Below are 57,671 nucleotides of genomic sequence, written 5' to 3' on the forward strand. Positions count from 1 at the left end.
CGCACCACCGGCCTGATCACCTGCACCCTGAGCAACGACGGCACGGTCGCCTTCCCCTACACCGTCTACCCCAACATCGTGTACGCCTTCGCCGGCACCCCGTTCACCGTCACCCCCGGCGCCACCCGCAGTTACACCTGGGACGCCGCCGCGACCCACGGCCGTTACGACTTCACCGTCCACGGCCCCGACGGCTTCGTCCGCCGCTTCGCCGGCACCGTCGTCCGCGACGGCCAGGACGGCCAGAACGACATCGGCGTGCCGATCGTGACGGCCGATCTGAGCAGCGCAGACGGTCTGGGTCAAGCCCGGCAAGCAGGTCAACCTCGGCTGGCCGCTGGACAAGCAGGGCCGCTACGACGTCGTCGTGACGGCCGGCACCGGCCTGCGCTTCACCCAGCGGTACGCGGGCTGGGTGCACTGACCCGGCGTCCGGGGCCCGGGCGGACGAGACGGTCGGGGGCGCCGAACCGGTGACCTCCGGCCGTGGCTCGGCCGCCCGGCCGGGCCCGGCGGCTAGCGTCGGGCCATGCAGAAGATCACCACCTTCCTCTGGTTCGACCACCAGGCCGAAGAGGCCGCCCGCTTCTACACCTCGGTCTTCGCCGACTCCCGGATCACCACCGTCACCCACTACCCCGAGGAGGGCCCGGGCGAGACGGGCACGGTCATGACCGTCGCCTTCGAACTCGCCGGCCAGGGCTTCGTCGCCCTCAACGGCGGCCCGATGTTCCACTTCACCGAGGCGATCTCGCTCCAGGTCGACTGCGCCGACCAGCAGGAGGTCGACGAGCTCTGGGCGAAGCTCACCGCCGACGGCGGTGAGGGCGGTCCGTGCGGCTGGCTCAAGGACCGCTACGGGCTCTCCTGGCAGATCGTCCCCCGCGTCCTGACCGAGCTGATCGCCGACCCGGACCAGGCCAAGGTCGGCCGGGTCACCGCGGCGATGCTGCGGATGCAGAAGATCGAGATCCAGCCGCTCCTCGACGCCGCCCGGGGCTGATCCCATGACCGTCCCCGCCGTCCGCTGCACCCTCTACCTCCATGCCACGCCCGAGCAGGTCTGGCACGCCCTCACCAACGCCGACGAGTCCGCGGTCTACTGGGGCCACCGCAACGTCTCCACCTGGCTGCCGGGCGCGCCCTGGGAGCACCGGCGCACCGACGCCTCCGGCATCGCCGACGTGGTGGGCACGGTCGAGGCCGTCGAACGCCCGCACCGCCTCGTCACCACCTGGGCCGGACCGGACGAGCAGCGTCCGGCCGGTCCGTCCCGGGTCACCTTCGAGCTCGCCGGCCACCTGGACCTCACCCGGCTCACCGTCACCCACGACAACCTCGCCGACGAGGCCGAGTCCGCCGACTCCACCGCCGGCTGGTCGGCCGTCCTCTCCAATCTGAAGACCTACCTGGAGACCGGCCGCCCGCTCCCGCAGGAACCCTGGTCGATGCCCTGACGGTCGGGGCGGCCGGGCCTCAGGCCGGCTGCTTGCCCGGCCGTCGGCGGCGCCGGCGCAGCCGGGCGGGGTTCAGCCGCTCGCCCCTGGCCAGCCGGCGTAGCCGGGCGAACCGGGAGAACCGCTCCCGGTTCGCCACCGACGCACGGTCCAGCTCCTCCATCAGGCGCCGGCTGCGGTGCTCCAGATCGAGCTCGTCGAGGATCCGGTCCACCTCGGCCAGCAGCGCTCCGTGCAGCTGCCAGGCCTCCGGGTGCTCCTGCACCCGGAGCAGCAGCAGCTGGGCGACGTTCTCCCGGCTGGCCCAGGCGGCCGCCAGCTCGGCCGTCAGCCGCCGTTCGGCCTCCTCGGCGTTGCTGCTCACCTGGGTGGTGACCAGCACCGCGAAGCTCACCAGCGCCCCGCCGAGGTGGCCCAGCAGCTCCTCCAGCGCGATCGCCACGTCGGCCGGGAAGAGCCGCTCCTCCGGGCCCCGCCGCTTGGCCAGGTCGGTGAGCGAGCGGGCCAGCACCCGGATCACCACCACGCAGATCTCCAGCGTGTCCAGGCCGGTCCGCAGCACCAGCCGGGAGAGCAGCCCCTCGCTGATCCGGGGGTTGAGCCGCAGACTGTCCTCGGCCTGGCGCAGCGCCCCGTCGACGTCCGCGATGGCCTGGTCGAGTCGGCGGGCCTCGTGCAGTCGTTCGGCCACGCGCTCCACGGGGGTGGGCCGGCCGAGCTCCTCGGCGATGCCGAGCAACAGGTGCCGGGCCCGGCGGGCGAGGTCCTCGATCGACTCGCCGGCCGTGTCCACCCAGACCGGCGCGGCGAACAGCAGATTGAACAGCAGTCCGACGGTGGCGCCGATCAGCGTTTCCAGCACGCGGTCCCAGGCCTGCGAGGTCACCTGGCTGACTCCCAGGATGAGCATCGCGCTGATCGCCACCTCCTGGACGAACTCGTCCACCCGGACGAACCGCCCGACGGTCAGCGAGGCCAGGATGATCAGGCCCAGGCTCCACCAGGAGAGCCCGACGACCGAGCTGAAACCGATCGCGATCAGCACCCCGACGACCACCGAGTTCACCCGCCGGATGCTGGTGGTCAGCGTCGAGTAGACGGTGACCTGGACGACCAGCAGCGCCGTCAGCGGCGCGGTCAGCGGGGCCGGCTCACTGCTCAGCTGCGTCGCCACCGCGTACGAGAGGGTGGCGGCCACCGTGGCCCGCACCGTCTGGACGACGAAGGGCTCGCGGGCACCGCGGCGCAGCGTGGTGGCGAAGGACTCCGGGAGAAGGGCCATGCCGCCCTTCTTTCCCCGCCCGGGCCGCTCACACCGCCGATCCGGCTCACCGGCACTCGAAAGAGCCGCTCGTCCGGCCCACCGCGGGCGAAGGTGCTACGGCCGGCGGCGCTGCTCGCGCAGCAGCTTCCACGGTGCCAGCGCCGACTCGACCTGCACCCCGAGGCTCATCTTCGAGGTGCCCTCGACCCGCTCCTCGAAGCGGATCGGCACCTCGCGGATCCGCAGTCCCCGCTGGACGGCGCGGTAGTTCAGCTCGACCTGGAACGAGTACCCGTTGCTGTGCACCGAGGGCAGGTCGATGGCCCGCAGGGCCTCCGCCCGCCAGGCCTTGAACCCGGCGGTGGCGTCCCTGACCCCGAGGCCGAGGATGGTGTTGACGTAGAAGTTCGCCCAGGCCGACAGCGCCTTGCGGTGCCACGGCCACTCCTCGGCGGTCGAGCCGCCCGGCACGTAGCGCGAGCCCAGCACCACGGCGGTGTCGTCGTCGGCCAGCAGCGTCTCCACCATGACCGGGAGCACCGAGGCCGGGTGCGACAGGTCGGCGTCCATCTGGACCACCACGTCGGCGCCCTCCGCCAGGGCCCGGGTCATGCCCGCGACGTAGGCCCGGCCGAGTCCGTCCTTCTCGGTGCGGTGCAGCACGCCGACGCGGCCGGGCGCATCCGCCGCGAGCTTGTCCGCGACGTCGCCGGTGCCGTCCGGGGAGTTGTCGTCGACCACCAGCAGGCGCAGACCGGGCAGCTTCAGGTCCGCGAGCAGCCCCGCGAGGACCGGCAGGTTCTCCCGCTCGTTGTACGTGGGTACGACGACAACGACCTTGGGGGAGGCCTCGACCATGTTCTGTTCCTCGCGCGATCCCCGGCCGGTACCGCGCCGCCGGCGCCCGCACCCGACCGGACAGGTGTCCACTTCGGTCGGGCGAGTCTAGCCGCGGTCGTACGTGTCCGGTCCCACCGCCCGCCGCCGGCCCCCGGGGAGCCGGCGGCACCAGCGGGTGCTACCGGGTGGGATGGGACCTGCTCCAGGCGGGGGCGACGAGGGCGACCAGGCCGACGGCGAAGGCGAGCTGGAGCACATGGCGGATCCAGTCGATGCCCGAGGTGTGCCGCACGCCGACCCAGCCGGCCACTGCGTTGCCCAGCAAGGCCCCGGCGGCGCCGAGCAGCATCGTCAGCCACCAGGGGATCGCCTGCGGGCCGCGCAGGATCAGCTTGGCCAGCACGCCCAGCACGAAACCGATGAGCAGAATCCACAGGAGCTGGAACATCGCATTCCACCTTTCGAGGCGCGTTTCCCCATGGTCGCCCGGATCCCGCGCTCAGGCACGTCGACGGCCGCCGCCGCCCGGTCGCCGCCCCGTCCCCGCCCCGTCCGCGCCTGGTCCCCACCGCTCAGGTGTCGGCGTGGCTGAGGGCGGCCCCGGTGACCGGGTCGAACACGTGCAGGCGGTCGGTGTCGATCCACAACTCCAGCGGGCCGCCCTCGGCGGCCCGCGTGTCGGTGCCGATCCGGGCCACCACCTCCCGCCCCTGCGCGGCGGCGCCGACGTCCCGCTGCCGCGCGGCCAACTCCTCCAGCGCGCCCGGAACGGGCCGCTGGCCCGCCACCGTGAAGTGCACGAAGACGTCCGAACCGACCGACTCCAGCACCTCGACGCCCACCGTGGCCGTTCGGCCGCCCTGCGGGTGCTCCACGAGGGCCGCGTCCTCGAAGTGCTCGGGCCGCAGGCCGACGACCACCTCGCGCGGTGCGTCGGCGGCGGCCAGCCGTTGCCGGAGCCGGTCACCCACCGGCAGGTCGGCCAGCGCGGTGCGCAGCATCCCCCGTTCCAGCGTGGCGTCCAGGAAGTTCATCCCCGGTGAGCCGATGAACCCCGCGACGAAGAGGTTCACCGGCTCGTCGTAGAGCTGCTGCGGGGCGCCGACCTGCTGGACGACGCCGCCGCGCAGCACCACCACCCGGTCACCGAGCGTCATCGCCTCGACCTGGTCGTGCGTGACGTAGACGGTGGTGGTGCCGAGCCGGCGCTGGAGGCGGGAGATCTGGGTGCGCATCTGCACCCGGAGCTTGGCGTCGAGGTTGGAGAGCGGCTCGTCCATCAGGAAGGCCTTGGGGTCGCGGACGATCGCCCGGCCCATCGCGACCCGCTGGCGCTGGCCGCCGGAGAGGTGGGCGGGGCGGCGGTCCAGGTGTTCGGTGAGGTCGAGGATCCGGGCGGCCTCCTCGACCTTGGCGGTGATCACCGCCTTGTCGGTCTTCGCCAGGCGCAGGGCGAAGCCCATGTTCTCGCGCACGCTCATGTGCGGGTAGAGCGCGTAGCTCTGGAACACCATGGCGATGTCCCGGTCCTTGGGCGCGCGGTCGTTGACCACCTGGCCGCCGATCCGCAGGGTGCCCTCGGTGATGTCCTCCAGGCCCGCGATCATGTTGAGGGTGGTGGACTTCCCGCAGCCCGAGGGGCCGACCAGGATCACGAACTCGCCGTCCGCGACGGTCAGGTCGATGCCGTGGACGGCGACCGCGCCGTCCGGATAGCGCTTGGTGATCCCGTCGAGGACGATCTCGGCCATGCCCTGCCTGCCTTCCTTGGACGTGCTCGGTGGAACCACGCTGCGTCGAACCGCGCTTCGTGGCATCAGCCCTTGACGGCGCCGGCGGTGAGGCCGGCCACGATGCGGCGCTGGAACAGCAGCACGAACACCACGATCGGCACCGTGATCACCACCGCGGCGGCCGCGATCGAGCCGGTGGGCTGCTGGAACTGCGAGCTGCCGGTGAAGAACGCGATCGCGGCCGGGACGGTCCGCGCGGCGTTGGTGGAGGTCAGCGAGATGGCGAACAGGAAGTCGTTCCAGCAGAAGATGAAGACCAGGATCCCTGTGGTGAACACCCCCGGCGCCGCCAGCGGCGCGATCACCAGCCGGAACGCCTGCGCGGGCGTCGCCCCGTCCACCTTCGCGGCCTTCTCCAGGTCCCACGGGATCTCCCGGAAGAACGCCGACAGGGTGTAGATGGCCAGCGGCAGGGAGAACGTCATGTACGGGATGATCAGGCCCGCCCAGGTGTCGAAGAGGCCGAGCACCCGCTCGATGTTGAACAGCGGGGAGACGAGCGAGATCGGCGGGAACATCGCGATCAGCAGCGACATCCCGATCAGCAGCCGTTTGCCCGGGAAGCGCAGCCGGGCCACCGCGTAGGCGGCCATGGTGCCGAGCAGCACCGCCACGGTGGTGGCGATGACGGCGATGCCGATCGAGTTGAGCAGGGCCCGGGTGAAGTCCGAGGTCTGTGATGCCGCGGTAGTTCTCCAGCGTCCACTTGCGCGGGACGAAGTCGCCGTCGTCGAGCGTGCTCGGGTCCTTGAAGGAGAGCGCGGCGATCCACCAGACCGGGAACAGCGCGTAGAGCACCACCAGCAGGTTGACGACGCCCCAGCTGGCCGCCGTGCGGGTCTGTCGGGAGGTCACCGGCCCTCCGCCCCGCCGCCGGGCGCGGAGGCGCCGAACAGCTTGACGAAGACCAGCGCGATCGCCGCCACGCAGAGGAAGATCAGCACCGAGATCGCCGAGCCGATGCCCAGGTTGAGCGCGGTGAAGAGGTTGTCGTAGCCGAGGATCGACACCGAGCCGGTGTTGTTGGAGCCGCCGGTCAGCACGTAGATGTTGTCGAAGACCCGGAACGCGTCGAGGGTCCGGAAGAGCAGGGCGACCAGGACGGCCGGCTTCATCAGCGGCAGGATCACCAGCCGGAGCCGCTGGCCGAACGTCGCGCCGTCCACCATCGCGGCCCGGACGGTCTCCTCGGGGACGAGGGCCAGGCCGGCCAGCAGCAGGAGCGCCATGAAGGGCGTGGTCTTCCACACCTCGGCCAGGATGATCAGTCCGATCGCCTGCCAGTGGTCGGTGAGCGGGGCGCTGCCCGCGGGCAGCAGCGCGGCGAGGTAGCCGGTGCCGGGCGTCCAGGCGTACTGCCAGGAGTAGGCGGCGACCACGGTGACGATCCCGTACGGCACCAGGACGGCGGTGCGCACCGCGCCCCGGCCGAACACCGCCCGGTGCATCACCAGCGCCAGGGCGAGCCCCAACACCAGCTCGACGGCCACCGAGACGGTGGTGATCAGCACCGTCACCCAGAGCGCCTGCCACCAGAACGGGGAGGTGAGCACGGCGGCGTAGTTGCCGAACCAGACGAACGTCGCCTGCTGGGGGAAGCGCAGGTCGTAGCGCTGGAGGGAGAGGTAGACGGCGTAGCCGACCGGGTAGGCCGTCACGGCGGTCATCACCAGCACGGCCGGGGCGCAGAGCAGCCAGCCGAGCCGGCGCTCCTGCCGGGAGCCCTCGGACAGGCCCTTCGGGGCCGTCCCGGGGAGGGTGGGCGGCCTGGTCACGGGATCAGCCCCTTCGAGCCGAGCGCGTCCCTGAGCTGCCCGCTCAGCGCGGAGACGGTGCTCTCCGGCTGGACGGCCGACGGCGGGGAGAGCGCGTGCGAGATCGCGATCGAGACGTTCTGGTAGGCGGGCGTCTGCGGCCGGACGGAGGCGGAGTCCAGCGCCGCCAGCACATCGGCGGCGAACGGGTAGCTGTCGGTGAGTTCGGCGGCGGTGTAGAGGCCGCGCAGCGAGGGCGGCAGGCCGCCCTTGAGCGCGTTGGTCAGCTGGTTGTCGCGGTTGCGCAGGCAGAGGGTGGCCTCCTGGGCCAGTTCGGGGTGCCGGCTGTAGGCGCCGACCGCGAGGTCGATCCCGCCGATGGTCACGCTCGCCGGGCGGTCCGGGAGGACGGCGGGGTAGGGCGCCCAGCGGAAGTGCGGGAACAGTTCGGGCCGGTCGGCCTTCATGGCGGGGTAGACGAAGGGGTAGTTGAGCTCGAAGGCGGCCGTGCCGGACTCCATCGCCAGCCGGTTCTGGTCCTCCATCTGGTTGGAGAGCGAGGGGTCGGCGGCGGGCGAGCGGGCGAGGTCCCGGATGACGCCGGCGGCGGCGACGGCGGGCGGGCCGAGCGAGGGCGCGGTGGCGTCGGGGGTGAGCACCGAGCCGCCGGCGCTGGTCACCAGGGTGTTGAACCAGACCGTCAGGCCCTCGTACTGGGCGCCCTGGACCTCGACGAAGTGCGGCTTGCCGGCCTTGGCCAGCTCGCCCGCCATCCCGAGCATCTCGGCCCAGGTGCGCGGCGGGGCGGGCACCAGGTCGTCGCGGTACCAGAGCAGTTGGGTGTTGGAGTTGTACGGGACGGCGTACAGCCGGTCCTTCCAGGTGGCCGTCTTCAGGGCGGCGGCCAGGGTGTCGGCGCCGGCCTGTTCCTTCGCCGCGCCGGTCCACTCGCGGATCCAGCCGGCCTCGGCGAACTCGGGCGCCCAGGTGACGTCCAGGCCCATGATGTCCACGCCGGCGTCGTGTGCGGCGAGCCGGCGGACCAACTGCTGGCGCTGGCCGTCGGCGGTGCGCGGCAACTTGTCGTAGCGGATCGAGTAGCGGCCGCCGGAGGCCCGGCCGCAGGAGTCGGCGGCCTGCTGGAGGGCGCCGGAGTCGTCGGGGAAGTTGTACCAGTCGAGGGTCACCGGTCCGCTGCCGTCGTCGGGGCCGCTGCCGCAGGCGGCGAGCGCCAGGGTCAGCAGCTGGACCAGGACGAGTGCGGCCCGGCGGCGTGGTCTCGGCACGGCTCTCCCTCCGATGGCGGCCTGCGGGTGGTCACGCTAGGGCGCACGACCCTGCGGTGCGCGGGAGATGACGGCGTGACACCCCTGATGCCCGCCGAGTGGCCCAACGTCCGTCGTCGAACTCCCGCCTGCGGGGAGGCGTCGGCGGGTGGTCCGCCGGTCGCGCCGGTCGGTGGCCGGACGGCTCTGGCGGGCCGGCCGCACTGCCGCTACGGTCTGGACCAGTCACCCGTTCGGCCGATCGGCCGCAGTCCCTGTCCGGCCCTTTCCGGGAGTCGTCATCAGCACCCGATCCACCGTCAGCGCCCCGCTCACCCTGCCCGATCTGCTGGACGACCGGGCGGCCCGGCACCCCGACCGGACCGCCCTGATCGTCCCCGGCGGTGCTCCGCTCGACTACCGCCGGTGGCGTGAGCGCGCCGTCCGCGCCGCCCACGGGCTCGCCCGGGCAGGGGTCCGCCCCGGGGAGCGCGTCCTGCTGCTGTTCCCCGACCGCGCGTGGGACGAGTACGCGGTGGCCTTCCTCGCCGTGCACTACGCGGGCGCCGCGGGGGTGGTGATCCGCGAGGACCTCGGCCGGGAGGACACCGCGCGGCTCGCGTCGGCGAGTGCGGTCCGGCTGGCGCTGGCCGCCGCGGCGGACGACCCCCGGGGAGCCGGGCTCGGCGTGCCCTGCCTGCGGCTCGCCGCGCTGGAGGCGGTGGCCGACACCCCCGACGAGCCACCGCACCGGCCCCGCCCCGAGGACCTCGCCCAGGTGATCGGCACCTCCGGCACCACGGGGGCACCCAAGGGGGTGCACGCCGCGCACGCCAGTCTCACCGCGGGCCAGCGGCTCGACCCGCGGCCGCGCCCGTACGCCCACTCGGCGCACGCCGTGCACGCCTTCCCGATCGGCACCAACGCGGCGCAGGTCGTCCTGGTCAACGCGCTGGTCGCCGCGCCCGCGACGATCTGTCTGCCGCGCTTCGACGCCGAGGAGTTCGGCCGCGTCGTCGAGGAACACCGGGTGGGCACCGTCTTCCTGGTGCCCTCGATGGCCGTGGAACTGCTGAACTCGGGTGTGGCCCGCCGCCGGGACCTCGGCAGCGTGCTGCTGGTCAGTTCCTCGGCGGCCGCGCTGCCCGCCCCGGTCGCGACGGCGCTCACCGCCGCGCTCCCCACCGCGACCGTCGTCAACACCTACACCTCCGCCGAGTCCTCGCCGGCCCAGATATCGGCCGTCGTGGACGCCCGCCGCCCGGGCTCGGTCGGCCGCCCGGCCAACCCGGTCGACCTGCGGCTGCTCGACGCCGACGGGCGCACGGTGGAGCCCGGCGCCGTCGGCGAGGTCTGGCTGCGCCAACCCGGCCCGCCGCGCGGCTACGTGGCCGGGCCCGCCGAGTCGGCGGCGGTGTTCCGCGACGGCTGGGTGCGGATGGGAGACCTCGGCCGGCTCGACGCCGACGGCTACCTGTACCTGGTAGACCGGGAGAGCGACCTCATCAAGTCCGGCGCGCTGAAGGTCTCCACGCTGCGGATCGAGGACGTCCTGCACGCCCATCCGCAGGTCGCGGACGCTGCGGCGCTCGGCGTCCCGCACCCCGTGATGGGCGCGGTGCCGGTCGCCGCCGTGGTGCCCGCCGCCGACGGCCTGGACCTCGACGAGCTGCGGCTCTTCCTGAGCGCCCGGCTCGGGCGCGGTGAACTGCCCGTCCGGATCCTGGTCACCGACCGGCTGCCGCGCAACCCCAGCGGAAAGGTGCTCAAGCACGAACTGCGGGCCCGGTTCGCCGAAGCGGCCGACCGTCCGGCCGCCCCCGGAACCCCGCCGGCCACCGACCGCGAGGTCGCGCTGGCCGGACTCTGGCGGCGCGTGCTGGGCCGCCCGGTCCACGCCGTGGAGGACGAGTTCTTCGCCCTCGGCGGGGACTCCTTCCGAGCCGTCCAGCTGGCCTCCGCGATCTCCGCCGAGTTCGGCGTCACGGCGAGCACCGCCCTGGTCTTCGAACGGCCCTCGCTGCGTGCCCAGGCCGCCTGGCTCAAGGAGGCGCCGCCCACGGCCGGGCCGGCCGGGCCGGCCGCCGGCGAGGAGGTCTCGGACTTCCTCCGAGAGCTGCGCGCCCAGCCGCACGACCTCCCGCTCACCTCCCAGCAGGAGAACTTCCTGCGCTGGACGGCCGAGGCCGAGGGCCGCAACGTCGGCTCGGTCGCGGTGATGTTCCGGGTCACCGAGCCGCTGCGCACCGATCTGCTGGCCGAGGCGCTGCACGAGGTGGTGCGTCGCCACCCGGCGCTGCGGACGAGGTTCGTCCCGGTGCCGGACGCCCGGCAGCCGGGGATCCGTCGCGCCGTGGTCGACGGCGAACCGTACGAGGAGACGGTGTTCGCCGAGGCGCCGGGCGAGAGCGACGACGAGGTCTCCGCCCGGCTGGTCGCCGTCCGGGACCGGCTGACCGATGTCGCCGAGGGGCCGATGACCCGCCTCGCCGTGGTCACCCGGGGCCCCGACGACCACGCCGTGCTGCTCGCGGTGCACCACATGGTCGCCGACGGCTGGTCGGTCGGGGTGCTGCTGCGCGAGCTGGGCGTGCTCTACTCGGCGCTGCGGCGCGGCCGGTCGGCGCCCGCGCCCCGGCCCGGGCGGGAGTACCGGGAGCTCGTCGCCTGGTCGAACGCCCACTGGGCGGCGTCCCGGGCCCACTTCGCCCGCACCCTGGCGGGTGCGCCGCAGGCGGTGGAGCCCTTCCCGGGGCGGCGGGACACCGAGGTCGTACTGAGCGCGGCCCACCGGCTGGCCGTTCCGGCGGAGCGGGCGCAGGCCCTGCGGGCCCGGGCGGCCGGGGCGGGAGCGACTCCGTTCCAGGCGCTCGCGGCGCTCTGGCTGGGCCTGCTGGCGGACCGCAGCGGCCAGTCCGACCTGGTGCTGATGACCCCGGTGCCGGGCCGGACCGAGCCGTCGGCGGAGCGGGCCGTCGGCTGCTTCGTCCAGTCGCTGCTGCTGCGGATCGACGCCGCGGGCGCGCCCGGTTTCGCCGAGCTGCTCGCCCGGGTCCGGGACGCCTCGACGGCTGCGCTGGACCACCAGCTCTATCCGTTCGCCGAGTTCAGCCCCCGGGTGCCGTTCGCCGCCTGGCTCCGCTACGAGAGCTGGAGCGCCCCGGCCCAGCTGCCGGGGCTGGCCTGCACCGCCTGGGAGCTTCCGCGCAGCACGAACGTCCCGTACCCGATGCCGGGCGGGGACCGGCACGTGCCGGAGCTGGCGGCCGTCGAGCAGCCGGACGGCGGGCTGGTCTGCTGGCTGCGCTACAACGAGCACGCCTTCGCCCCGGAGACCGTCGCGGGGCTGGCCGACGCGCTGGAGACCCGCCTCGCGGCGGCGGCGGGGGTCTGAGTAGGGCGGGTACCGGGACCCGGTTCCGGCACCCGTCAGGACGGGCGGCTGAACCGGTGGTCCGTCGGGGTCCGTTCCTTCCTGCAGAATCGTGCATACGTTCGTCCCCTGTACAGGAGTGCCGCACCATCATGTCGACCCAGGCCCCGGACCGCCTTCGCCCAGTCACCGCCGTCCTCCCGAGGTCCAGGGTGCCCTGGCCCGCGCGCCGTCCGGGGAGCGGCCGATGAGGGCCCTGGCCGGACTCCGGCCGCGGACGGCCTGGACGGCTGCGCTCGCGGTGGTGGTGGTCGGAGCCCTGACCGCAGGTCTGCTGTGGTGGCACCCGTGGAGCCCGGCCGCCGCCAAGGGGCCGAAGCCGTTGGCGGAGGCGTTCACCACGGCTCCCGGCGGGTCCGCGCGCTTCGGCACCGGCGAGCAGCTCCTGCGCTACAAGGTGCGCGCCGAGAAGGGGCTCAAGGAGAGCCCCGAGCAGTTCGCCGCCCAGGTCGACGCCGTCCTCGGCGACGTCCGGCACGGCTGGGCCGCCGACGGCACCCGGTCGTTCCAACGCGTGCCCTCCGATCCGGTGGACTTCACCGTCTACCTGGCCACCCCGGAGACCACCGACCGGATCTGCGGCCAGTACGGGCTGGACACCGGCGGCTGGGTGAACTGCGGGGTGGGCCACCAGGTGGTCGTCAACGTCAAGCGCTGGACCGAGCTGACGGAGTTCTACACCGGTCAGCCCGAGCTGTACCACGCGCTCGCCGTCAACCACGAGGTCGGCCACGTCCTCGGCCTCGGCCACGTCGACTGCCCCGGCCCGGGCGAGCCGGCACCGGTGATGATGCAGCAGATCAAGGGCCTGCACGGCTGTGTGCCCAACGGCTGGCCCTACTCCGACACCGGCACCCTCCTCACCGGCCCCCCGGTCGCGGCCGCCACCCCGGCCCCGTAGCGGAGCGGCGGCCCCGGGGCCCGCGCCGTGCACCGGGGCGTCGTACCCGGCGGCACGGGCCGCGGCGACGGGCTTCCGAGGACTTCGGCCCGTTCCGGCTCCGGGGGAAGAGCCCCGGAGCCGGGAGGAGCACGGCAGGTGACGGGCGGTCAGCCGGTGAGCCGGTCGGCGGCCTCGTCGTCGCTCAGGGCCTCGATCTCGGCGATCAGCAGTTCCTCGACGCGGGCGGCCAGGGCGGCTGCGGTGGAGCGCTCGAAGGCGTCGCGGATGGGGACGTCCAGGCCGACGCCGGCGCGGATGCGGGCGACTACGCGGGTCACCAGGAGGGAGTCTCCGCCGAGGGCGAAGAAGTCGTCGAGGACCCCGACCCGGGGCACGCCGAGAACCTCCTGCCAGAGGTCGGTGACGAGTCGTTCGGCGTCGGTGCGCGGCGGCAGGTACGCGGCCGTGCTGGCCCGGTCCGGGGTGGGGAGGGCGGCGGTGTCGAGCTTGCCGTTGAGGGTCAGGGGCAGCCGGTCGAGCAGGACGACGGTGTCCGGGACGAGGTAGGCGGGCAGGCACCGGGCCAGGTGTTCGCGCAGCGCGGCCGGTGTGGGTTCGGCGCCGGGGGAGGGGACGGCGTAGGCGACCAGGCGACGGCCGGCGAGGACGACCGCCGCCGCCCGGCTCACCTCCGGGTTGCCGGTCAGGGCGGCCTCGATCTCGGCCGGCTCGATCCGGTAGCCGCGCAGCTTGATCTGCTCGTCGGTACGGCCCAGGTACTCCAGTTGTCCGTCGGTGCGCCAGCGGGCCCGGTCGCCGGTGCGGTACAGCCGGCCGCCGGGGCCGGTGAACGGGTCGGGGCGGAAGGCGGCGTCGGTGAGGTCGGAGCGGCCCAGGTAGCCGCGGGCCAGGCCGGTGCCGCCGATGTGCAGCTCGCCCTCGGAGCCGCGGGGGAGGAGGGCGCCGCGCTCGTCGAGGACGTAGAGCCGCACGCCGGGCAGCGGGCGGCCGAGCGGTGGGCGCCGGCGGGCGTCGGTGGCGTCGAGGTCGGTGGCGGTGACGATCACGGTGGCTTCGGTCGGGCCGTAGGTGTTGACCAGCCGGACGCTGTCGCCGTGCTGCTCCCGCCAGCGGGCGACGGCGGCGGGGCGGGCCTCGGAGCCGCCGAGGACCACCAGCCGCAGGGCGGCCGGCCACAGGGTCCGGTCGTCGAGCGCGACCAGTTCCTCCCAGTAGGCGGTCGGCAGGTCGAGCACGGTGACGGTCGCCCCCTGCGGCCCGTGCAGCAGCTCGGGCAGCGTGCGCCCGCCGCCGGGCAGCAGGACGACGCAGGCACCGGTGACGAGGGCCGGCCACAGCTCCTCGGCGTGGGTGTCGAAGCCGATCGAGGCGAACTGGACGATCCGGTCACCGGGGGCGAGCCGGTAGCCGTCCGGCCCGGCCATCCAGTCGACCCGGGCGGCGAGGGCCGCGTGGTCGACGGCCACCGCCTTGGGCGTGCCGGTGGAGCCGGAGGTGTAGAGGACGTAGGCGAGGCCGGCACGCTCGTCGCCGGGGGAGGGGGCGGCGGCCGCGACGATCCGCAGTCCCCCGCCGTCCTCGTCGGTCAGCAGCAGCACGGCGCCCGACTCGCGGAGCATCAGCTGCCGCCGCTCCTCGGGGTGGGCCGGGTCGAGCGGCAGATAGCCGGCCCCGGCCTTCCAGACCGCCAGCAGGGCGATCACCAGGTCGAAGGACGGCGCGATACGCACCGCGACCAGCTGCTCGCGGACCGGGCCGAGCCGGTCGGACAACTCGTCCGAGAGCCGGTCGAGTTCGGCGTAGCTGAGGGTGCGGGCGGCGCACTCCAGGGCCGGCGCGCCGGGGGCGGCGGCGACCCGCTCGGCGAAGCGCGACAGCACCGGGTGCGCCGGACCGGGCACCGGCCCGGCGCCGAGCGCGAGCAGGTCGGCCCGCTCCCGCGGCCCGAGCAGCCAGTCCCCGTGCAGCGGCAGCGTGACGTCCTCGACCACGGCGGCCAGCAGCGCCCGGCACCGTGCGCCGAGCCCCGCCACGGTGGCCTCGTCGAACACCTCCCGGTCGAAGGTGAAGGAGAGCGTCAGCCCGCCGCCGGCGGTCCGCCAACTGTCCAGCAGTAGATCGGTCTTGGCCCGCTCGAAGCCGGAGTCCATCGAGGCGGTGCGCACCCCGGCCGGCAGCGCCGCCCCGCCGTCGCCGCCGGCCAGGTCGTACTGGCTCTGGTGGACGAACACCGCCTGGTAGAGCGGCGCCGCGCCGCCCTCGGCGGGCAGGCCCAGGTGGGCGGCGAGCCGCTCGACCGGTACCTCCTGATGGCTCAGCGCGCCCAGGGTGGCCGTCCGGACCCGGTGCAGCACCGTGCGGAAGTCCGGCTCCCCGGAGAGGTCGGCGCGGATCACCCCGGTGCGGGCGAAGTAGCCGACCAGCGCCTCCTGGGCGGCCTCGGTCCGCCCCGCCAGCGGGGTGCCCACCAGGAAGTCCCCGGTGCCGGTCCAGCGGGCCAGTACGCACTGGTAGGCGGCCAGCAGCACCATGAACGGGGTGCAGCGCTCCCGCCGGGCCAGGCCGTCCAGGGCCGTGGTGAGCCCGGGGCCCAGCTCGACCGCGGCGAACCCGGCGGGGTGCCGCGCGTCGGCCGGCCGGGGGTGGTCCAGCGGCAGCCGCAGCCGGCCGGTGCCGGCCAGCTTCTCGGCCCAGTAGCGGAACGCCGCCTCGGCGCCGCCGGCCGCCGCGCGCTCCTGCTCGGCCCGGGCGATGTCGCCGTACCGGAGGGTGAGCGGTGCCAGGCCGGCCGGCGCCTCACCGGTCTCCTCCCGGTACAGGGCGAGCAGTTCGCGCCAGAGGATCCCGAACGACCAGCCGTCGGAGACGATGTGGTGCACCACCACGGCCAGTGCGTGCTCGTCCGGCCCGGAGGAGATCAGCACGGCGCGCAACGGCGGGCGCTCGGCGAGGTCGAACGGCGCGTTGACCGCCGGCCGGCAGGCCTCGGTGAAGTCGCGCTCGCCCGCACCGGGCGCCAGCTCGACCACGGTGAGCGGGACGGGTGCCGGCGGTTCGACCAGCTGGACCGGCGCCTCGCCGACCAGGGCGAAGCGGGTGCGCAGGGTCTCGTGGCGGGCCGTCAGCCGGTCGAGCGCCCCGCGCAGCGCGTCCCGGTCGAGCGGGCCGCTCCAGCGGCGGCAGAGGTACATGGTGAAGCCGGTGTCGGCGGGGTTCAGCTGCTGCAGGAACCAGAGGCGCCGCTGCTCCTCGGTGAGCGGGTGGACGGCTTCGGCGGTCCGGGCGGGGCCGGTCGATCCGGTCGATCCGGACTGTGCGGCCGGTGCGGTGGGGTCGGTGGGGTCGGTGGTGGTCATCGGGCGGCGGCCTCGGTTCCGGTACGGCGCGCGGGTGGGGTGGCGGCCGGCGCGGCGGTGGTGGGTGCGGGCGGGGTTGCGGCGGGTGCGGGCGGGGTGGTCGCGGGTGCGGCGGGGGTGGCGGCGCGCTCCGTCAGGGCGGCGAGGCCGACCAGGTCGTCGGGTTCGGCGTCGGGGACGTCGCGGTCGAAGTGGCGCAGCGCGGGGACGGCCAGGCAGGCCAGCACGAGCAGGGCCATGGCCAGGCCGAACAGCAGGTAGAGCAGGCCGATGCCGCGCCCCTCGCCGGTGCCGATCAGCCGGCCGACGGTGCCGGCGAGCGCGCCGTCCTCGTCGACCAGCGGCTGGACCAGGCGCGGGCCGAGCGGCGCCACCACGGCGAAGCCGACCGGCAGGGTGGACCAGGCGACCATGGTGTTCACCGCGATCACCCGGCCGTGGAAGCGCAGCGGGACCTTGGTCTGGACGATCGTCGCGTAGACGCCGTTGACCAGGGCCAGCCCGTAGGCCATGCCGAAGGCGCCGAGCGCGACCGGGACGACCGAGGGCCGCAGCCCGGTCACCAGGCAGGCGGCGGCCAGTCCGAGGGTGGCGAACAGGACGCCGCGCAGCCGCAGCCGCCGAGGCCCGCCCCAGACGAGCAGGGTCAGACCGCCCAGCACGGCGCCCAGACCGGCCGCGACGGCGACCCACCCGGCCGCCGCGAGCGGGGCGAAGGAGAGCACCAGGGGGGTGGTGAGCAGGAACAGCGGCGAGAGGAAGACGTTGAGGACGGCGAAGAACAGCAGCATCGCGCGGAAGTGCCGGCTGCCGAGCGCGCGCCGGAACCCGGCCCGGATCTCGGCGGCGACGCTCTCCCGCCGCTGGGCGGCCATCACGTCCGGGAAGCGCACGGCCAGGGTGACCCCGGTGGCCACCACGTAGCTGGCGACGTCGAGGGCGAGGATGCCGCCGAGGCCGAGCGCGGCGAGCAGACCGACCGCGAACAGCGGTACCAGGAACTGGGCCAGCCCGAAGGCCATCTGGACGATGCCGTTGGCCCGGCCGAGGAAGCGTTTCGGTACGAGTTGCGGGACGGCCGAGTTCCAGGCCAGCCGCTGGAAGGTGAGTGCCGCGGAGAGCACCGCGATCAGGACGTAGGCGTGCCAGATCGCCAGGCTGCCGGTCAGGTACAGCAGCAGCATCACCGCCTGGGTCAGGCCGGCCGCCACGTCCCCGTACAGCATGATCCGGCGCCGGTCGCCCCGGTCCACGACGGCGCCGGCGATCGGCGCCGCCAGGATGCCGGGCACCAGACCGCAGGCGGCCAGCAGGCCGAACTGGGCGAGCGAACCGGTGGTCAGGTAGATCCAGACCGGGAGGGCGAACTCGGTGAGCGCCGAGCCGATCACGGAGATCTGCTGGCCGGCGGCGACCCCGAGGAACCGCCGCATGGTCGGACGCGCCACCACCGGGGTGTCCGCGGTACGAGGGGCGTCCGTGGTGCGAGGGGCGTGCGCGGTGCGAGGGGCGTCCGCGGGCTGCTCCGCGTCGTCCCGGGAGAGGCCTGCCAGCCACCAGGTGGCGCCCTCGGCCCACTGGTGCCGCACCTCCTGCCGGGCCGCCACCGAGCGGTGCACGGTGGTCAGGATCTCGGCGAGTTCGGCGGCCCGGTACTTGAGGTAGAAGTGGCCGGCCTCGTCGAGCACCACCACGCCGGTGGTGTCGCTGAGCCGGTGCCACTCGCGGTAGCGCTCCTGGTAGAACTCGGTGGCCGGGTCCCGGTCGCCGCAGACCGCGATCACCGGCGCGGCGATCCGGCCGTCCTCGCTCTCGAAGAGCCGGGTGAAGTACTGCTCGGCCTCCTTGGTGCCGGTCCGGCGGTTCCTGACCATCAGGCGCAGTTGTTCGGTGCCGACCTCGTCGGTGTCCAGACCGGCCGCCGCCAGGGCGTTGACCATGCCCTGGTCGCTGCGCAGGCGGTCGGCGATCCGCGCCCACCGCTCGCCGACCGCGGCGCCGCGCCCGCGCGGCCGGGCGAACGGGAAGATCCCGCCGAGGTGGACGGCCTCGACCTCGCGTCCGGCCGCCTCGACCCGGCGGGCGATCTCCACGGCCAGCCGGACCCCGACGCCGCAGTGGCCGTAGAGGACGATCCGCCCCTCCACGGTGTCGACGATCTCCTGCGCGCAGACGGCGGCCACCTCGTCGATGTCCATCGCCTCCTCGCCCAGCTCGTGGCCGGGGACGGCGAGCGAGTGCAGTGCCCAGTCGGTGGGCAGCGCGTCGGCGAGCGGCTTGTAGATGAGTGCGCTGCCGCCGCCGTAAGGGGTGCACACGATGCTGGCGGTGGTCCGGCGGCCGGCCGGGGTGAGGCGGTGCAGCAGCCGGCGAGGTCCCCGGTCGGCGTCCGGGTCGCTGAGCAGGGCGGCGAGGCGCCGGACGGTGGGGTACTTGAAGAGGTCCATCACCCCGACGGGGGTGGGGAGTTCGGGGAAGGACCGGCGCAGCCGGGCGACCACCTGGGTGGCGAGCAGGGAGTGGCCGCCGAGTTCGAAGAAGTCGTCCAGGGCACCGACCCGGGGGACGGCCAGGAGCTCGGTCCAGAGTTCGGCGAGGAACTGCTCGGCCTCGCCCCGCGGTTCGACGTACTCGCCGCGGCCGGTGGGCTCCTCGGGCTCGGGCAGCGACCGGCGGTCGACCTTGCCGTGGGCCAGCAGGGGCAGCCGGTCGAGCACCACGAAACGGGCCGGCACCATGTAGTCGGGCAGGACGTCGGCGAGGGCCTCGCGCAGTTCGGCGGGGGCCGGGGCGGGACCGCCCCCCGGGTGTTCGAGGTAGCCGACCAGGGCCTGCCGCAGTCCCTCGCCACGGGCCAGGACGACGGCCTGGGTGATGCCGGGCAGGGCGGTGAGGGCGGCCTCGATCTCGCCGGGCTCCACCCGGTAGCCGCGCACCTTGATCTGGTCGTCGGCGCGCCCCAGGTAGTCGAGGGTGCCGTCGGGCCGCCAGCGGGCGAGGTCGCCGGTGCGGTAGAGCCGGTCGCCGGGCGCGCCGAAGGGGTCGTCGACGAAGCGCTCGGCGGTGAGCTCCGGGCGGCCCAGGTAGCCGCGCGCGAGGCGGTCGCCGCCCAGGTACAACTCGCCGGTGACGCCGGGCGGCACGGGCTGCAGCGCCTCGTCGAGGACGTGGCAGCGGGCGCCGGCCAGCGGGGTGCCGATGGGCGTGCTCCCCGTGCTCCCCGTGCCGGCCGTGTCGGCCGTGCCGGCGGTGACCTCGTGGACGGTGACGCCGACGGTCGCCTCGGTGGGGCCGTAGTGGTTGAACACGGCGCAGCGGCCGAGGGCGGCGAGCCCGGCGGCCCACGGCCAGGCCGAGGCCTCGCCGCCGAGCACCAGCGCCCGGCGCGGCAGCAGCCGCTCCAGCGGGGCGTCGGCGCCGAGCGCGGCCAGGTGGGAGGGCGTCATCTTGAGGTAGTCGAGTTCCAGTGCCTCGACCTGCTCGGCCAGTTCGGCGCCGGCGATCCGGCGCGGGAGGAGGTGGACCCGGCCGCCGGTGCTCAGCGCGAGGTAGAGCATCGTGATGCTGAAGTCGAAGGACAGCGACTGCAGCAGCCCGTACGCCGCGCCGGGTTCGATCCGCAGCCGTTCCCGGACGCCGGCCAGGTAGTTGAGGATCTGCCGGTGCTGGACGGCGACGCCCTTGGGCGCGCTGGTCGAGCCCGAGGTGTAGATCACGTACGCCAGGTGGTCCGGGCCGGAGGCCTCGTCGAGCGGTTCCGGGGCCGGGGCGAGGGGATCGGCGTCGAGGGGGTCCGTGTCGAGCAGCAGCTCGGTGCCGGTGTACCCGGGGAAGCGCTCCCGCAGCGCCGCGTCGGTGAGCAGCACCCGGGCGCCGGCGTCGGCCACCAGCCGGGCGAGCCGGGCGGGCGGCTGCTCCGGGTCCAGCGGAAGGTAGGCGCCGCCCGCCTTCAGTACGCCGACCAGGGCCATCGCCAGCTCGGGGGACTGTTCCAGGCAGACCGCGACCCGGTCGTCGGGCCGCACGCCGAGCGCCCGCAGCCGGCGGGCCAGGCCGGTGGCCCGCTGTTCGAGCTCCCGGTACCGGACCGTGCGGTCCTCGAAGACCACGGCCGGGCGTTCCGGATGGGCCTGCGCGGTGGCGGCGAGCAGGGCCGTCAGGGTGTCCGGTGCGGTGCCGGCATCGGGCAGCGGCGGCCCGGCCGCCCAGCCCTCCAGGACGTCCCGCCGTTCGCCGGGGGTGAGCAGCGGCAACCGGGAGACCGGGCGCGCCGGATCGGCCACGGCCGCGGCCACGAGCAGTTCGAACCGCTCGACCAGCCGCCGGACGGTCGCGGCGTCGAAGAGGTCGGTGCGATAGGTGAGCAGGCCGTACAGGCCGCCGTCGGACTTCTCCCGCATGTAGAGCGCGAGGTCGGTGCGGGTGGTGGCGGCCTCATGCCCGAAGCTCTCGCCGATGAGCCCGCTGGTGCCGGTGCCGGCACCGTTGGCGTGGGTGCCCGCGCTGCGGTCGCCGTAGTTCTGGAAGGCGAAGCCGACCTGGAAGACGGCCGACCGGCTGACGTCGCGCTCGATCTCCAGATCGGCCACCATCTGCTCGAACGGCACCTCCTGGTGGGTGTACGCGTCGAGGGTGGTCTCGCGGACCCGGCCGAGCAGCTCGGTGAAGGTCGGATCGCCCTCCAGCCGGGCCCGGATCGGCAGCATGTTGACGAACAGGCCGACGACGTCCTCCAGTTCGCGGTGGAGCCGGCCCGCGACCGCCGAGCCGACGGCGAAGTCCCGCCGGCCCGCGTGCCGGCCGAGCAGGGTCTGCAGCGCGGCCATCAGCACCATGTACGCCGACGCGTTGGCGGATCTGGCCAACCCGTTGACGCCGCTGCCGAGTTCCGCGCCCCAGTGGAACTCCAGCGCGGCCCCGTCGAAGGTCAGCACCGGCGGTCGCGGGCGGTCGGTGGGCAGTTCGAGGGCGGGGACGTCCCGCAGTTCGGTCCGCCAGTACGCGCGGGAGGCGGCCAGCGCGCTGCCGGTCAGGCGTTCGCGCTGCCAGTGGGCGTAGTCGCCGAAGCGGACGGCGGGGGCGGCCAGGCCGTCCGGGGTGCCGTCGGCGTGCCGGGTGTAGAGCGCGTCCAGCTCCCGGTTGAGGATGTCCAGGGACCAGCCGTCGCTGACGATGTGGTGGATGACCAGCGCGAGCACGTGCTCGTCGGGCGCGGTGCGGACCAGCAGGGCGCGCACCAGCGGCCCCTCGGCCAGGTCGAACGGTTCGGCCACCAGGGCGCCGAGCTCGCCGGCGGCGCGTCCGGCCGGGTCCGGATCGGCGGCGGCGTCGACGAACCGGGCCGCGCACGGGGCGGGTTCGGCGACGCGGACCTCGGCGGTGCCCTCGGGGGTGCTCGGGAAGGTCATCCGCAGCGCCTCGTGCCGCGCGACCAGGTCGGTGAGGGCGGCGTCCAGCGCGTCCCGGTCGAGCGGTCCGCGCAGCCGGCGGGCCGGCGCCAGGGTGAAGGCGGTGGAGCGCGGGGCGAACTGGTCCATGAACCAGAGCCGTTCCTGGCCGCTGGAGAGCGGCGGGGCGGTGCCGGGCGGTCGGGTGGGCACGGTTCTGGCGGGAGCCGAGGCCGTACGCAGCCGCTGGGCGAGCAGGGCGCGCTTGGTCGCGGAGAGCCCGGCCGCGGGGTCCTGGATGTCGGTCATCGGTAGTCCATTTCGGCGCACGTCGGAGGTGGCGGTGCCCTTGGGGGCGGATCCGCCGCGGGGCGGGCGGGGCGGCGCGCTGCACCGCGCCGACCGGGCGCGTCAGCGCAGGTCGCGGACGGCCGCGGCGATGCCGACCGGGGTGGGGGTCGCGAAGAAGACGTCGAAGTCGAGCTCGACGCCGAGCAGGTCGCGGATCCTGGCGGTGATCTGGATGATCGTCAGGGAGTGGCCGCCGAGTTCGAACAGGTCGTCCTCGGGGGCCAGGTCGGGCAGTCCGAGCACGTCGGCCCAGACTCCGAGCACGGCGGTGAGCACCTCGTCGCGTTCCGGCTGCCCGGTCACGTCGGCGGCCGCGGCGTCGACCGGGCGCGGCGGGACGGGCAGCGCGCGGCGGTCCAGTTTGCCGTTCGGCGTCAGCGGCAGCCGGTCGAGCACCGAGAAGCGCTGGGGTATCGCGGCGGCCGGCAGCACCCGCTGGAGGAAGGCGCGCAGCTCGGCCCCGTCGGGCGCGGCGGCCCCGGGTGCGGGGACGAGGTAGCCGGCCACGAACGGCTCCCCGTCGTCCTCCCGGCGGACGGCGGCGGCGGCCTCGGCGACCTCCGGGTGCGCCAGCAGCGCCGACTCGATCTCGCCGAGTTCGATCCGGTGGCCGCGGATCTTGACCTGGTCGTCGAGCCGGCCGAGGAACTCCAGTTCGCCGTCGGCGGTCCAGGCCACGAGGTCGCCGGTGCGGTAGAGCCGGTCGCCGGGCGCGCCGAAGGGGTCGTCGACGAAGCGTTCGGCGGTCAGCCCGGGGCGGCCCAGGTAGCCCTCCGCGATCCCGTCGCCGCCGAGATACAGCTCGCCCGGCACGCCGACGGGGAGCAGCCGGCGCCGCCGGTCCAGCACGTGGGCGCGGGTGTTGGCGATCGGCCGGCCGATCCGGACGGCCTCCGGCGAGGCCGGGACCTCGGCGCAGGTCGACCAGATGGTGGCCTCGGTCGGCCCGTACACGTTGAACAGGCGCTCGGTGCCCGCCCGCAGGTCCCGGGCCAGCGGCAGCGGCAGCGCCTCCCCGCCGACCAGGGCGGTCAGGCCGGGCGGCAGCGGCCCGGCGCCGAGCAGCACCCGCCAGCCCGAGGGGGTGGCCTGGATGTGGGTGACGCCCTCGCGTTCGACCAGGGCGCGCAGGCCCGGGCCGTCCACGGCGAGGCCGTCCGGGGCCAGTACCAGCCGGCCGCCGGTGACCAGCGGAAGCAGCAGTTCGAGCGCGGAGATGTCGAACGAGAGGGAGGTGAGACCGAGCCAGACGTCCCGGGGGCCGGAGCCGAGCCGGTCGGCGAAGGCGCAAAGCAGGTTGACCAGCGCCCGGTGGCCGACCTCGACGCCCTTGGGGCGGCCGGTGGAGCCGGAGGTGTAGAGCACGTAGGCGAGCCGGCCCGGTGCGGTGGGGCGGTCCGTCGACGGGCCCTCTCCGGACGCCTCGGCCTCTGCCTCGCCCGCCGTTCCGTCCACCACTTCGGCGAGCCGCAGCAGCGCCGGGGCCGCGGCCGCCACCTCGGGGGCGGGCTCGCGGTCGGCCAGCAGCAGCGCGGCGCCGGAGTCGGCCAGGACGAGGGCGAGCCGCTCGGCCGGGTAGCCGGGGTCGAGCGGCAGGTAGCCGGCGCCGACGGCGTGCACGGCGAGCAGCGCGGTCGGCAGGTCGGCGGTGCGGCTCAGGTGCAGGCCGACCAGGTCGCCCCGGCCCACGCCGGCCGCAGCCAGCGCGCCGGCCAGCCGGTCGGCGCGCCGCAGGAGGTCCCGGTACGTCAGGCGTTGCGCACCGGCTACCACCGCCAGGGCCTCCGGCGTGGCCGCGGCGCGCTCACGGACCAGGCCGAGCACCGTCCGGTCGGCGGGGTAGGCGTGGGCGGTGGCGTTCCAGTCGGTGGTGACGAGGCGTTCCTCGGCCTCGTCGAGCAGCGGCAGGGCGGCCAGGGCCGTTCCCGGGTCGGCCGTCGCGGCGGCGAGCAGGGTGGTGAGGTGGCCGGCGATCCGCCGGGCGCCGGCCGGCGCGAGGACGGCCGGATCGTACTGGAGGGAGAAGCTGACGGCCTCGGTGTCCTCGACCGCCTGGAGGTGGAGCGTGTTGCGGGAGACGTGCTGGAACACCGTCCAGTCGACCCAGGTGGCGGTGCCCGGGAAGACCGGGTCGACGGTGGTGCGGCGGCGGTAGCCGAACGACACCGGCGCGAGGCCGACCCGGGGGGTGAGCCCGGGAACGGCCGCGCCGAACGGGACGGCGCGGTGGGCCGAGACCAGCCGGACCTCGGCCCGGACGGCCCGTGCGTACTGAGCGAAGGAGCTCTCCTCGCCGGTACCGGCCGGGGCGTACACCGGCAGCTCGTTGACGAAGAGGCCGATCTCGTCACGCTGCTCCGGACGCCGGGTGGAGAACGGGACGGCGACCGGCACGGCCTCACCGCCGTAGCGGTGCAGCAGGCCGTGCAGGGCGGCGAGCAGGAACTCGAAGACGGTGACCCCGCAGTCGCGCGCGGCGTCCACCAGAGCGGTGCGGCCGGGGCCGTCGAGCCGCCAGGTGACGGCCTCGCCCCGCCCGGCGTCGGTGGTGGCCCGAGGGCCGTGCGGCAGCACCGGGTCGGTGGCCGCGGCCCAGCGCGGGCCGTGGAACTCGGCGGCCCGGCGGACGAGGGCGGGATCGGCGGGCAGATCGTCCTGGATGGCGGGGGAGCCGGTGGCGGGCGCTTCGCCCGTGCGCGCGGCGGCGTAGGCGGCGGCGAGGTCGGCCGCCAGCACGTCTTTGGAGTGGCCGTCGAACACCGCGTGGTGGCCCACCACCAGCAGGTCGGCCGCCCCGTCGGGCCGTCGGTGCAGGGTGAAGCGGGCCAGCGGTCCGGCCGCGAGATCGAAGGGGAGGGCGAGTTCCTCGGCCAGCCGCTTGGCGAACGCCTCGCCGGTGTCGGCCGTGGCGTCGACGACGGTGAGGGCGGGCGGCCGCCCGGCGGGGACCAGCCGGACGAGTCCGCCCTGCTCGGCCAGGGCCGCCGAGAGCGCGGGGTGGCGGGTGACGGTGGCGGCGACGGCCCGCGCCAGGGCGGCGGTGTCGATCCGGTCGGACCGGTCGAACCGGAACCGCAGGGCGAGGTGGAAGGCCTCGGGGACGGTGATCCGCCGGCTGGCCAGCCAGATGCCGTGCTGGGCGGGGGACGCGGGGCGCCCGGGGCGGGTCGGCGATTCCGCTCTCGCGGGCTCCTCCGGAGCGGAGGACGGGCCGGACACGGCGGGGGAGCGGGACATGGCGGGCTCGATTCGGGAGACGGAGGCGGGGCTGTGGGCTCCTGTCCGCACGGTTCTGCCGCCACGTGGCGGTCCGGTGGACGGCGCGGCCGCCGCATGGGTCCGGCCCGCCCCTCGGGCCGGACGGCAGGCCGCCGGAGCAAGGCCGACCCGACTCCCAGGTTCCCCCCTGATGCGTCAGGCGGTCCGATCTTCTCCCCCGCGGAAAGATCATTGGACTGGACCTGCCGAGAGATTTCCACAGACCACATGCCTCGTCAAGGGTTGTTCACGACCGGGTCGGCGCGGACCGACGGTTCGTCAACTACCTTCTGCTTCCGGGGTGTCCGGGCCCCGTCAAGAATCCCTCGGGCGCTCGGGTGGGCGTCGCGCGCCCGGAAGCCGAAGCTGACGAGGATGACGCTCTCCCCGGCACCGAGGGCCGTCCGACCGTGGGGGGTGAGCGCGCCGTCGAACACGACGCAGTCGCCCACCGCGAGATCGCATTCGAGGAATTCGAGGAAACCGTCGGCAGTAATGAAGACTGTGCTGCGGCGTTCGAGTTGAGCATTCCTGCCGCCCGACGCGGGCCAGTCTCCACCGCGCCACTCCTCGGCCAGGACGTACGTTCGCGCTTCCAGTACCGACCGCACCTGATAGACGGGGGCCGCACCCAGGCCGGGCTGATCATGGACGGCGGGCCACACCAGTCCCGACATCACGCATTCAATTTCCGTAGCGTCAGTTTACCCCGCACTCCCCTCGGCTGAATTCGCGAGCTTCTCGGCGATCTGGCCGATTCCCAGTGTCAGAGTCGTGACAGTCGGCACCACAATATTTCGCCGATAGTCCGGACTTCCGGAAAAGAGCGGTTCCAGCTCAAGCAGGTTGCCAACTGCCGCGTACGCCTGGTTGTAGAGTTCAAATATGGGATCCGGGGCAAACGAGCGAAAGTCCTGCCCGAAGAGCTCCAGCTCACGGCGCATCCGGTGAAGCTGGGCGAAGTCGATATGGTCCACCCCGGTGAGAATTTCGCGGTTCGGTCCCACGACCAGGTGCACGAAATCACGCAGCAGCTTGACAGTCATGTGGTAGGCGCGGAGATAATTCCCATTGTTCGATGATTGATTCCAGATATTGACGTCTCCGCTCACGGAGCCAAACTGAGCGGCGTTGTGAATGTTGCTGTTATTGATCTCGTTCCTGTTCTCGTTGATCATTTCCCCCCAAGCTCCGTTCGATGCCCTACGGGATTGCCCGCCGAGGCTCCCCGACAAACGTCAGGAATGGTTGAAGTCGGCCATCCGTTCATGATCAGCCGGCCGGTGCCTACGAGGCAGCCGTCGACGAGGTCTCGGGGGCACTGGATCTGCTTGGTGCGTAGGTGGGCAGGTGGGCAGGTGGAAGACGGTGAGCCGGTGGAGGTGGATGTTGCCCCAGACCAGGACGATCGGGCCACTGAGCTGGATCCGGGCGCGGACGACGCTTGCAGGTCGTCCCGGATCTCGTCCGCGTCCCAGCGACTTCGCGACAGCAGATGCTGCAGGCCGCGCGGGGCTGGGCGGCCGGCGTACTCGGTCAGCTGCCAGCTGTTCTTGGCGGATCGAGGGTGAGGTCGGCGGCAGCTGCGGCCAAGTTGTCTGTACAGCTCTGGGTTCACTGTCCGTCATCGAGGCGCCATCGAACCGGTCCGGTTCCGTCCATCTCGGGCGCTTACACATAACGGGTCTGGGCCGAACGGACGCCCAGCACCCGTGATCAAGGAGCCGTCCCCCGATGAGTCCGATGCCCGAACTGTCGCGCCGCACCCTGCTCGGCGGCGCGGCGGCGGCCGCCGTGCTGTCCGCCCTCCCGCTCAGCGTGCGCGAGGCGCTGGCCGCACCGGCCCGCCCCGGCAAGCTGGCGGACATCCAGCACGTCGTGGTGTTCATGCAGGAGAACCGCGCCTTCGACCACTACTTCGGCACCCTGTCCGGCGTGCGCGGCTTCGGCGACCGGACGGCGGTGCGCGGGGTCAACGGACGCTCGGTGTTCCACCAGCCCGACCCGGGCCGCAAGGAGGGCCACCTGCTGCCGTTCCCGATGAACGCCGCGCACACCAACGCCTACCAGCAGGGCGCCCCGGCCTTCGGCTTCGTCGACTCGATGAACGCCTGGAACGACGGCCGTGCCGACGGCTCGGTCACCCGCCGCTCCGGCGGCTGGCTCGGCCAGGGCTACTACGAGCCCGCCGACATGCCCTTCTACAACGCGCTCGCCTCGGTCTTCACGACCTGTGACGCCTACTACGCGTCCGTCCAGTGCAACACCAACACCAACCGCGAACACCTGATGACCGGGACCAGCGGTGGCACGGTGCGGGACACCCCGGTGACCGACAACACCGAGATCCCCGGCGGCTACGAGTGGACCACCTACGCCGAGCGGCTGCAGAAGGCCGGGATCAGCTGGAAGACCTACCAGGCGCTGGACAACTTCGACGACAACGCGCTCGCATGGTTCACCCCTTTCGTCAACGCCAAGCCGGGCGAGCCGCTCTACGAGCGCGGCATGCGGGCGGTCGGCGACCCGGCGAAGAAGAACGACCCCTTCGCGATGGGTGACGCCCTGGTCGAGGCGTTCACCGCCGACATCCAGGCCGACCAGCTGCCGCAGGTCTCCTGGCTGATCGCGCCCGCCGCGCTCTCCGAGCACGCCAACTACGCCCCGCCGAACGGCGAACACCTGACGGCCCGGCTGCTCGCCGCGCTGGCCGCCAAGCCGGAGGTGTGGGAGAAGACCGTCTTCATCCTCAACTACGACGAGCACGGCGGCTTCTTCGACCACCAGCTGCCGCCCGTCCCCCCGCTGGCCACCGGGCGCGGCAAGTCGACCGTCCCGGTGGACGGCGAGGTCGTGGTCCGGGTCGCCAAGGGCGGCTCGACCTACCACCGGGTGGTCGGCCAGGACGGCAGGTACCGGGTGAAGGCCGCCGACGGCTCGCTCGGCTGGTCCGACACGCTCCCCGCGGGAGAGAGCGTGGTCTCCGGCCCGTACCCGATGGGCCTGGGCGTGCGCGTCCCGATGATCGTGGTCTCGCCGTGGACGCGCGGTGGCGTGGTCGACTCCACGGTCTACGACCACACCTCGGTGCTGCGCCTGCTGGAGCAGCGCTTCGGCGTCGAGGAGCCCAACATCAGCCCGTGGCGGCGCACCGTCACCGGCGACCTCACCGACGTCTTCGACTTCTCCGGCCGTGACCCGGTCTGGCCCCAGCTGCCCGACACCAGCGGCAACCGGCAGAAGGTCGTCGACGCCGGCAAGCTGCCCGCGCCCACCGTGCCCGCCCCGCAGGCGTTCCCGCAGCAGCAGCGCGGTACCCGCACCGCCCGGATCAGCCCGTACAACCTGCTGGTCAAGCCGAAGCTCAAGGGCAACGAGCTGACCGTCGACTTCATCAACCAGGGCCGCCAGGGTGCCGTCTTCGCCGTCTATCCGGCGCCCGGCACCGCGCCGCGCCACTACACCGTGGGTGCCAGGAGCCGGATCTCCGACGTCTGGACGGTCGGCCCCGAGGGCTACGACCTGCGGGTGCACGGCCCGAACGGCGCACTCTGGCACCTGCGCGGGGACGCCGCCTCGGTGTACGAGATCTCGCTCTCCGAGGAGCAGAACGGCAAGGTGCTGGAGGTGGACGTGATCAACCGCTCGCGCACCGCCCAGACCTTCCTGGTCGGCGACCTCGCCTACCGCGACGGACTGCGTGAGGTGCGGGTCGCGGCCGGGGACGACAAGACCGTCAACGTGAAGGTCGGGCCCGAGGGCTGGTACGACGTCGCGGTGGGCGTCCGTGGCGAGCTCGGATTCCGCCGCCGGATCGCCGGGCGCTTCCCGTGGGACGGCGACCACCTGGTGACCGACCCGGCGATGGGCCTCGCCGACCCGCTCGCCCTGGACGTCACGCTCAAGGCCGCGTCCGCCACCATCGACGAGGCGATCCTGCGGCCCGGTCGCCCGGCCCGGGTCACCGCCCGGTTCACCGCCACCGCCGCGCTGACCGCGATCGAGGCGCAGCCGACCGTACCGGCCGGCTGGACGATCACCGCCGTCACCCCGCCGCCCGCCTCGCTCGCCGCCGGCACCACCGTCACCGCCGAGTGGGAGGTCACCCCGCCCGCCGTGCTTCCGGACGGCGCCACCCACCGGATCCTGGTCACCGCCCGCGCGCTCGCCGGTGACCGCTTCGCCCTCGCCGACGGCGAGATCGGGGCCCGCACGGCCCCGGTGATGGCCGGTCACCTGCTCGGCGAGGACTTCGAGTCGCTGGCCGGGGCCCTCCAGCCGATCGGCGGCGTCCTCGGCTGGACGCCGCAGGCACCGCAGGGCTGGTCGATGGTCAACGCCCCCGGCATGCCGCAGGGCACCGCCCGCCTCCAGGGCTGGACCTTCCACACCAAGCGGGCCTGGTCGACCCCGGCCGGGCAGGACCGCGGCAACTTCGGCCGGGGCCTGGGCATCCTCGCGGTCGCCGATCCGGACGACTGGGACGACACCGGCGCGCCGTCGGGCAAGGGCAGGTTCGACTCCACCTTGGTCTCGCCCGCCGTCCAGCTCCCGGCCGGCGCGAGCACGCTGTACCTCGGCTTCGACTCGCACTACCGCCAGGAGGCTCCGCAGAAGGCGTCCGTCACCGCCGTCTTCGACAACGGCACCGAGACCCGGCTGGTCTTCTACAGCATCGACACGACCGGCAACGACAACGCCGGCAAGGACGTCCAGAACGCCTTCGTCACCAGGAAGTTCGCCGCTCCGGCGGGTGCCCGTGCGGTGACCCTGAAGTTCCGGATGTACGACGCGGGCAACAACTGGTTCTGGGCGGTCGACCACATCCGCCTCGACACCAAGCCGATCACCGGCTGACCCCGGCAGGGTCCTCCCACGGCCCGCGCACCCCGTCCGGGGCGCGCGGGCCGTGGGCTCGGGGGCGTGTGTCAGGCGGGGCGGCGTGCCTCAGCAGGACATCAGGCCGCCGCGACAGGAGATGGCGACGGCCTGGGCCCGGTCGCGCGCGTGGAGGTCCGGAAGGGCTCCTCCCGCCGGACGTGTCGGCCCCGGCGGAGGTGGCGAGTCGTAGAGGATCGGGCCTGCTCGGGGCGCGTCGGAAGCCACCGGGCGAACAGACCTCTTGACTGTCAAGTCTCTCGATGGTCGAGAGATAGGATCCGGCTGTCCGTCACCCGCCCCTGCCCGAAGGGCGCTCCGCGATGCGCACCGGTCCAGCCGCTCCCCGCTCCACCTCCCGGCGCCGAACCAGGCTGCTGGTCCCGCTCGCCCTGCTGGTCGTCTGGCTCGGTCTGGGCGGCGCCTTCGGCTCCTACGCCGGGAAGCTCTCCGAGGTGGCCACCAACGACCGGGCCGCCTTCCTGCCCCGCAGCGCCGAGTCGACCGAGGTGGCGCGCCTCGGGGAGGCCTTCCGGACGGCCGGCGCGGTGCCGGTGATCGTGGTCTGGGAGAGTCGCACCGAAGCGGTCGGGGACGCCCAGCGCGCGGCCGCCACCCGGGCGCTGCAAGCGGCCGCCGCCGTCCCCGGCGCCACCGGGCGGGTGTCGCCCGCCGTGCCGGCCGAGGACGGCCGCGCCCTGGAAGGTGTCGTCCAGCTCCGCGCCGACCTCGGGCGACAGACCGGTGACACCGTCCGGGCCGTCCGCGAACTCGCCGACCGGGTGCCGGACACCACCGTCGGCCTGGCCGGTCCGGCGGCGATCGCGGCCGACCTCGGCGGGGCCTTCGCCGGCATCGACGGACTGCTGCTCGGGGTCGCCCTCGGCGTGGTGCTGCTGATCCTGCTCGCCGTCTACCGCAGCCTGCTGCTGCCGCTGCTGGTGATCCTCGGCGCGGTGTTCGCCCTCGGCATCTCCTGCGCGCTGGTCTACCTGCTCGCCGACCACGGCCTGGTCCGGGTGGACGGCCAGGTGCAGGGCCTGCTGTCGATCCTGGTGATCGGCGCGGCCACCGACTACGGACTGCTGCTCTCCGCCCGCTTCCGCGAGGAACTGCACCTCCACGGTGACCGGTTCGCGGCTATGCGCACCGCCTGGCGGCACTCCGTCGAGCCGATCGCCGCCTCCGGGACGACGGTCGCGCTCGGGCTGCTCGTCCTGCTGCTCTCCGACCTCACCAACAACCGGGCACTCGGCCCGGTCGGCGCGATCGGGATCGGCTGCGCGGTGCTCTCCGCGCTGACCTTCCTGCCGGCCGCACTCGTCCTGCTCGGCCGCGCCGCCTACTGGCCGGCCCGACCGGCCGCCGACGGGCGGGCCCCGGTGAACGCCGTCTGGCAGCGGGTGGCCGCACTGGTCGGACGCCGGCCGCGCACCACCTGGGCGGCGAGTCTGGCCGTGCTCGCCGCGCTGGCCGCCTTCGCGCCGACCCTGGACTCGGGCGGCGTCCCGCAGAGCGAACTCTTCATCAAGGCCCAGCCCTCGGCGGCCGGGCAGGCCCTGCTCTCGAAGCACTTCCCCGGCGGCGCCGGCAACCCGGCCGTGGTGATCGCCGCCGCCGGGCGGGCCGAGGCGGTCGCCACCGCGGCGGCCGTCCCCGGGGTGGCCGACGTCCGCCCGTACACCGGCGGCGCACCCGGCGGCGCCCCCGCCACCGTGGACGGGCGGGTCCGGCTGGACGTCACGCTCGCCGATCCGGCCGACGACGACGCGGCCATCGCCACCGTCCGGCGCCTGCGGCAGGCGGTGCACGCGGTGCCGGGCGGGGAGGCGCTGGTCGGCGGGTACACCGCGCAGCAGTACGACACCCGGATCACGGCGGAGCGCGACCGGGCGCTGATCATGCCGGTCGTCCTGCTCTGCATCCTCGCCGTGCTCGTGCTGCTGCTGCGCTCCCTGGCGGCCCCGGTGCTGCTCGCCGCCACCGTCGCGCTCTCCTACCTGGCGACGCTCGGCGTGAGCGCGCTCGTCTTCGACCACGTCTTCGGGTTCTCCGCCGTCGACCCCTCCGTGCCGCTGTACGGGTACGTGTTCCTGGTCGCGCTGGGCGTGGACTACAACATCTTCCTGATGACCAGGGTCCGCGAGGAGGCGCTGCGGTTCGGCACCCGGGAGGGGGTGCTGCGCGGCTTGACGGCCACCGGCGGGGTGATCACCTCGGCGGGGGTGGTGCTCGCCGCGACCTTCGCCGCGCTCGGCGTGATCCCGCTGGCCTTCCTCGCCCAGATCGCCTTCATCGTCGCCTTCGGGGTGCTGCTGGACACCCTGCTGGTGCGCTCGCTGCTGGTGCCCGCGCTGGTCCGGGACCTCGGCGAGCCGGTCTGGTGGCCGGCCCGGCCGGGCCGGGTGACGCCCGGCGCGGCGGTGCCCGAGCCGGTCGGCGAGCCGGTCTGACCTCGCCCGCCGGTTGCTGGACGCGGTGGCGGCCCCGTGCGGAACGCCGAAGCTGTTCACCTTTACCGACGTCTCCGACCAGCCGGTGCGGTGGCTGCCGCACCCGGCCGGGTGGCGGCCGGTCGGCCTTCTCCACGGCCTCGATGAGGGTGACCGCGAACTGTTCTACCGCTGCCGGGCGCGGCCCGGAGGATCCGGTCCGGTGCCGAGCGACCGTGAGACGCCGGGTGCCGGGCCGAAGCGCGGTAGGACGGCGCCGGCCTCCGTCGTGAACGGAGTCGTTAGGCTGAACGGGTAGCAGTGGATGGGAACGCCGTACGCGACCGGAGCGGATGACCTTGTCGGAGCAGGACCCGAGCACGCCCCCGCCCGCCCCGGCCCCGTCCGACGCTCCGGAACCGTCCGAGGCTTCGTCAGCCCCGGAGTCCGAGCCCCCGGCCGCGCCTGCGCCGTCCGACACCCCGGCGCTCGGGCGGCTGCTGCAGGACCTCGCCTCCGAGATGAACCTGCTCGGGCACGGCTTCGCCGCCGTCGGCGGGCTGCACGCCACCGATGTCCAGGCGCCGCTCGCCGTGATGCGGGCGGCGCCCGACCGGACCGGCGGCCAGGGCGGGATCACCCCCGGCCGACTCGGCGAGGAGCTGGCCCTCACCTCGGGAGCGGTGACCGCCGTGCTGGACCGGCTGGAGCGGGCCGGGCACGTCCGTCGTACCCGGGACGCCGCCGACCGCCGCCAGGTACTGGTGCGGTACCTGCCGGGTGCCGGGCGGATGGTCGCCGAGTGGTTCGCGCCGGTGGCCCGGCGCACCGAGGTGGTGCGCGGTGAGTTCACCCCGGCGGAGCTGGCGGCGGTGGCCCGCTTCCTCGGCCGGATGACCGGTGAGCTGGCGGACCTGCGCCGCTCGCGCTGATCCGGTCCGCCCCGACCGGCGCGTCGGTCGGGCGGGAGCCCCGGCCGCCAGCCCGACCACCGTCGCCCCGGCCGTCAGCCCGACCGGCGGGCGATCAGGGCCGCCAGGCCGTCCAGGATGCGCTCCAGGCCGAACTCCAGCGCCTGGTCATGGCCGTCCTGCGCGGTCATCGCCGCCGCGAGCGCCGGGAAGCGGTCGGCGTGCTCCTGGACCAGCCCGCCGAGGAGGGCGAGCAGCTCCGACTCCGGTTGGCGGCCCGGTCCGGCCGCTCGGGCCTGCTCGGTGATGCTGCGGACGTGGCCGGCCAGCAGGACGGCGGAGTCCATCCGCTCCGGGCCGGTCAGCCCGGTGCCGTCCAGGGCGGCCACCACCCGTTCCAGCCAGCCGAGTTCCTTCGGGCCCAGGACCCGGGGGCCGACGGTGGCGTCCGGCAGCCAGGGGTGTGCGCCGAAGGTGTCGGCCAACTGGCGTGCCAGGGCGTGGAGTTCCATGCGCCAGGCGGGTGGTGATTCCTCCGTCGCGGGGGTGGCGGGCGTGACCCGGGCCGGTTCGTCGATCGCCGCCTCGACCATCAGGGCGACGAGTTCGGCCTTGCCCGGCACATAGCGGTAGAGCGACATCTTGGTGTAGTCGAGCAGCCCGGCCACCCGCTGCATGGAGACGGCGCCGAGCCCCTCCGCGTCCGCGATCTCGATGCCGGCCCGGGCGATCCGCTCCAGGCTCAGCGCCGGCTTCGGCCCCCGGGTCGGCTTCTGGTGGGGGCCCCAGAGCAGTCGCGCGGTGTCGCCCGCCCCGCCGCCGGATGTGCTGCTCAAGCCCCGCTCCCGTCCCGATCTCCGCCGGTGCCCTTGCCGAACCGGCCCAACTGTGTCTACCGTACACAGCAACGAACGGTGTCCGCCAGACACAGTTTTCGGATCTCCTGGACGGAGTGGTTCCCATGGGTGCGAAGGTCCTCATATCGGGTGCGAGCATCGCCGGCCCCGCCTTGGCGTACTGGCTGGGGCGGTACGGCTTCGAGCCCACCGTCGTCGAGCTGGCCCCGGCTCTGCGCGGTGGCGGCCAGGCCGTCGACTTCCGGGGTGACACCCACCTGACCGTGCTGGAACGGATGGGCCTGCTCGACGAGTTGCGCCGGCTCGACACCGGCGGCAGCCCGATGGGCTTCGTCGACCGGCGCGGTCGCCGACTGCTCGACCTGCCGGCCGACTTCGCCGGCGGCGAGATCGAGGTGCCACGCGGTGAGCTGGCCCAGCTGCTCCACCGGCACAGCCTGCCCTCCACCGAGTACGTCTTCGGCGACTCGGTCACCGCACTGGAGGAGACGCCGACCGGCGTCCGGGTGGAGTTCCGGCACGGCGCCCCGCGGGTGTTCGACCTGGTGATCGGCGCGGACGGACTGCACTCCACCGTCCGCCGGCTCGCCTTCGGCCCCGAGCAGCGCTACGTCCGCCATCTCGGTTACTACGCCGCGACCTGGCAGCTGCCCAACTACCTGGACCTGCCCACCGGTTCGGTCGGCCTCAACGTGCCGGGCCGGCTCGCCGCCGTCGGTGCGGACCACCGGGACCGCTCCAGGGCCGGCGCTTTCCTCCTCTTCGCCGCACCGGAACTGCGCTACGACCGGCACGACCAGGAACAGCAGAAGGCGCTGATCACGGACGCCTTCGCCGATCTCGGCTGGGAGGTGCCGCGCCTGCTGGAGAGCCTGCGCGAAGCCCCGGAGCTGTACTTCGACTCGATCAGCCGGGCGGACGTCCCCGCCTGGTCCACCGGCCGGATCGCCCTGGTCGGGGACGCCGCCTGCGGGGCCACCATCGGCGGTATGGGCACCGGCACCGCGGTGGTGGCCGCGTACGTCCTGGCCGGCGAACTCGCCCGCGCCCGGGGCGACCACCGCACCGCCTTCACCCGGTACGAGAACGCCGTGCGCGGCTACGCCCAGGGCTGCCAGAAGGGCGGCGACCGGACCGGGCCGTTCCTGGCCCCGGCCACGGCGACCGGACTCCGGCTGCGCAACGGCCTGCTGGGCCGGCGGTGGATCCTGAACCGGATGCTGGAGATGGGCAAGCAGGTCAGCAGCACCCTCGTGCTGCCCGACTACCGGGCCGAGCTCGCCGCCCGCTGAGCCTCGACCGGCCCGTCGTGCGAGGTGGCGGACAGGTCGGCGGACGGGTCGGTCGACGGCGCATGCCGCGATCGCGCGGCGTGCCCCATCCGATAGCCGATCCCGCGCACGGTGATGATCCAGCGACTGCAGCCGAGCTTCGCCCGCAGGGTGCTCACATGCGTGTCGATGGTGCGGCTGGCCTGCCCCCAGTCGCTCCCCCACACCTTCGCCATCAGCTCCTTCCGCGACACCACGGTCCCGGAGTTGGCCGCGAGCACGTAGAGCAGCTCGAACTCCTTCGACGTCACATCGATCAACCGGTCCCGCAGGCGGACCTCGCGGGTCCGCGGGTCGATGTGCAACGGGAGCAGCGAGATGGCCTCGGGAGTCGCCGGCCCGGCGCGGCGGGAGGAGCGGCGGAGCACCGCGTCGATGCGCGCCCCCATCTCCCGGAAGCCCCAGGTCTGCGCGACACAGTCGTCGGCCCCCGCCTTCAGGGCGAGCACCCGCTCCAGCTCGTCGTCGCGGCGGGTGAAGGCGATCAGCGGGACGTCGCTCTCGGTCCGCAGGCTCCGGCACACCTCGATGCCGTCGACGTCGGGCAGTTCCAGCGAGAGCAGCACCAGATCGGCCTCGCGGTACGTGCGCAGGGCCTGCGCTCCCGTGCCGACGCTGCGGGCCAGGAAGCCCTGCCGGCGCAGGTCGCGCACCATCGATTCGGCGGAGGTGATCTCCCGTTCCACCACGAGTACGTTTCTCATTCCGAGCTCCTCCTCCGGACGCCACGCCCCTCCGTACCCACCCCCGCTCGCCCCCCGGGTCGCTGCCCCGGGCGCCGTTCGAATGCCAACGTACCGCTTCGAACGAAATGGTCACGCGATGGAGCCGGTCGGCCGGATTCCTGCTCCGACCTGCGAAGACATCATCCGGAAACGCTCTCGCCACGGATCCCGCCGGGCCGCCCGGGCGCGCGGCACGGCACGGTCCGGGGAGTGTCCGCGGGCCTTCGGCCGCTGGTCAGAGAGCTGCTGGGGCGGGTGACGGTAGGGCGGGGGCAGGCCCGGGCGGGGCGCCCCGGCGCACGTGTCAACAACTCGTGAAATCTGCCGTGCCGTTCGGATTCCGGCGGGCATGACACGAGGTCAGGAGGCATGGGGAGAACGGCCGGGAGAACGGTCGAGGAGGCGGGGGAGAACGGCGGGAGGCCACCGAAGGCCCGGGGGACAGGTTGCCTTCGGTGGCCGTTCAAGGGGGGGCGGTCGGAGCGCGACGCAGCGGCCCCGCGCCGCCCCGTGTCGCCCTACGCGGTCGGGCGCTTGGCCGGGAAGCCGTGGCCGCGGGCGACCAGGACCACCACGAGCACCGGCAGCAGGAGGAGCAGCACCGTCCAGGGGAAGGAGTCGCTGCCGCTCACGTCGAGCAGGACACCGCCGATGATGCCGCCGGCGGCCATCGCGACGTTCCACAGCGTCACGAGCATCGTCTGGGCCGCGTCGGCCTGGTCGCCGCCCGCGTCGGCCACCGCCGTCTGGAGCAGGGTCGGAATGCCGCCCCAGCCCAGGCCCCACAGGGCGGACGCGACGTACACCAGGGCCGTGTTGTCGGCGAGCACCGCGAGCAGCAGCGCCGCCACGGCGACGAGCAGCGTGCTGGCGACGGTGAGCGAACGCAGCTTGGCGTGGATCTGCGAGCCGACGATCCAGATGCTCGCGAGCGAGGCACCGCCGAACACGAGCAGCACCAGGTCGGTGCTGCCGCCCAGACCGTGGTCGTCGAGGAAGGTGGCGATGTAGGCGTACAGCACGGTGTGCGCGAGGACGAAGACCAGCGTCACGAACAGCACCGGGGTCACGCCGGGCACGCTCAGCGCCCGCAGCATCTTCGGCCGCTCGCCGGCCTGTTGGCCCGGGTAGTCCGGCACGGTCGCGGAGATCCACAGCAGCAGCAGGACGGTGAGTCCGGTCATCGCGAAGAACGGCACGCGCCAGTCGGTCTGGGTGCCCAGGAAGGTACCGGCCGGGACACCGAGGGAGAGCGCGACCGGGATGCCGGCCATGGCGATGGCGATCGCCTTGCCCTGGAGCGCCACGGGAGCCATCCGGCGTGCGTACCCCGCGAGCAGGGCCCAGGCCAGACCGGCGGCGACACCCGCGACGAACCGCGCGACCATCGTCAGCCCGTAGACCGAGGACACCGCGGTGACGGTGTTGGCCACGGCGAAGCCCGCCATGGCGGTCAGCAGCAGGCGCTTGCGCCGCCAGCCGGCGGTGGCCGAGGCCAGCGGGATCGCGGTGAGGGCGGTGCCGATGGCGTAGATCGTGACCGTCTGGCCGGTCGCGGACTCGCTCACCCGCAGGTCCGAGCTCATCGAGGGCAGCAGACCGGCGGGCAGGGTCTCGGTGAGGCTGGTGATGAAGACGGCGGTGGCGAGGGCGATCAGGGCGAGCAGCGGAAGCTTCTGCGGTTCCTCGCCACTCGCCGCCGCGGGTGGCGAGGAGCGGGTCTCCGAGCCGGGAGCGTCGGTGATGTCGGGTGAGGTGCTCATGGGGTGTGCTCCGGGTGTTCCAGGGGGAAGGGACGGGCGGTGCGAAGGGGTGGCCGGTGTTCCGTCCGGGGGACCGGCCGCTCCGGTGGGCCGGGTTCGCCACCCGACCGGGGACGGGCCGAGGGCGAGCCGGCCGGTACCCGGGCCGATGGGGCGGACGGGCGGACGGGCAACGGGTCGACGGCGAGCCGGCTAGGCGTGGCCCAGGCCGCCGTCGACGGGGAGCCGGGCGCCGGTCGTGAAGGTCGCCTCGGTGGCCAGGAAGAGCGCGGCGCGGGCGACCTCCTCGGCGGAGCCGAGCCGGCCGAGCGGTGGCAGCGAGGCGGCGCCCGCTGGCGCCGCCTCGATACAGGCCGGGGCCACCGCGTTGACGCGGATGCCGCGCGAGACCAGTTCGGCGGCGAGCGTGCGTACGGCGGCCGAGGACGGAGCCGGCGCGGTGAGCACCACCGCGCCGCCGTCCCTGAGGTACGGCAGCAGCGGGCGGACACCGGCCACGGCATCCGCGAACAGCAGGTCGGTGTCGTCGATGCCGGTACCGCCGTCCTCGGCGCTCTCGACGACGGTGGCGGTGGAGCCCAGCTCGGCCCTGGCCCGGGCGCGTTCCTCGGCGGTACGGGCGGCCAGCAGGACCAGCGCTCCACCCTCCACCAGCCGTTTGGCGATGGCCAGGCCGATATCGGTGTCCTGGCCGAGGACGACGGCCCTACGGCCCGCGTACCTGGTCATCCCGGTTCACCCCTTCTACCGCTCGGCGACTCGCTGGTCCGACAGTGCCCGAGGGCGCTTGCGGAACGCTTCGGATCCGCTGACGGTTCGCTGAGGGCCGGCTGACGGCCCGTCGGAGATCCCCCGGGCCGGGCCGGCGCCGCCGGGGCGCGGTACGGTGGCCGACATGCGGTTTGGGGTACTGGGACCACTCGTGGTGTGGGGCGACGACGGCGAGGAGGTCACCGTCCCCGAGGCCAAGGTCCGGGCGCTCCTCGCGGACCTGCTGGCCCACGGCGGCGGCCCGGTCTCCGCCGACCGCCTGATCCAGGACCTGTGGGGCGAGGAACCGCCCGGGAAGCCCGAGGGCGCGCTCCAGGGCAAGGTCTCCCAGCTGCGCCGGGTGCTCGGCCGGGACCGCGTGGTGCGCCAGGCCGCGGGCTACCGCCTGCGGCTGGACGGCGGTGCGCACGAGGTCGACGCCGACCGCTTCGGCGCCCTGGTGGCCGAGGCCGGCACCGTCCGCGACCCGCGCGCCCGGGCGGCGCTCCTCACCGAGGCGCTCGGCCTGTGGCGGGGGCCGGCGTACGCGGACTTCGCCGACGAGGAGTTCGTCCGAGCGGCGGCGTGTCGTCTCGCCGAGCAGCGGCTCTCCGTTCTGGAGGACCAGGCCGAGGCGAGGCTGCTCGCGGGTGACCACACGCTCCTCGCCGGTGAACTCGCCGACCTCGTCGCCCGGCACCCGCTGCGCGAGCGGCTGCGCGCCGTCCAGATGCGCGCGCTCTACCTCGCGGGCCGCCAGAGCGAGGCCCTCGCCAGCTTCGAGGACCTCCGCTCCCGCCTCGCCGAGGACCTGGGCGTCGACCCGGCTCCCGCTCTGTCCGCCCTCCACCGGGCCGTCCTGAGCCAGGACCCGGGCCTGGGGGACGGCCTCGCCGCCCCGCTGTCCCGGACGGCGCCCGCGGAGCCTATGCGTCCCGTAGAACCCGCGCGTCCCGCCGAGCCCGTCGACCCCGCCGGGCGGGGCGGTGCGGCCCCCGCCCCGCCCGTCGGCGAGCACTCGAACCTGCCGGTGCCGCTGACCCGCCTCATCGGGCGCGAGCCGGCCGTCACCCGGGTGTCCGGGCTGCTGGACGACAACCGTCTGGTGACACTCGCCGGCGCCGGCGGCGTCGGCAAGACCCGGCTGGCCGTCGCGGCGGCCGCGGCGGTCGCGGAGCGGGGCCCGGCCGGCGACTGGCCCGAGGGGATCTGGCTGGTGGAGTTCGCCGGGGTCCGCGGCGGCACCGCCGCCGACCTGGCCCAGGTCGTCGCCACCACGCTCGGCATCCGGGACGACGCCCCCGCCGCGCCGCCGGGCTCGGGCGGCGGGGCGGGCGCCGCCTCGCCGGCCCACCGGCTCGCCGCGGCATTGCGGGACCGCCGTACCCTGCTGGTCCTGGACAACTGCGAGCACGTCGTCGACGCGGCGGCGGAACTCGCCGAGCTGCTCCTGCGGACCGCGTCCGGCCTGCGGGTACTGGCCACCAGCCAGGAGCCGCTGGGCCTGACGGGCGAGGCCGTGTTCCTGGTCGAGCCGCTGCACCCCGATGACGCCGTGCGACTGTTCAGCGAGCGCGCCGCCGCCCATGACCCCGCTTTCCCCCGGGACCCGGACCGGGGCGACCTCGCCGACCGCGAGGCCGTCGCCGAGATCTGCCGCCGGCTCGACGGCATCCCGCTCGCCCTGGAGCTCGCCGCCACCCGTGTCCGCACGCTGGGAGTCAGGGGGCTGGCGGCCCGGCTGGGCGACCGGTTCCGCCTGCTGAGCTCCCGCCGACGCGGCGCGCCCGCCCGCCAGCAGACCCTGCGCGCCGTGATCGACTGGAGCTGGGAGCTGCTCAGCGCACCCGAACGCATCGTGCTGCGCCGCCTGGCGGTGCACAGCGACGGCTGCGACCTGGACGCCGCCGAAGCCACCTGCGCGGGTGACGGCGTGACCCGCGACGAGGTCCTCGACCTGGTGACGCGGCTGGTCGACCGCTCCCTCGTGGTCGTCGTGGACCTGCCCACCGGGCGCCGCTACCGCCTCCTGGAGTCCGTCGCCGCCTACGCCACCGAACGCCTGCACGAGATGGCGGATCTCGACGCCGTGCGCGGCCGTCATCTGCGCTACTACCTCGCCCTCGCCGAACGCGCCGAGCTCCGGCTGCGCGGCGCGGACCAGCGCTCCTGGCTCACCCGGCTGGACGCCGAGGCGGGTAACCTGCGGGCGGCCCTCGACGAGGCGGTGCGCCGGACGCCGGAGGGTGAGGGCGACGAAGCGGTCCGCCTCGCCACCGCCCTGGCCTGGTGGTGGCTACTGCGCGGCCGGCTCACCGAGGGCCGCCGCAGTCTGGCCGCGGCGCTCGCCACCGCTCCCCGGCCCACCTCCGAACTCTCGCTCCTGCACGGCGCGTTCGCCCTCCTCACCGGAGACCGCGCGGAGGCGCACGCGCTGGCCTGCACCGTCGCGTCCGCCGGTGCGGTGCCTGATCCGGTGCGCCGCGCCCGTGCCCTCTGGCTCTGTGCCTACGGCCTGTTCAGCGCGGGCGAGGCCGCCGAGGGCGAGGCGCTGAACGCGCGCGCCCTCGCCGTCTTCACCGAGGAGGGCGAGCAGTGGGGCACGGCCGCCGCGCTCGGTCTGCGGGCCACCCTGGCACTGGTCCGCGGCGACCTCGCCGGACTCGGCCGCGACGGCCTGCGCAGCGCGGCACTCTTTCGCGAACTGGGCGACGGCTGGGGTGAGTTGCAGACCGTGTCGCCGCTCGCCGCGCTGGCGGAGATCAAGGGGGAGTACGCGGAAGCGGCCCGCCGCCAGCGCGAAGGGCTGCACATCGCCAGGGAGTTGGGGCTGGAGGCCGAGGTGTCGGCCCGGCTGTCCGGGCTCGGCCGGCTCGCCCTGCTGGCCCACGACTGGGAGCGGGGCCGTGACCTGCACGAGCAGGCCCGCCGGATCGCGGCCGAACAGGGCTACAAGTACGGGGAGATCCACTCCGAGATGGGTCTTGCGCTCGGCGCGCGCCGCTCCGGCGACCTGGCCGCCGCCGAGGCGCACCTGCTGCACATCCGCGACGGCTACGCCGAGGTGTCCTCGCAGGCGGGCGACCACCTGCTCCTCGCGGAACTCGGCTTCGTCGCCGAACTCCGGGGCGACGCCGAGCTGGCGGCCGAGCGCCACCTGCGCGGTTGGGCGGTTGCCCGCTCCCTGGACGAGCCGCGCGCGCTGGCCCTCTCCCTGGAGGGCCTCGCGGGTGCGGCCGTGGTGGCCGGCCGGGGCCATGCCGGGCGGACCGGCGCCGAGTGTGCGGCGCTGCTGCTCGGCGCGGCGGACGCGGCACGCCGTGGCGTGGGGGCGCCGCTGCCGCCGGCCGAGCGCGGCGATACGGACCGGATCGCGGCGGCGGCCCGGGCCGACCTGGGGCCGGCCGCCTTCGCGGAGGCGTTCGAACTCGGCGGACGGCTCACCGCGGCCCGGGCGCTGCGCCGCGCGGGCGAGGCCCTCGGCTGGCGGGCGGCGGCGGCCGACGACGGCGGGAGCGGGGGGGGGTGAGCCGGTGGTGAGCGGGTGGGGAGGTCGTCCGGGTGTGGCCGGGCGCCCGGACCGGGCAAGGACGGGCGCCCGGCCTGCTCAGGCCCGCGCGTAGCGGTTCGCGGGTCGCTCCAGCCCCAGGTGCCCCCGCAGCGTGGTCGCCGTGTAGGCGGTACGGAAGGCGCCGCGGCGCTGCAGCTCGGGCACCAGGGCACGGGTGATGGCGTTGAGGTCGTGCGGCAGGGCCGCCGGGCGGAGCCGGAAGCCGTCGAGACCGGCAGGTCGCCAGTCGAGCAGCAGATCGGCCAGGCCGGCTGCGGTGCCGGTGAAGACGGCCGCGTCCGAGGCGAGTTCGGCGCCGGCCAGGTCGTCCAGACGGGCCTTGCGGTCGGCGGCGGAGGCCGCGCTGTCGTCCAGCAGGACGATCAGGTCGGCGAACCGCCTCAGCGGCCGCGTCGCCAGGTCGCGCCCGGTGGCGGCGACGGCGTCGTCGACCTGGGCGAGGATCCGCTCGACACCGGGGCGGTCGTGCGGGGTGACGAAGACGAGGTCGCAGGCGCGGGCCGCGAACTCGTACGGCGTCGAGGCGTGGGCCAGGCTCGCCACCAGCGGCTGGCCCTGCGGCGGGCGCGGGGTGATGGACGGCCCCCGGACGCTGAAGTGCGGGCCCTCGAAGTCGATGTGGTGCAGCTTGTCACGGTCGATGAAGCGACCTGTCGCCGCGTCCCGGATCTCCGCGTCGTCCTCCCAGCTGTCCCAGAGCCGCCGGGCCACCTCCACGACGTCGGCGGCCTCCGCGAAGAGCGGGCGGAGCCGCTTGGCGATCAGCTCGGGGTCGCGGATGTCGTCGTCGGTGAGTTGCGGTGTGGTGCGGCGGCCGAAGTGGGCGGCGTCGGAGGCGCGGGAGGCGATCTGCGGCCGCCAGCCCGCCCGGCCCCGGGCGGCGTGGTCGAGGGTCGCGATGCCGATCGCGAGGTGGAACGGCTCGGTGTGGGTGACGTTGGTGGTCGGCACCAGGCCGATGCGCTCGGTCAGTGGTGCGAGCAGGGCGGCCAGCAGGACGGCGTCGATGCTGCCCCGGACCTGGTCGGCGCGGTCGTCGGGACGGTGGAAGGGGGAGGACTGCAGACCGAGGCCGTCCTCCAGGGTGACGAAGTCGAGCAGGCCGCGCTCGGCCTCGGTCGCCAGGTCCGCCCAGTAGGCGGGCGTGAACAGCTCCGACGGCCGGGCGTCCGGGGCCCGCCAGGCGGCCGGGTGCCAGCCCGCGCCGTCGAGGGCGACGGCCAGGTGCAGCGGGGAGTTCGACGGTGCGGCGGTCACGATGTCTCCTTCGGGGAGCCGAGGCCCAGGTGGTCGCGGAGCGTCGTCCCGGTGTAGTCCTCGCGGAACACGCCCTTCTCCTGCAGGATCGGAACCACCCGGTCCACGAAGTCGTCCAGACCGTCGGGTGTCAGGTGCGGGACGAGGATGAAGCCGTCGGCCGCGTCGCTCTGCACGAAGTGGTCGATGGTGTCGGCGACGGTGCGCGGGCTGCCGACGAAGTTCTGTCCGCCGTGGACTTCGATCATCAGCTGGCGGATGCTCAGGTTCCGTTCCTCGGCAAGCTTGCGCCACTGTCGCGCGGTCTCCTCGCGGCCCTTGCGGAACACCGAATGGCCCTTCAACAGGAGGGCGTCGGGCTCCGGCTCGACATCGGGCAGCGGCCCGTCCGGGTCGTACCCGGAGAGGTCCCGGCCCCACACGCCCTCCAGGTGGGCGATCGCGGTCTGCGGGCTCACCTGGGCGCGGGTGATCTCGTCGGCGTAGGCCGCGGCCTCCTCGTCGGTGTCGGCCACCACGGCCGTCGCGGTGGGGAGGATCTTCAAGTCACCAGGGCTGCGGCCGTACTTGGCGAGCCGGTCCTTCACGTCCCGGTAGAAGGCGCGGGCCTCGTCGGGCCGGTTGTACTTGCTGAAGATGACCTCGGCGTCGGACGCGGCGAACTCCCGGCCCACGTCCGACTCCCCGGCCTGGATGATCACCGGGTGGCCCTGCGGGCCGCGCGGGGTGGTGAACCGGCCGGCGATGTCGAAGTGCGTGCCCCGGTGGGCGAAGGTCCCGGCGCCGGGGCGCACGAACGCGCCGGCCGCGGCGTCGGCGCGCACGTCGCCCTCGGCCCAGCTGTCCCACAACTCGCGTGTGGTCTGGAGGAATTCGGCGGCCCGGGTATAGCGGTCGGCCTCGGCGAGGAAGCCGCCGCGACGGAAGTTCTCCCCGGTGAAGGCGTCATAGCTGGTGACCACGTTCCAGGCCGCCCGCCCGCCGCTGAGCAGGTCCAGGCTCGCCAGCCTGCGCGCCACCTCGTAGGGCTCGTTGAAGGTGGTGTTGACGGTGGCGGCGAGCCCGAGCCGGTCGGTGACCGCGGCGAGGGCGGCCAGCACCGTCAGGTTCTCCGGGCGGCCCACCACGTCCAAGTCGTAGACGTGGCCCTTGTGTTCGCGCAGCCGCAGGCCCTCGGCCAGGAAGAAGAAGTCGAACTTGCCGCGTTCCGCGGTCCGTGCGAGCCGGATGAACGAGTCGATCGCGATCTGGCTCTCCGAGCGGGGGTCCGTCCAGACGGTCACATTGTGGATGGCCGGCAGTTGCACGGCGAGGTGCACCTGCTTCCGTCCGGCGTGTTCTGCGGCAGCGGGCACGGAGCTTGCTCCTTCGGGGGAAGGGCCGGCCCCAGGGGAGGCCGGCCGGGTGGCCACGCATGCGTCTGCGGTCCGGTCCACGGGGCGGCTGTGATCACCAGAATTCACCGAACCAATGTGGGAAACAAGAGAATTCGGGTCAGGGATCTGTAGGGGAGTGTCAAGGAGTGTCAACAACGAGAACGGCGTGCAAAGCGTCTGTGAGTGGTCTGTCTCTTCGTGTCGGCGGATCTGTCCCCCGTCGCGGCATTCGGCCTACTGTGCGGCCATGGATCTCTTCTCGCTGCCCAGACTCGGAGTCGTCGTCCCCCCCGAGAACCCCACGGCGGAACCGGAGTTCAACCGCTTGATCGGTGCGGCCATGCACGTGTACACCTCCCGCTTCCCCATCACCCCGGGGGTGGAACTCAGGGAGATGCTGGAGACCTACAACCGGGTCCTTCCCGACACCCTCGACGGCTTCGGCGGTATGCGGCTGGACGCGGCCGTGGTGGCCTGCAGCGCCTCGCACTACCTGCTGGACCCGGAGGGCGACCTCGCCCTGTGCGAGGAGATGTCGAACCGCTCGGGCTTTCCCGTCACCTCCTCGACGCAGGCGATCCTGGCCGCCTGCGAGGCGCTCGGGGTGAGCCGGCTGACCCTCGTCTCGCCCTACCAGCCGTGGCTCACCGACACCTCCCGGGCCTTCTGGGAACGCGCCGGGCTCACGGTGGACGGCGTCGTCCTCGTCCCGGCCGGGCGGACGGCGGACGGTGCGGACCACTTCGACCCGTACGAGGTGACCACGGGCCGGATCAGGGAGCGAATACGGGCCCACCAGCGGGAGAGCCGTCTCCCCGACGGCTCCGCGCTGCTGTTCACCGGCACCGGTATGGGCACGCTCGGCGCGCTCGGCGAGCTCGCGCGGGAGGACACCGGCGGCCGCCCGCTGCTCTCCTCGAACCTGGCGTCCGCCTGGTGGGCGTGGCGCGCGACGGGTCGGCGGACGGGGGCCGGGTTCTCCGGGGAGGTGCATCCGCTGCTGCGGCGCCTGGACGGGGCCGTCCGGCGGCCTGACCGGCGACGGAACGCGGCCTGACGCGTCGTCCGCCCCTGGCCGGCCGTGTCCGGGCCGGCGCGTCCGGGTCGGCCGCGCCATGGTCGGCCCGGGGCCGGGTGGCGGTCGGGGAGGCCGGGCCGTCACTCCAGAGCCGTCACACCAGGGCCGTCACCGCAGCGGAGCGATCCGGGCGCCACCGTCCAGCACCGCCTCCAGCGCGACGGTGGCCCGGGTCGGCCGCTCGACGGCCAGGGTGTGGTCCGGCGTGGGACGGTCGGCCGTCCAGTCGGGGCCCTTGGCGGTGATCCGGGTGACCCGCCGGCTCCCCGCCGCCAGCAGGAACTCCGTGCCCTGCGGCGACCGCCACCACGTCCAGCCCACCGTGTCCTGCTCGAACCGGCTGCACGCCCGGCCCGGCCCGCCGCCCGTGCGCTGCGGGCCCCGGGCGTTCGGCAGCAGCACGGCCGTCGCGGCGCTGCCCTCACCGTCCCAGCGGTCGGCGCGCAGGCAGACCCAGGCCGCCGCGCCCGCGTTCTGCGGCAACTGCTGCACCGCGAAGGCCCAGAGGTCGAGCTGCTTCACACCGGGGGTGCCGTCCGGCACCGCGCAGGCGGCGCGCGCCCAGGCCAGCAGCGCGTCCGGGCCGACCGCCTCGCGGGGATCCCGGGCCGGCTGGGCGCGGTCCGGGGGCGGCGTGTAGCTGAGATGGGCCGGGACGAGCCCGCCGAGGTCGGCCAGCAGGAAGGCGTGCTTCTCCGCGATGGTGGAGGAGGAGCGCACCTGGAGCACGGTGGCTGCCTGGCAGTTCGCGAGCGCGCCCGGGGAGCTCGAACCGGGGGAGCCCCCGCCCGGTACCGCGGCCGTCACGCCGTCCACGCGGTCCAAGGGCTTGGCGGGCGCGTCCGGTTGGTCGATCCGCCGGGTGTCGGCCGCCTCGATCCAGGGGGCGAGAAGGTAGCGGGCGGTGGTCCCCTGGCGGCGCAGCACCACCGCGCCGGCGGTGGTGACGGAGGAGTCGTCGGCGCGGGCGAGGTCCAGCCCGCCGCCGCGCCCGTCGGTCCAGCGGGCCAGCCGCCCGCCGTCGTACAGCACCACCACGGCCGTGCCGTCGACCGTACCGGCGAACAGCAGGTGCGGCGGGTCCTGTGGCGGGGTCGTCCCGGTGCCCGGTTCGGCCCTGGTCTGCGGGCCGGGGCGGGCCCAGGCGGCGAGTGCCCGGCCGAGCAGGGCGGCGTCGTCGCGGCGGTCGCCCCGGGCGGGCCAGGCCGAGAAGTCGACCCGGGCGGTGTGCTGCCACCGGTCCGGCGCCATCCGGAGCAGCCGGGCCGGGTCGGTTGCCGAGCCGCTGGGCGGGGCGGCGAGCGGCCCGGTGGGCGCACCCGCCGGCGCCGGTGCGCCCGAGCCGCCCAGCACGGCGGCCGTGGTGGTGAGCGCGAGTACGGCCACCGCGAGCGAGGCGCCGAAGGCCCGGCGACGGCGCAGCAGGTCGGTCGGCTGGACGCGCACCGCACACGGGTCGAAGGCCGGCAGGCCGGGCTCCGGGCCGGCGGAGAGCTGCGAGGCCTCGGCGACGGCCCGGTCGGGGTCGGCCACGCCGGCCCGTCGCAGGACCTCGGCTGCCTGCCCGGGCGTCAGTTCCTCCACGGTCAGCAGCGCGAACGCCGACCGGGCGGGTGCCTCCAGGGCGCCCAGCTCCCGGTCCAGCGCCGCGTCCTGTTCACCGCCGCCGGGGGTGAACAGCCGCAGCCCCCAGACCCGGGGCGTCAGCAGCCGGTCGGAGGGCCGCGGCTGCAGGGCGGCCCGCAGCACCCGCAGGCGCAGGGCGGCGTAGAGCGGGTCCTCGCCGGCGTCCGCCGGCTCCTCCAGCCTGGTCCGGCGCGACGGCAGGGCCCGCTGCACGGCGGCGTGTGCGGCGAGCACCCGGCTGTGGCGGTCCCGGTCACCCGGTAGGGCGAGGTAGGCGAGCCGGACCAGTCGGCGGTAGTGGCGCACCAGCGTCGCCTCGGCCCGGGCCACGGGGCGCGCGCTCGCGCCCTGGGGCGGTGCTCCGCCGTCTATCCGTCCTGCCAACGAATCCTCCCCGGAACCGTGTGTCGTGTGTCGTGTGTCGGCGGACGGTCCAACGAGTCGATCATGTGATGGTTGCGCCGTCCGGGGCGGTGTTCTGCGATCCGGTGGTGGCACGCCCGGTGATCCGGCGGGCCATCCCGCCGAAGACGACCGCGTGGAACGGCGCCACCGACCACCAGTACGCGTGCCCGGCCAGCCCGTGCGGGTGGAACAGTGCCCGCTGCCGGTAGCGGCTGCCGCCGAGGCCGTCCGGGGTGACGGACAGCTCCAGCCAGGCCAGCCCGGGCAGCCGCATCTCGGCGCGCAGCCGCAGCAGCCGCCCGGGCTCGATCTCCTCCACCCGCCAGAAGTCCAGCGAGTCGCCGACCCGCAGCCGCGCCGGGTCGCGCCGCCCCCGGCGCAGTCCGACGCCGCCCGCCAGCCGGTCCAGCCGGCCGCGCAACGCCCAGGCGAGCGGGAACGAGTACCAGCCATTCTCGCCGCCGATGCCTTCCACCACCCGCCAGAGCGCCGCCGGCGGGGCGGCCACGGGGCGCTCCCGGACGTCCTGGTAGAGGCTGCCGCCGGCCCAGTCCGGGTCGGTGGGCAGCGGGTCGCTCGGGGCCCCGGGCAGGGTGGCGGAGGACCAGCGGGTGACCACCTCGGCGTCCCTGATCCGCCGCAGCGCCAGGCGCACCGCCTCGTCGAAGCCGGTGGGACCGCCCGGCGGGTCGGGCACGTACCGGGCGAGGTCGTGCTCGCCGCAGACCACCTCGTGCCGCAGCGACTCCACCAGCGGCCGGGCGAGCGCGTTGGGCACGGGCGTGACCAGGCCCACCCAGTGGCTGGAGAGCCAGGGGGTGAGCACCGGCACCGGCACGATCAGGCGGCGCGGCAGCCCGGCGACGGCGGCGTAGCGCTCCATCATCGCGCGGTAGGTGAGGACGTCGGGCCCGCCGATGTCGAAGGCCCGGTCCACCTCCGGCGGCAGCCGCGCCGCTGCGGTGAGCCGGTACAGCACGTCCCGGACGGCGATCGGCTGGATCCTGGTTTCGACCCAGCTCGGGGTGACCATCACGGGCAGCCGCTCGGTGAGGTAGCGGAGCATCTCGAACGAGGCCGACCCGGATCCGATGATCACTGCCGCCCGTAGCTCGGCGGTCGGCACCCCGGCGGCCCTCAGCTGCCGGCCGACCTCGACGCGCGACCGCAGGTGGGGGGACAGTTCGGCGACCGGCACCCCGGCCGGGTGGAGACCGCCCAGGTAGACGATCCGGCGCACGCCCTCCCGGGCCGCCGCCTCACCGAACGCGCGGGCGGCGGCCCGGTCGGTCGCCTCGAAGTCACGGCCGGTGCCGAGCGAGTGGACCAGGTAGTACGCGACGTCGATGCCGGCGAACGCCCCGGTCAGCGAGGTGGGCCGGGTGACGTCCCCGGCGGTGGCCTCGACCGCGGGCCGCCAGGGGTGGTCGCGTAACCGCCCCGGGTCGCGGACCAGGCAGCGGACGGAGTGCCCGGCGGCCAGCAGCTCGGGGACGAGCCGGCCGCCGATGTAGCCGGTGGCGCCCGTGACCAGGCAGCGCAACGGGGCGTCGGGGGTGCTCGGTCCGGCCATGGTTCCTCCAGTGAGCGTCGGACGCGGTGCGGGCCCGGCTCCGCGGCGCCGGGGACGTCCCGGCCCGGCGGACCTGGTCCGGCGGTCCCGGTCCGGTGCCGGGCCCGATGTCGGCGGTGGCGCGGGTCCCCGGGGCGTGGGCGTTTCGGCCGCCGTCCTTCGCCAGCTTGGCCGCCTCACGTCCGGGCCGCCACAGCACCGGTTCGGGCGTCCGGTGGAGGTCCGGGGTATGGCGGAGGCCCGGGCCTGCGGCGGAGGCACGCCCGTTTCCCCCCCCATTCACTCGACCGGCCCGCGGCCACGCCGCCAGGGGAGCCACGCGGCAACCTCGCGGGCGCCGGGCGCCGGGCGCCGGGCGCTGTCCCCGGTGCCGCGCGCACCGGCCTGCTCCGGGTCGCGCCGTAGGCTGTGAGGGGAGCGTTCGACGGCAGTGCCGTCGGTCCCGGGTTGTCAGCCTCTTGGCCCCTGGCCACGGGGCCCGGACCGGGGTGATGCTCCAGATACCCGGCCGGACGACGGTCGTCCGGCGGACATCGGCTCGTGGACGAGGTGACCGGCGTGCGGCATGCCACCGTCGAATCAGTGATGACCAGCCCCGTGGTGCGGATCGCGCCCGAGACCGGGTTCCGGGAGATCGTGGCGCTGCTCGCCGAGTACGACATCACGGGAGTACCGGTGGTGGACGCCGACGGGCGGCCGCTGGGCATCGTCTCCGAGGCCGACCTGCTGCTCACCCTGGCCGCCCAGGAGGACCAGGGCAGCCTGCTGCCGCCGCCCGAGCTGACCCGGACCGGTCCGGGAGGCGCCGTCACCGCCGCCGACCTGATGACCGGCCCGGCCGTCTGCACCACGCCCGGCACCAGCGTGGTCGTGGCGGCCCGGCTGATGAGCCGGCACGGGGTGAAGCGGCTGCCGGTGCTGGACGAGGACGGCCGGGTGTTCGCCATGGTCAGCCGGGGCGACTTGCTGCGCGTCTTCCTGCGCGAGGACCGGGTGATCCGCCGCGAGATCGTCGAGGAGGTGCTCGGCCGGATCGAGGGCGTGAGCCCGGCGGAGGTCGGCGTGGAGGTCGACCAGGGCCGGGTGGTGCTCAGTGGCAGCGTCCCGGCGCCGCACCTCGTCCCGATCGTGCTGAACCTCTGCCGCTCGGTGGACGGCGTCGTCTCGGTCACCGACCGCCTCGGCAGCAGCGACGCGCCCGCCGTGGTCGGCTGACCGCCGCCCGGCCCCGCTGCGCGCTTTCGCCGACACTGACACCGACACTGACGCCGACGCCGACGCCGACGCCGACGCCGACGCCGACGCCGACGCCGACGCCGACGCCGACGCCGACGCCGACGCCACGCCGCCTCCGGCTCTGCGGACCGGGAGCGTCCGGTTCGCATACTGCGGAGGGTATCGGGTAAGTCACTCTTTGTGTACGGCGGCACTGGGTCGCCGGCGCGCAGGGTTTCCGGGGAGGCGGCCGTGGCAGTCGTGTTCGACGCGGACTTCACTTCGACCAGGCAGTGGGTGGCGGGCCGCAGCAGTGCCTATCCCCGGATGGGGCCGACCAACCGGGGCGATCACAAACTCGACTTCCTGAGCCGCGCCTACTGCCCCGGCGGGGTGTTCACCGCCACCCGGCGGCACGCCGGGGGCCTGTGGACGTGCAGCCTGCTCACCACCGAGGGCAGTCCGGAGGCGTTCCAGGTCCGCACCGGCGACGTCCTCACCGCGCGGGTGACCCTCCCCGTCGAGATGGGGGCCTGGCCCGCCATCTGGACCTGGCGGGACGGCGGCAACGAGGTGGACGTCTTCGAGTACCACCCCGACCACCCGGACCTGCTGGAGATCTCGAACCACGTCCGCGGCGGCTTCCTGTACTGGCACGGCGCCGCCGCCGGGATAGCCCCGGGCGCGACCTTCGACCTGCGGACGGTGCTGGGCGCGCACTCGGTGGACTGGTTCGTCGACGACACGCTCGTGCACGCCGACCGGCGCGGGGTCGGGCCCGACTTTCACGCGTACCTGATCGTCAACCTCTCGGTGGCGGACGGCACGTACCACGACCGGCCGTCGGCGGCGGGGCCGGACCGGCTGAGCTGGGTCTGCCACGGTCTGCGGGTCGAGCGCTGACGACGAGTCCCGGGCTCCGGCGGGCGGGCCGGCCGGCCGGCACGGGCCGGGTGGCGGGCGCGGGTGGCAGCGGTTCGGCGCTTCGGCCGCTGCTCCGGTCGCTGCCCCGTTCACGCCTCCGGCGGGAACGTTGCGGTGACCAGGCCGCGCGGGCCGGTGCGCTGGAACCAGACCACCCGGCGGTGCGGGCCGATGTAGGCGGGGTGCGTGACATACAGGTCGTCGCGCGGGGCGCGTTCGTTGCCGGGGGCGAGCGCGGCGTCGACCGCGTCGGCGGCGATGGCGGCCAGTAGCGCGTGCGCGGTCGCGGCGGCCGAGTCCGGCGCGATGGCGAGCGCGGTGAGCTCATCCCAGAGTCGGGTGGAGACGTAGAAGATCGGCGAATGGCGCAGGGCCGGATGCAGCTGCCTGTCCTCGTAGCGGCGGAGCACCCCGGCCGCGACCAGCCGCTCGCGGTCGTCGGCCGGCGGGTGGTGGTCCATGGGCCGCAACGCTACCCCGACGGGCCCGTTCGACGTGCCAGGAGCGTTTTCTCAGACAATCCTCAGGCCCGCCGGGCTGCCTGGGGGCGCACGATGGTGGTGAGGCGCCCGATCACCTCGAGAGGCCCTGCCGGGCCGGAGGAGGAGGCCGTGATGGGGCATTGGAACGGTCCGCGCCACGGGCACGGCCACCTGTTGGGCGGCTGGGGCTACGGCCTGCTCGCGGTCGTGATGCTGGTCGCCCTGGTGGTCCTGGTCCTGGCGGCCGTGGCTCTGGTCCGCCATCTCTCCCGGACCTCACGGAGCCCGCGGCCGGTGACGCCGGCGTCGTGGGGGGCGGGTGTCGAGGCCGGACCGGCGGGGCCGCCGCGTCGGGCGGTGTCCCCGACGGCGGAGCACCTGCTCGCCGAGCGGTTCGCGCGCGGCGAGATCGACGAGGAGGAGTACCGCCGGAGGTTGGACGTCCTCCGGGCCGTAGGCGGTCCGGGTGGGGGTGGCGCGGGGGAGCCGCCCGGCGGCGGATGACGACGTAGGGCCCGCCGGTCGCGCGGCGGGCCCTGCCGGTGCCGGGAGGCGGGTGGTGCTACTCGACGACGAGCTCCACCACGATGTTGCCCCGGGTGGCCCGGGAGTACGGGCAGACCTCGTGCGCCTGCTTGACCAGCAGCTCGCCGCCCTCGCCGGCGAGGGAGTCCGGCAGCTCGACCCGCAGGACCACGGCGAGGCCGAAGCCAGCGCCGTCCTTGCCGATCGAGACCTCGGCTGTGACCGAGACCTCGCTGGTGTCGACGCGGGCCTGCCGGCCGACCAGGCTCAGGGCGCTGGCGAAGCAGGCCGCGTAGCCGGCTGCGAACAGCTGCTCGGGGTTGGTGCCCTGACCGCTGCCGCCGAGGGCGGGGGGCATCGCCAGTGCCAGGTCCAGCTGTCCGTCGGAGCTGACAGCGCGGCCCTCTCGGCCGTTCGCGGTGGCCACTGCGGTGTAGAGCGCGTCCATGGTCCGGTCCCTTCCGTCCTGCGTCGGTGGTGCTTCTGTTCCCGGCGGCCGGGGGGCCGCTTCTGGAGACAAGTAGAGCACACAATTCAATTGCGCACAACTGAATGGCGCGGACGATCGGTACTATGGGGTCATGGCCACGCCCCCCGGGACCGCTCCCCTCGACGCCGTACCGCTCGCCGCCGCCCACCCCGGCCCTACGGACGCGGACCGGCTCCACGGCGAGCAGCCGCTGCGCGACGAGGACCTGCTCCGCCTCGACCAGCAGATCTGCTTCTCGCTGAACGCCGCCTCGCGGGCCTTCGGCGGCGTGTACCGCGTTCTGCTCAAGGACCTGGGCCTCACCTACCCCCAGTACCTGGTCATGCTGGTGCTCTGGGAGCACGGCGAGCTGCCCGTGAAGCGGATCGGCGAACACCTGCGCCTGGACTCCGGCACCCTCTCCCCGTTGCTCAAGCGACTGGAGGCGGCCGGGCTGGTCCGCCGCGAACGCAGCCCCGAGGACGAGCGCTCCGTCACCGTCAGCCTCACCGACGCCGGGCGCGAGCTGCGCGACCGTGCCGGCCAGGTGCCGCGCACACTGCTGACCGCCACCGGCCTGCCGGTCGAGGACCTCGCCGCCCTGCGCGTCCTGCTCGATCGAGTCACGGGCGCGCTGGACTCGGCGGTCCTGGCGGACGGCGCCGAAGACTGACCCGCCGTCCTCACGCCGGTGCCGTCCTCACGCCGGTGCCGTCCGGCCACAGTGGTCGGACGACACCTCCGTGCGTGGTTACGCGGCGTCAGCCCCGCTGCGGAGGTCGTAGCGGGCCTGTCGTCGTCGGCGGGTACGCGGTCGGCGGGTACGCGCGACTCCCCGGGCCCTCGTGTCGGTCGTGACCGTGATCCCGGGCTGCCGGGCTGCCGGCTGCCGGTGCGAGTGCCGCAGGGGAGTGCGGGGTGCGGTGGACGGGCGCTACTTGGCGGTCCGCTCGTTCAAGCAGAGAATGTTCCCTTCGCTGTCCTTGAACCAGGCCGCGCGCATGCCCTCGGCCTCGACGACGCCATTGACCGTCTTCAGGCCCGGCAGGTCGTACTCCTCGAACGTGACCCCGCGTTCGCGCAGCGCCGCCATCTCGCCGTCCAGGTCGGTGACCTTGAAGCTGGCGAGGGTGTGCGCGGACTGCCCGGCGCTCGGCGTCTCGTACATGCCGAACTCCGTGCCGCCGCATTCGAAACTGACGTCCTGTTCGCTTTCGTCGGTGAGCTTCAGACCGAGGGTGTCGGTGTAGTAGCGCTTCGCCCGGGCCAGATCCGCTGCCGGGATGATGGCCACCAGTGGTGCGTCTCCAAGCATTGCCATCGCCTCCTCCTACCAGGCTAGGTACGCCGGGGCTCATCTGCCCAGCGCTGGCGGCGCCCGGAGCCCGGCGTGCACGGCAGGTGGCGGCCTGCTACCCCGGGCCGTGCCCCCGTGTCACCAGTCGTGCGGCACGCGCTCCAGGACACCTCCGGCGAAGACCTCGTAGAGCGGCAGCGTCTCCAGGTGCACATAGCCGATGTGACAGTCGCAGACCGGCAACGGGCAGGGCCGGCCGCGGAGTCGGGGCCGGTACGAGCCGTCGTAGAGGTTGCCGAGCTCCTCCCGGACGAAGTGGCAGCGGCGGACGGTCCCGTCGCCGTCCACCGAGAGCACGGAGTCACCGGTCCGGCAGGGCCGGCCGCCACTCGGGTGGGCGTGCCGGCTGTAGCCGAAGTACTGGTCCAGCGCCGTCCAGTCGGCGGCCTCGGCGTCGGTGTAGGCGAGGCCCTCGGCGGCGTTGACCCACAGGTAGACGGCGGGATTCAGCGCGGCGCGGAGCCGGCGGGCCTCCGCGAGGTGTTCGGGCCGGCCGACCACGCCGACGCTGTACCGCACACCGAGCGCGTCGAGCTCACGGCACTTGGCGAGGAAGCGCTCGTAGCCGACCTGTCCGGGGTGGTAGGTCACCCAGAGCGCCAGGGTGTCGAGGTCGGCCTCGGCCAGCCAGTCGGTGCGGCAGCTGAGGTTGGTCTGGATCGCCACCCGGCGCACGTGCGGCAGCCGGCTCAGCCCGACCAGCGCCCGCCGGTACCAGGACCGGACCAGACCCTCGCCCCAGGGGGTGAAGAGCACGGACAGGGTGTCGCCCGTCCCGGCCCGCCCGCCGGCCCAGTCGGTGAACCGGGCCAGCGCGGCGCGGTCGGCGCGCAACTGCTCGGGTGTGTCACGCCGCTTGGCGAAAGGACAGTACGGGCAGTCGTAGTCGCAGGAGGACAGCGGGCCCCGGTAGAGCAGGGTCAGGTCGAGTCCACCGTCCGGCGCGGGCAGCGAAGCAGGCGTGAGCGCGGGCGCGAGGTCGGGGTCGGGCCCGCCGTCGTCGGCGGCCGGTCGGGGCGTGGGCATACCGAGGAAGGTCATTTCGCCTCGTACCCGGCCATCAGCCGGTGGACCTCGGGTGAGAACAGCATCGGACCGGCCGCGTCCGAGTGCGCCAGGCCCTCCGGCGAGAGCACCAGGCGGGCCGCGTCCTGCGCGAGCCAGCCCCGGGCCTCGAACGCGGCCAGCTCGGCCGGGAAGTCCTCGGCGGGGGTGCTGCCGAACCGGTCGCGGTACTCCGCCAGGGGCATGCCCTCCGCCTGGAGCAGCGACTGGACGAGGTGGCGCCGGCGGGCCTCCTCGGGAGACATGGCCCGGCCGACCTCGGCGCGCCGGAAGTCGGTGGTGGCCACGTAGTCGTCGATGATGCCGCGCACCTCGGTGGCGTTCACCGCGTAGTCGAAGGAGTAGTGCAGCCGGGAGGTGTAGGAACGGGCCCCGCAGCCGAGGCCGACCATGCCGTCGGTCTGGCAGGCGTACTCGCTGCGCCCGGCCTCCGGGGAGGCGCTGCGGCGGAACATCCGCATCGACACCTGCTGGTAGCCGTGGGCGAGCAGGTGGTCGCGGCCGCTCCGGTAGAGGGCGAGCCGGCGGGCGTCCCAGGCGGCCGGGCTCTCCTGCTCGCCACGCCGGGCCAGGCCGGTCAGCGGCCGGACGTACAGGGGGTAGAGGTACAGCTCCTCGGGCTGCCAGGCCAGCGCTGCGTCCAGCGAGCGCAGCCAGCCGGCCTCGCTCTGGCCGTCGATGCCGTAGATGAGGTCGATGTTGAGGACGGGGAAGCCCGCGGCGCGGATCCGCCCGAGGGCGGCCTCGACGTCGGCGCGCTTCTGCGGGCGGACGGCGGAGCGGGCCTCCGCGTCCACGAAGGACTGCACGCCCAGGCTCAGCCGGGTGGCGCCGCGGGCGGCCAGCACCTCCAGCCGGTCGGCGGTGGCGGTAGCCGGGGAGGCCTCCACGGAGAGCGGAACCGCCCGCAGGTCGGCGCCCATCCGCCGTTCGGCTATGTCGCAGAGCCGCTCCAGCTCGCCGGCGGTGAGGTAGGTGGGTGTGCCACCGCCGAACGCCGCCAGGGCGAACCGCGCGTCGTCGTCCAGGGCTTCGCGGACGGTGGCGGCCTGGCGGTCCAGCGCGTCCAGGTAGGCGGTGGTGAGGCCCTCGGGGCTGCCGATCCGGGTGAACAGGTTGCAGAAGCCGCAGCGGACCTCGCAGAACGGGATGTGCAGGTAGAGCGAGAGCGCGTGCTGCGGCTCGCCGGCCCAGAGTTCGCGCAGCGCCGGGCGCTCCGGCAGTGGCCGGTAGGCGGTCTTGTGCGGGTAGGCGTAGACGTACGACTGGTAGGGCGACGCGGTCGGCGGGGCCGGTGCCGTGGTCATGCGGTCTCCTCCTCGGCGGTGGCCGTCGTGCGGTCGGTCGTCGGCGGTGCGGCTGTCGGGGATGCGGTCGTCGTGCACTCGCGTACCGGGGGTGCGGCCGTCGGTCGGGCGGGGAGGGTGAAGTGTGCGTACGGCACCGTCCAGACCACTTCGTGGCCGATCCGGTGGCCGGTGTAGCCGTCCTCGCCGTAGGCCGTGCCGTGGTCGGAGCAGACGATCGCGAAGCACGGTCGTCGGGCGCTCATCGCCGCGAAGAGTCGGCCGATGTGCGCGTCGACGTACTCCAGGGCGGCGGCGTGGCTCTCCCGGGAGTCCCCGTCCTCGCGTGTGCCGCCGGGCAGGTGGAACCAGTTGGGCTGGTGCAGCGCCGAGACGTTGAGGAACAGGAAGAGGGGCTGCCCGGCCGGCTGCGCGGCGGCGACCTGTTCGGCCCGGGCCACCTGCGCCTCGAAGGAGGTGGGGGACGGGACGCCCATTTCGGCTGCCCAGTGACTCTCCTGGAAGAGCCCGGGCAGGACCGACCCGAGCGGGCCCTGTTTGTTGAAGAAGCCGACGCCGCCGATGCAGACCGTCCGGTACCCGTGGGCGGCGAGCGCGCTCGGCAGGTCGGGCGCGTCGAATACCCAGGTGCGGGTGGCGGTACTCTCCGACCCGGCGAAGCGGGCGGCGAACAGGCGCGGGTGCGGACCGCCCGGGGAGGCGGGGGTGGGCAGGAAGCCGGCCAGGATCGCC

The 57,671-nt window shown here is 74.4% G+C and carries 40 protein-coding genes and 1 pseudogene (1 of these 41 running past the window's edge); 15 read left to right on the top strand and 26 right to left on the bottom strand.

Going from position 1 to position 57,671, the window contains the following annotated elements:
• Positions 1 to 337: 337 nt before the first annotated feature.
• The 3 genes from AB0J08_RS24260 (at position 338) to AB0J08_RS24270 (ending at position 1,457) form a co-directional block, all read left to right on the top strand.
• Positions 338 to 424, top strand: coding sequence for a hypothetical protein (locus AB0J08_RS24260; RefSeq protein WP_360638150.1), 87 nt, complete (start codon positions 338 to 340; stop codon positions 422 to 424).
• Between the two features lie 105 nt (positions 425 to 529).
• On the top strand, positions 530 to 1,003 hold the full coding sequence (locus AB0J08_RS24265; RefSeq protein ID WP_360637977.1) for a VOC family protein: 474 nt from the start codon (positions 530 to 532) through the stop codon (positions 1,001 to 1,003).
• A 4-nt stretch (positions 1,004 to 1,007) separates the two neighbouring features.
• Positions 1,008 to 1,457: an SRPBCC family protein gene (locus AB0J08_RS24270; RefSeq protein ID WP_360637980.1), complete on the top strand. Its 450-nt coding sequence runs from the start codon at positions 1,008 to 1,010 to the stop codon at positions 1,455 to 1,457.
• Between the two features lie 19 nt (positions 1,458 to 1,476).
• Here AB0J08_RS24270 and AB0J08_RS24275 read toward each other — a convergent pair whose 3' ends face one another.
• From AB0J08_RS24275 to AB0J08_RS24305, 7 genes and pseudogenes are all read right to left on the bottom strand, one after another.
• Complete coding sequence (locus AB0J08_RS24275) at positions 1,477 to 2,739, bottom strand: aromatic acid exporter family protein (protein WP_360637983.1); 1,263 nt, start codon at positions 2,737 to 2,739, stop codon at positions 1,477 to 1,479.
• Positions 2,740 to 2,835: 96 nt separating this feature from the next.
• On the bottom strand, positions 2,836 to 3,579 hold the full coding sequence (locus tag AB0J08_RS24280; RefSeq protein WP_360637986.1) for a polyprenol monophosphomannose synthase: 744 nt from the start codon (positions 3,577 to 3,579) through the stop codon (positions 2,836 to 2,838).
• A 160-nt stretch (positions 3,580 to 3,739) separates the two neighbouring features.
• On the bottom strand, positions 3,740 to 4,009 hold the full coding sequence (locus tag AB0J08_RS24285) for a GlsB/YeaQ/YmgE family stress response membrane protein (protein ID WP_360637989.1): 270 nt from the start codon (positions 4,007 to 4,009) through the stop codon (positions 3,740 to 3,742).
• A 124-nt stretch (positions 4,010 to 4,133) separates the two neighbouring features.
• Positions 4,134 to 5,312: a sn-glycerol-3-phosphate ABC transporter ATP-binding protein UgpC gene (gene ugpC, locus AB0J08_RS24290; protein ID WP_360637992.1), complete on the bottom strand. Its 1,179-nt coding sequence runs from the start codon at positions 5,310 to 5,312 to the stop codon at positions 4,134 to 4,136.
• Between the two features lie 65 nt (positions 5,313 to 5,377).
• Positions 5,378 to 6,209, bottom strand: a pseudogene (locus AB0J08_RS24295) (carbohydrate ABC transporter permease).
• Complete coding sequence (locus AB0J08_RS24300) at positions 6,206 to 7,129, bottom strand: sugar ABC transporter permease (RefSeq protein WP_360637995.1); 924 nt, start codon at positions 7,127 to 7,129, stop codon at positions 6,206 to 6,208. The pseudogene AB0J08_RS24295 and the gene AB0J08_RS24300 overlap by 4 nt, the downstream one beginning before the upstream one ends.
• Complete coding sequence (locus tag AB0J08_RS24305) at positions 7,126 to 8,394, bottom strand: ABC transporter substrate-binding protein (protein ID WP_360637998.1); 1,269 nt, start codon at positions 8,392 to 8,394, stop codon at positions 7,126 to 7,128. The genes AB0J08_RS24300 and AB0J08_RS24305 overlap by 4 nt, the downstream gene beginning before the upstream one ends.
• Before the next feature lie 148 nt (positions 8,395 to 8,542).
• Here AB0J08_RS24305 and AB0J08_RS24310 point away from each other — a divergent pair, with 148 nt between their 5' ends.
• Both AB0J08_RS24310 and AB0J08_RS24315 read left to right on the top strand, forming a co-directional pair.
• The gene (locus tag AB0J08_RS24310; RefSeq protein ID WP_360638001.1) at positions 8,543 to 11,767 is read left to right on the top strand and encodes an AMP-binding protein; all 3,225 of its coding nucleotides are present in this window, start codon (positions 8,543 to 8,545) and stop codon (positions 11,765 to 11,767) included.
• Between the two features lie 226 nt (positions 11,768 to 11,993).
• Positions 11,994 to 12,707, top strand: coding sequence for a DUF3152 domain-containing protein (locus AB0J08_RS24315; RefSeq protein ID WP_360638004.1), 714 nt, complete (start codon positions 11,994 to 11,996; stop codon positions 12,705 to 12,707).
• Positions 12,708 to 12,856: 149 nt separating this feature from the next.
• Here AB0J08_RS24315 and AB0J08_RS24320 read toward each other — a convergent pair whose 3' ends face one another.
• The 5 genes from AB0J08_RS24320 to AB0J08_RS24340 form a co-directional block, all read right to left on the bottom strand.
• Positions 12,857 to 16,066 (bottom strand): amino acid adenylation domain-containing protein, encoded by a 3,210-nt coding sequence (locus AB0J08_RS24320; RefSeq protein ID WP_360638007.1) that lies wholly within the window; start codon positions 16,064 to 16,066, stop codon positions 12,857 to 12,859.
• Positions 16,063 to 21,762 carry an amino acid adenylation domain-containing protein gene (locus AB0J08_RS24325; RefSeq protein WP_360638010.1) on the bottom strand — a complete coding sequence of 1,900 codons (5,700 nt, stop codon included), beginning with the start codon at positions 21,760 to 21,762 and terminating at the stop codon, positions 16,063 to 16,065. Before AB0J08_RS24325 ends, AB0J08_RS24320 begins: the two co-directional genes overlap by 4 nt.
• Before the next feature lie 102 nt (positions 21,763 to 21,864).
• The gene (locus AB0J08_RS24330) at positions 21,865 to 25,041 is read right to left on the bottom strand and encodes an amino acid adenylation domain-containing protein (protein WP_360638013.1); all 3,177 of its coding nucleotides are present in this window, start codon (positions 25,039 to 25,041) and stop codon (positions 21,865 to 21,867) included.
• 257 nt (positions 25,042 to 25,298) lie between these two features.
• The gene (locus tag AB0J08_RS24335; protein ID WP_360638016.1) at positions 25,299 to 25,742 is read right to left on the bottom strand and encodes a hypothetical protein; all 444 of its coding nucleotides are present in this window, start codon (positions 25,740 to 25,742) and stop codon (positions 25,299 to 25,301) included.
• A gap of 24 nt (positions 25,743 to 25,766) precedes the next feature.
• On the bottom strand, positions 25,767 to 26,240 hold the full coding sequence (locus tag AB0J08_RS24340) for a hypothetical protein (RefSeq protein WP_360638019.1): 474 nt from the start codon (positions 26,238 to 26,240) through the stop codon (positions 25,767 to 25,769).
• Between the two features lie 556 nt (positions 26,241 to 26,796).
• Between AB0J08_RS24340 and AB0J08_RS24345 the strand changes: the two genes are divergently transcribed.
• The 3 genes from AB0J08_RS24345 (at position 26,797) to AB0J08_RS24355 (ending at position 33,304) form a co-directional block, all read left to right on the top strand.
• On the top strand, positions 26,797 to 29,919 hold the full coding sequence (locus AB0J08_RS24345) for a phosphocholine-specific phospholipase C (RefSeq protein WP_360638022.1): 3,123 nt from the start codon (positions 26,797 to 26,799) through the stop codon (positions 29,917 to 29,919).
• 344 nt (positions 29,920 to 30,263) lie between these two features.
• On the top strand, positions 30,264 to 32,393 hold the full coding sequence (locus tag AB0J08_RS24350) for an MMPL family transporter (RefSeq protein WP_360638025.1): 2,130 nt from the start codon (positions 30,264 to 30,266) through the stop codon (positions 32,391 to 32,393).
• 332 nt (positions 32,394 to 32,725) lie between these two features.
• Positions 32,726 to 33,304 carry a MarR family winged helix-turn-helix transcriptional regulator gene (locus AB0J08_RS24355; RefSeq protein ID WP_360638028.1) on the top strand — a complete coding sequence of 193 codons (579 nt, stop codon included), beginning with the start codon at positions 32,726 to 32,728 and terminating at the stop codon, positions 33,302 to 33,304.
• A 74-nt stretch (positions 33,305 to 33,378) separates the two neighbouring features.
• Here the strand turns inward: AB0J08_RS24355 and AB0J08_RS24360 are convergent, their stop codons facing one another.
• Complete coding sequence (locus AB0J08_RS24360; protein ID WP_360638031.1) at positions 33,379 to 34,119, bottom strand: TetR/AcrR family transcriptional regulator C-terminal domain-containing protein; 741 nt, start codon at positions 34,117 to 34,119, stop codon at positions 33,379 to 33,381.
• 125 nt (positions 34,120 to 34,244) lie between these two features.
• Between AB0J08_RS24360 and AB0J08_RS24365 the strand changes: the two genes are divergently transcribed.
• Entirely contained in the window at positions 34,245 to 35,432 is a 1,188-nt protein-coding gene (locus AB0J08_RS24365; RefSeq protein WP_360638034.1) for an FAD-dependent monooxygenase, read from the top strand.
• On the opposite strand, the gene AB0J08_RS24370 is transcribed toward AB0J08_RS24365, so the two are convergent.
• The 3 genes from AB0J08_RS24370 to AB0J08_RS24380 form a co-directional block, all read right to left on the bottom strand.
• The gene (locus AB0J08_RS24370; protein ID WP_360638036.1) at positions 35,405 to 36,175 is read right to left on the bottom strand and encodes a response regulator transcription factor; all 771 of its coding nucleotides are present in this window, start codon (positions 36,173 to 36,175) and stop codon (positions 35,405 to 35,407) included. The genes AB0J08_RS24365 and AB0J08_RS24370 overlap by 28 nt on opposite strands.
• 539 nt (positions 36,176 to 36,714) lie before the next feature.
• Positions 36,715 to 37,959: an MFS transporter gene (locus AB0J08_RS24375; RefSeq protein WP_360638040.1), complete on the bottom strand. Its 1,245-nt coding sequence runs from the start codon at positions 37,957 to 37,959 to the stop codon at positions 36,715 to 36,717.
• Between the two features lie 192 nt (positions 37,960 to 38,151).
• The gene (locus AB0J08_RS24380; protein ID WP_360638043.1) at positions 38,152 to 38,688 is read right to left on the bottom strand and encodes an SDR family oxidoreductase; all 537 of its coding nucleotides are present in this window, start codon (positions 38,686 to 38,688) and stop codon (positions 38,152 to 38,154) included.
• A gap of 166 nt (positions 38,689 to 38,854) precedes the next feature.
• Between AB0J08_RS24380 and AB0J08_RS24385 the strand changes: the two genes are divergently transcribed.
• Positions 38,855 to 42,238 (top strand): BTAD domain-containing putative transcriptional regulator, encoded by a 3,384-nt coding sequence (locus AB0J08_RS24385; protein ID WP_360638046.1) that lies wholly within the window; start codon positions 38,855 to 38,857, stop codon positions 42,236 to 42,238.
• A gap of 78 nt (positions 42,239 to 42,316) precedes the next feature.
• On the opposite strand, the gene AB0J08_RS24390 is transcribed toward AB0J08_RS24385, so the two are convergent.
• Complete coding sequence (locus tag AB0J08_RS24390; protein ID WP_360638049.1) at positions 42,317 to 43,537, bottom strand: LLM class flavin-dependent oxidoreductase; 1,221 nt, start codon at positions 43,535 to 43,537, stop codon at positions 42,317 to 42,319.
• Positions 43,534 to 44,892 (bottom strand): NtaA/DmoA family FMN-dependent monooxygenase, encoded by a 1,359-nt coding sequence (locus tag AB0J08_RS24395; protein WP_360638052.1) that lies wholly within the window; start codon positions 44,890 to 44,892, stop codon positions 43,534 to 43,536. The genes AB0J08_RS24390 and AB0J08_RS24395 overlap by 4 nt, the downstream gene beginning before the upstream one ends.
• 268 nt (positions 44,893 to 45,160) lie before the next feature.
• Between AB0J08_RS24395 and AB0J08_RS24400 the strand changes: the two genes are divergently transcribed.
• Complete coding sequence (locus tag AB0J08_RS24400) at positions 45,161 to 45,970, top strand: arylmalonate decarboxylase (protein WP_360638055.1); 810 nt, start codon at positions 45,161 to 45,163, stop codon at positions 45,968 to 45,970.
• Positions 45,971 to 46,099: 129 nt separating this feature from the next.
• On the opposite strand, the gene AB0J08_RS24405 is transcribed toward AB0J08_RS24400, so the two are convergent.
• Together AB0J08_RS24405 and AB0J08_RS24410 are read right to left on the bottom strand one after the other, a co-directional pair.
• Entirely contained in the window at positions 46,100 to 48,001 is a 1,902-nt protein-coding gene (locus AB0J08_RS24405) for a hypothetical protein (RefSeq protein WP_360638058.1), read from the bottom strand.
• Positions 48,002 to 48,062: 61 nt separating this feature from the next.
• Positions 48,063 to 49,595 (bottom strand): SDR family oxidoreductase, encoded by a 1,533-nt coding sequence (locus AB0J08_RS24410; protein WP_360638061.1) that lies wholly within the window; start codon positions 49,593 to 49,595, stop codon positions 48,063 to 48,065.
• 540 nt (positions 49,596 to 50,135) lie between these two features.
• On the opposite strand from AB0J08_RS24410, the gene AB0J08_RS24415 reads away from it, so the two are divergent.
• A complete protein-coding gene (locus AB0J08_RS24415) occupies positions 50,136 to 50,810 on the top strand; it encodes a CBS domain-containing protein (protein ID WP_360638064.1) in 675 nt (224 codons plus the stop codon).
• A 252-nt stretch (positions 50,811 to 51,062) separates the two neighbouring features.
• Positions 51,063 to 51,713, top strand: coding sequence for a beta-glucanase (locus AB0J08_RS24420; RefSeq protein ID WP_360638067.1), 651 nt, complete (start codon positions 51,063 to 51,065; stop codon positions 51,711 to 51,713).
• Positions 51,714 to 51,823: 110 nt separating this feature from the next.
• On the opposite strand, the gene AB0J08_RS24425 is transcribed toward AB0J08_RS24420, so the two are convergent.
• The gene (locus AB0J08_RS24425) at positions 51,824 to 52,195 is read right to left on the bottom strand and encodes a hypothetical protein (RefSeq protein ID WP_360638069.1); all 372 of its coding nucleotides are present in this window, start codon (positions 52,193 to 52,195) and stop codon (positions 51,824 to 51,826) included.
• 153 nt (positions 52,196 to 52,348) lie between these two features.
• Here AB0J08_RS24425 and AB0J08_RS24430 point away from each other — a divergent pair, with 153 nt between their 5' ends.
• Entirely contained in the window at positions 52,349 to 52,720 is a 372-nt protein-coding gene (locus AB0J08_RS24430) for an SHOCT domain-containing protein (RefSeq protein ID WP_360638072.1), read from the top strand.
• Between the two features lie 58 nt (positions 52,721 to 52,778).
• Here AB0J08_RS24430 and AB0J08_RS24435 read toward each other — a convergent pair whose 3' ends face one another.
• Positions 52,779 to 53,189, bottom strand: a complete 411-nt coding sequence (locus tag AB0J08_RS24435; protein ID WP_360638074.1) for an organic hydroperoxide resistance protein — start codon at positions 53,187 to 53,189, stop codon at positions 52,779 to 52,781.
• A 133-nt stretch (positions 53,190 to 53,322) separates the two neighbouring features.
• Between AB0J08_RS24435 and AB0J08_RS24440 the strand changes: the two genes are divergently transcribed.
• Positions 53,323 to 53,883, top strand: a complete 561-nt coding sequence (locus AB0J08_RS24440; RefSeq protein ID WP_360638077.1) for a MarR family transcriptional regulator — start codon at positions 53,323 to 53,325, stop codon at positions 53,881 to 53,883.
• Between the two features lie 261 nt (positions 53,884 to 54,144).
• Here AB0J08_RS24440 and AB0J08_RS24445 read toward each other — a convergent pair whose 3' ends face one another.
• The 4 genes from AB0J08_RS24445 to AB0J08_RS24460 all read right to left on the bottom strand — a co-directional run.
• Positions 54,145 to 54,531, bottom strand: a complete 387-nt coding sequence (locus AB0J08_RS24445) for a VOC family protein (protein ID WP_360638079.1) — start codon at positions 54,529 to 54,531, stop codon at positions 54,145 to 54,147.
• A gap of 114 nt (positions 54,532 to 54,645) precedes the next feature.
• Positions 54,646 to 55,593 carry an STM4011 family radical SAM protein gene (locus tag AB0J08_RS24450; RefSeq protein ID WP_360638082.1) on the bottom strand — a complete coding sequence of 316 codons (948 nt, stop codon included), beginning with the start codon at positions 55,591 to 55,593 and terminating at the stop codon, positions 54,646 to 54,648.
• Positions 55,594 to 55,604: 11 nt separating this feature from the next.
• Complete coding sequence (locus tag AB0J08_RS24455; protein ID WP_360638085.1) at positions 55,605 to 56,939, bottom strand: STM4012 family radical SAM protein; 1,335 nt, start codon at positions 56,937 to 56,939, stop codon at positions 55,605 to 55,607.
• On the bottom strand, positions 56,936 to 57,671 hold the 3' portion of the coding sequence (locus AB0J08_RS24460) for an STM4013/SEN3800 family hydrolase (protein ID WP_360638153.1). The gene runs 176 nt beyond the window's last position; 736 of the gene's 912 nt are visible here — the last part of the coding sequence; its start codon lies off the right edge, out of view; the stop codon is at positions 56,936 to 56,938. The genes AB0J08_RS24455 and AB0J08_RS24460 overlap by 4 nt, the downstream gene beginning before the upstream one ends.

Origin of the sequence: Kitasatospora sp. NPDC050463 (assembly GCF_040655255.1) — a bacterium.
Lineage (GTDB): Bacteria > Actinomycetota > Actinomycetes > Streptomycetales > Streptomycetaceae > Kitasatospora.

Coding starts and splice junctions, on each gene's coding strand:
- AB0J08_RS24315 (WP_360638004.1), top strand. CDS start 11,994: ATGAGGGCCCTGGCCGGACTCCGGCCGCGGACGGCCTGGACGGCTGCG.
- AB0J08_RS24385 (WP_360638046.1), top strand. CDS start 38,855: ATGCGGTTTGGGGTACTGGGACCACTCGTGGTGTGGGGCGACGACGGC.
- AB0J08_RS24450 (WP_360638082.1), bottom strand. CDS start 55,593: ATGCCCACGCCCCGACCGGCCGCCGACGACGGCGGGCCCGACCCCGAC.
- AB0J08_RS24445 (WP_360638079.1), bottom strand. CDS start 54,531: ATGGCAATGCTTGGAGACGCACCACTGGTGGCCATCATCCCGGCAGCG.
- AB0J08_RS24285 (WP_360637989.1), bottom strand. CDS start 4,009: ATGTTCCAGCTCCTGTGGATTCTGCTCATCGGTTTCGTGCTGGGCGTG.
- AB0J08_RS24345 (WP_360638022.1), top strand. CDS start 26,797: ATGAGTCCGATGCCCGAACTGTCGCGCCGCACCCTGCTCGGCGGCGCG.
- AB0J08_RS24325 (WP_360638010.1), bottom strand. CDS start 21,762: ATGACCGACATCCAGGACCCCGCGGCCGGGCTCTCCGCGACCAAGCGC.
- AB0J08_RS24350 (WP_360638025.1), top strand. CDS start 30,264: ATGCGCACCGGTCCAGCCGCTCCCCGCTCCACCTCCCGGCGCCGAACC.
- AB0J08_RS24365 (WP_360638034.1), top strand. CDS start 34,245: ATGGGTGCGAAGGTCCTCATATCGGGTGCGAGCATCGCCGGCCCCGCC.
- AB0J08_RS24320 (WP_360638007.1), bottom strand. CDS start 16,066: ATGACCACCACCGACCCCACCGACCCCACCGCACCGGCCGCACAGTCC.
- AB0J08_RS24355 (WP_360638028.1), top strand. CDS start 32,726: ATGACCTTGTCGGAGCAGGACCCGAGCACGCCCCCGCCCGCCCCGGCC.
- AB0J08_RS24280 (WP_360637986.1), bottom strand. CDS start 3,579: ATGGTCGAGGCCTCCCCCAAGGTCGTTGTCGTCGTACCCACGTACAAC.
- AB0J08_RS24455 (WP_360638085.1), bottom strand. CDS start 56,939: ATGACCACGGCACCGGCCCCGCCGACCGCGTCGCCCTACCAGTCGTAC.
- AB0J08_RS24265 (WP_360637977.1), top strand. CDS start 530: ATGCAGAAGATCACCACCTTCCTCTGGTTCGACCACCAGGCCGAAGAG.
- AB0J08_RS24275 (WP_360637983.1), bottom strand. CDS start 2,739: ATGGCCCTTCTCCCGGAGTCCTTCGCCACCACGCTGCGCCGCGGTGCC.
- AB0J08_RS24270 (WP_360637980.1), top strand. CDS start 1,008: ATGACCGTCCCCGCCGTCCGCTGCACCCTCTACCTCCATGCCACGCCC.
- AB0J08_RS24370 (WP_360638036.1), bottom strand. CDS start 36,175: ATGAGAAACGTACTCGTGGTGGAACGGGAGATCACCTCCGCCGAATCG.
- AB0J08_RS24425 (WP_360638069.1), bottom strand. CDS start 52,195: ATGGACCACCACCCGCCGGCCGACGACCGCGAGCGGCTGGTCGCGGCC.
- ugpC (WP_360637992.1), bottom strand. CDS start 5,312: ATGGCCGAGATCGTCCTCGACGGGATCACCAAGCGCTATCCGGACGGC.
- AB0J08_RS24375 (WP_360638040.1), bottom strand. CDS start 37,959: ATGAGCACCTCACCCGACATCACCGACGCTCCCGGCTCGGAGACCCGC.
- AB0J08_RS24440 (WP_360638077.1), top strand. CDS start 53,323: ATGGCCACGCCCCCCGGGACCGCTCCCCTCGACGCCGTACCGCTCGCC.
- AB0J08_RS24340 (WP_360638019.1), bottom strand. CDS start 26,240: ATGATCAACGAGAACAGGAACGAGATCAATAACAGCAACATTCACAAC.
- AB0J08_RS24400 (WP_360638055.1), top strand. CDS start 45,161: ATGGATCTCTTCTCGCTGCCCAGACTCGGAGTCGTCGTCCCCCCCGAG.
- AB0J08_RS24435 (WP_360638074.1), bottom strand. CDS start 53,189: ATGGACGCGCTCTACACCGCAGTGGCCACCGCGAACGGCCGAGAGGGC.
- AB0J08_RS24330 (WP_360638013.1), bottom strand. CDS start 25,041: ATGTCCCGCTCCCCCGCCGTGTCCGGCCCGTCCTCCGCTCCGGAGGAG.
- AB0J08_RS24380 (WP_360638043.1), bottom strand. CDS start 38,688: ATGACCAGGTACGCGGGCCGTAGGGCCGTCGTCCTCGGCCAGGACACC.
- AB0J08_RS24430 (WP_360638072.1), top strand. CDS start 52,349: ATGGGGCATTGGAACGGTCCGCGCCACGGGCACGGCCACCTGTTGGGC.
- AB0J08_RS24410 (WP_360638061.1), bottom strand. CDS start 49,595: ATGGCCGGACCGAGCACCCCCGACGCCCCGTTGCGCTGCCTGGTCACG.